Origin of the sequence: Xanthomonas sp. NCPPB 1067, assembly GCF_020783795.1 — a bacterium.
GTDB classification, from domain to species: Bacteria; Pseudomonadota; Gammaproteobacteria; order Xanthomonadales; family Xanthomonadaceae; genus Xanthomonas; species Xanthomonas melonis.
In genome coordinates this window covers 1-57,671 of the sequence record NZ_JAJGQG010000024.1, presented here as the reverse complement: position 1 = coordinate 57,671, position 57,671 = coordinate 1, and the positions used below count along the sequence as shown (strand labels likewise).

At 66.3% G+C, this 57,671-nt stretch carries 43 protein-coding genes, 1 other RNA gene and 1 pseudogene (1 of these 45 running past the window's edge); 20 read left to right on the top strand and 25 right to left on the bottom strand.

Annotated features, from left to right (window positions below; translation table 11 throughout):
• Positions 1-360, top strand: the end of a protein-coding gene (locus LL962_RS16200; protein ID WP_228317634.1) for a Kelch repeat-containing protein. Its footprint begins 687 nt before the window's first position; 360 of the gene's 1,047 nt are visible here — the last part of the coding sequence; the start codon falls outside the window, past its left edge; its stop codon occupies positions 358-360.
• Positions 361-451: 91 nt separating this feature from the next.
• A complete protein-coding gene (locus LL962_RS16195; protein ID WP_228317633.1) occupies positions 452-823 on the top strand; it encodes a hypothetical protein in 372 nt (123 codons plus the stop codon).
• A 104-nt stretch (positions 824-927) separates the two neighbouring features.
• Here the strand turns inward: LL962_RS16195 and LL962_RS16190 are convergent, their stop codons facing one another.
• From LL962_RS16190 to LL962_RS16165, 6 genes are all read right to left on the bottom strand, one after another.
• A complete protein-coding gene (locus tag LL962_RS16190) occupies positions 928-1,965 on the bottom strand; it encodes an SMP-30/gluconolactonase/LRE family protein (RefSeq protein ID WP_228317632.1) in 1,038 nt (345 codons plus the stop codon).
• A 72-nt stretch (positions 1,966-2,037) separates the two neighbouring features.
• Entirely contained in the window at positions 2,038-3,210 is a 1,173-nt protein-coding gene (locus LL962_RS16185) for an endo-1,4-beta-xylanase (protein WP_228317631.1), read from the bottom strand.
• Between the two features lie 284 nt (positions 3,211-3,494).
• Positions 3,495-6,209, bottom strand: a complete 2,715-nt coding sequence (gene galB / locus LL962_RS16180) for a beta-galactosidase GalB (RefSeq protein WP_228317641.1) — start codon at positions 6,207-6,209, stop codon at positions 3,495-3,497.
• 142 nt (positions 6,210-6,351) lie between these two features.
• Positions 6,352-7,773 carry a glucuronate isomerase gene (gene uxaC, locus LL962_RS16175; RefSeq protein ID WP_228317630.1) on the bottom strand — a complete coding sequence of 474 codons (1,422 nt, stop codon included), beginning with the start codon at positions 7,771-7,773 and terminating at the stop codon, positions 6,352-6,354.
• 51 nt (positions 7,774-7,824) lie between these two features.
• Positions 7,825-8,817: an endo-1,4-beta-xylanase gene (locus LL962_RS16170; RefSeq protein ID WP_104588427.1), complete on the bottom strand. Its 993-nt coding sequence runs from the start codon at positions 8,815-8,817 to the stop codon at positions 7,825-7,827.
• A 10-nt stretch (positions 8,818-8,827) separates the two neighbouring features.
• Positions 8,828-10,144: an MFS transporter gene (locus LL962_RS16165; RefSeq protein ID WP_228317629.1), complete on the bottom strand. Its 1,317-nt coding sequence runs from the start codon at positions 10,142-10,144 to the stop codon at positions 8,828-8,830.
• A 459-nt stretch (positions 10,145-10,603) separates the two neighbouring features.
• Here LL962_RS16165 and LL962_RS16160 point away from each other — a divergent pair, with 459 nt between their 5' ends.
• From LL962_RS16160 to LL962_RS16125, 8 genes are all read left to right on the top strand, one after another.
• A complete protein-coding gene (locus LL962_RS16160; RefSeq protein ID WP_228317628.1) occupies positions 10,604-13,531 on the top strand; it encodes a TonB-dependent receptor in 2,928 nt (975 codons plus the stop codon).
• A gap of 62 nt (positions 13,532-13,593) precedes the next feature.
• Positions 13,594-13,670, top strand: a non-coding RNA gene (locus LL962_RS16155) — sX9 sRNA.
• A 102-nt stretch (positions 13,671-13,772) separates the two neighbouring features.
• Positions 13,773-15,263, top strand: coding sequence for an MFS transporter (locus LL962_RS16150; protein WP_228317627.1), 1,491 nt, complete (start codon positions 13,773-13,775; stop codon positions 15,261-15,263).
• Between the two features lie 30 nt (positions 15,264-15,293).
• Complete coding sequence (locus LL962_RS16145; RefSeq protein ID WP_228317626.1) at positions 15,294-16,328, top strand: glycoside hydrolase family 43 protein; 1,035 nt, start codon at positions 15,294-15,296, stop codon at positions 16,326-16,328.
• A 391-nt stretch (positions 16,329-16,719) separates the two neighbouring features.
• Positions 16,720-16,977: an XAC0095 family protein gene (locus LL962_RS16140; protein WP_228317625.1), complete on the top strand. Its 258-nt coding sequence runs from the start codon at positions 16,720-16,722 to the stop codon at positions 16,975-16,977.
• 272 nt (positions 16,978-17,249) lie between these two features.
• On the top strand, positions 17,250-17,768 hold the full coding sequence (locus LL962_RS16135) for a hypothetical protein (protein WP_228317624.1): 519 nt from the start codon (positions 17,250-17,252) through the stop codon (positions 17,766-17,768).
• 5 nt (positions 17,769-17,773) lie between these two features.
• The gene (locus LL962_RS16130) at positions 17,774-19,585 is read left to right on the top strand and encodes an XVIPCD domain-containing protein (protein ID WP_228317623.1); all 1,812 of its coding nucleotides are present in this window, start codon (positions 17,774-17,776) and stop codon (positions 19,583-19,585) included.
• A 269-nt stretch (positions 19,586-19,854) separates the two neighbouring features.
• Complete coding sequence (locus LL962_RS16125; protein ID WP_228317622.1) at positions 19,855-20,559, top strand: hypothetical protein; 705 nt, start codon at positions 19,855-19,857, stop codon at positions 20,557-20,559.
• Between the two features lie 148 nt (positions 20,560-20,707).
• On the opposite strand, the pseudogene LL962_RS16120 reads toward LL962_RS16125, so the two are convergent.
• The 4 genes and pseudogenes from LL962_RS16120 to LL962_RS16105 all read right to left on the bottom strand — a co-directional run bounded on the left by LL962_RS16120 (position 20,708) and on the right by LL962_RS16105 (position 22,933).
• Positions 20,708-21,089, bottom strand: a pseudogene (locus LL962_RS16120) (YbjQ family protein).
• A gap of 305 nt (positions 21,090-21,394) precedes the next feature.
• Positions 21,395-21,733 carry a ribonuclease E inhibitor RraB gene (locus tag LL962_RS16115; protein WP_104588463.1) on the bottom strand — a complete coding sequence of 113 codons (339 nt, stop codon included), beginning with the start codon at positions 21,731-21,733 and terminating at the stop codon, positions 21,395-21,397.
• 210 nt (positions 21,734-21,943) lie between these two features.
• Positions 21,944-22,228, bottom strand: coding sequence for a DUF5076 domain-containing protein (locus tag LL962_RS16110; protein WP_255626370.1), 285 nt, complete (start codon positions 22,226-22,228; stop codon positions 21,944-21,946).
• Between the two features lie 132 nt (positions 22,229-22,360).
• Positions 22,361-22,933, bottom strand: coding sequence for a hypothetical protein (locus LL962_RS16105; RefSeq protein ID WP_228317620.1), 573 nt, complete (start codon positions 22,931-22,933; stop codon positions 22,361-22,363).
• A gap of 156 nt (positions 22,934-23,089) precedes the next feature.
• Here LL962_RS16105 and LL962_RS16100 point away from each other — a divergent pair, with 156 nt between their 5' ends.
• On the top strand, positions 23,090-23,293 hold the full coding sequence (locus LL962_RS16100) for a YdcH family protein (RefSeq protein ID WP_167395412.1): 204 nt from the start codon (positions 23,090-23,092) through the stop codon (positions 23,291-23,293).
• Positions 23,294-23,917: 624 nt separating this feature from the next.
• Here the strand turns inward: LL962_RS16100 and LL962_RS16095 are convergent.
• From LL962_RS16095 to LL962_RS16085, 3 genes are all read right to left on the bottom strand, one after another.
• Positions 23,918-24,898: a zinc-binding dehydrogenase gene (locus LL962_RS16095; RefSeq protein ID WP_104588434.1), complete on the bottom strand. Its 981-nt coding sequence runs from the start codon at positions 24,896-24,898 to the stop codon at positions 23,918-23,920.
• Positions 24,899-25,201: 303 nt separating this feature from the next.
• A complete protein-coding gene (gene plsB / locus LL962_RS16090) occupies positions 25,202-27,880 on the bottom strand; it encodes a glycerol-3-phosphate 1-O-acyltransferase PlsB (RefSeq protein WP_228317619.1) in 2,679 nt (892 codons plus the stop codon).
• A complete protein-coding gene (locus LL962_RS16085) occupies positions 27,880-28,845 on the bottom strand; it encodes a hypothetical protein (protein WP_228317618.1) in 966 nt (321 codons plus the stop codon). Before LL962_RS16085 ends, plsB begins: the two co-directional genes overlap by 1 nt.
• A gap of 404 nt (positions 28,846-29,249) precedes the next feature.
• On the opposite strand from LL962_RS16085, the gene LL962_RS16080 reads away from it, so the two are divergent.
• Positions 29,250-30,302, top strand: coding sequence for a LacI family DNA-binding transcriptional regulator (locus LL962_RS16080; protein ID WP_104588436.1), 1,053 nt, complete (start codon positions 29,250-29,252; stop codon positions 30,300-30,302).
• Between the two features lie 168 nt (positions 30,303-30,470).
• Positions 30,471-33,506, top strand: a complete 3,036-nt coding sequence (locus LL962_RS16075) for a TonB-dependent receptor (RefSeq protein WP_228317617.1) — start codon at positions 30,471-30,473, stop codon at positions 33,504-33,506.
• Between the two features lie 308 nt (positions 33,507-33,814).
• Here LL962_RS16075 and pyrF read toward each other — a convergent pair whose 3' ends face one another.
• Together pyrF and LL962_RS16065 are read right to left on the bottom strand one after the other, a co-directional pair.
• On the bottom strand, positions 33,815-34,546 hold the full coding sequence (gene pyrF / locus LL962_RS16070; protein ID WP_228317616.1) for an orotidine-5'-phosphate decarboxylase: 732 nt from the start codon (positions 34,544-34,546) through the stop codon (positions 33,815-33,817).
• Positions 34,543-35,514, bottom strand: a complete 972-nt coding sequence (locus tag LL962_RS16065; protein WP_228317615.1) for a 5'-nucleotidase, lipoprotein e(P4) family — start codon at positions 35,512-35,514, stop codon at positions 34,543-34,545. Before LL962_RS16065 ends, pyrF begins: the two co-directional genes overlap by 4 nt.
• Before the next feature lie 186 nt (positions 35,515-35,700).
• On the opposite strand from LL962_RS16065, the gene LL962_RS16060 reads away from it, so the two are divergent.
• Positions 35,701-36,360 carry a YceH family protein gene (locus LL962_RS16060; RefSeq protein WP_228317614.1) on the top strand — a complete coding sequence of 220 codons (660 nt, stop codon included), beginning with the start codon at positions 35,701-35,703 and terminating at the stop codon, positions 36,358-36,360.
• 535 nt (positions 36,361-36,895) lie between these two features.
• Here LL962_RS16060 and LL962_RS16055 read toward each other — a convergent pair.
• The 5 genes from LL962_RS16055 to LL962_RS16035 are packed head-to-tail and all read right to left on the bottom strand — an operon-like array spanning position 36,896 to position 41,961.
• Positions 36,896-37,747, bottom strand: coding sequence for an STM4011 family radical SAM protein (locus tag LL962_RS16055; protein ID WP_228317613.1), 852 nt, complete (start codon positions 37,745-37,747; stop codon positions 36,896-36,898).
• 7 nt (positions 37,748-37,754) lie between these two features.
• Positions 37,755-39,116 (bottom strand): STM4012 family radical SAM protein, encoded by a 1,362-nt coding sequence (locus LL962_RS16050; RefSeq protein WP_228317612.1) that lies wholly within the window; start codon positions 39,114-39,116, stop codon positions 37,755-37,757.
• On the bottom strand, positions 39,113-39,931 hold the full coding sequence (locus LL962_RS16045) for an STM4013/SEN3800 family hydrolase (protein WP_208621477.1): 819 nt from the start codon (positions 39,929-39,931) through the stop codon (positions 39,113-39,115). Before LL962_RS16045 ends, LL962_RS16050 begins: the two co-directional genes overlap by 4 nt.
• On the bottom strand, positions 39,924-41,030 hold the full coding sequence (locus LL962_RS16040) for an STM4014 family protein (protein WP_228317640.1): 1,107 nt from the start codon (positions 41,028-41,030) through the stop codon (positions 39,924-39,926). The genes LL962_RS16045 and LL962_RS16040 overlap by 8 nt, the downstream gene beginning before the upstream one ends.
• A gap of 19 nt (positions 41,031-41,049) precedes the next feature.
• Positions 41,050-41,961 carry an STM4015 family protein gene (locus LL962_RS16035; protein ID WP_228317611.1) on the bottom strand — a complete coding sequence of 304 codons (912 nt, stop codon included), beginning with the start codon at positions 41,959-41,961 and terminating at the stop codon, positions 41,050-41,052.
• Between the two features lie 138 nt (positions 41,962-42,099).
• Here LL962_RS16035 and LL962_RS16030 point away from each other — a divergent pair, with 138 nt between their 5' ends.
• From LL962_RS16030 to LL962_RS16015, 4 genes are read left to right on the top strand one after another with little or no spacing between them, the layout of a single operon-like run.
• Positions 42,100-43,221 (top strand): AAA family ATPase, encoded by a 1,122-nt coding sequence (locus tag LL962_RS16030; RefSeq protein WP_228317610.1) that lies wholly within the window; start codon positions 42,100-42,102, stop codon positions 43,219-43,221.
• Positions 43,218-43,631, top strand: a complete 414-nt coding sequence (locus tag LL962_RS16025) for a bpX5 domain-containing protein (protein ID WP_228317609.1) — start codon at positions 43,218-43,220, stop codon at positions 43,629-43,631. The genes LL962_RS16030 and LL962_RS16025 overlap by 4 nt, the downstream gene beginning before the upstream one ends.
• A complete protein-coding gene (locus LL962_RS16020; RefSeq protein WP_228317608.1) occupies positions 43,628-45,469 on the top strand; it encodes a hypothetical protein in 1,842 nt (613 codons plus the stop codon). The genes LL962_RS16025 and LL962_RS16020 overlap by 4 nt, the downstream gene beginning before the upstream one ends.
• On the top strand, positions 45,462-48,173 hold the full coding sequence (locus tag LL962_RS16015) for a bpX6 domain-containing protein (RefSeq protein ID WP_228317607.1): 2,712 nt from the start codon (positions 45,462-45,464) through the stop codon (positions 48,171-48,173). The genes LL962_RS16020 and LL962_RS16015 overlap by 8 nt, the downstream gene beginning before the upstream one ends.
• Positions 48,174-48,221: 48 nt before the next feature.
• Here the strand turns inward: LL962_RS16015 and LL962_RS16010 are convergent, their stop codons facing one another.
• Entirely contained in the window at positions 48,222-48,758 is a 537-nt protein-coding gene (locus LL962_RS16010) for a GNAT family N-acetyltransferase (protein WP_228317606.1), read from the bottom strand.
• 309 nt (positions 48,759-49,067) lie between these two features.
• Positions 49,068-51,044, bottom strand: coding sequence for a UvrD-helicase domain-containing protein (locus LL962_RS16005; RefSeq protein ID WP_228317605.1), 1,977 nt, complete (start codon positions 51,042-51,044; stop codon positions 49,068-49,070).
• A gap of 166 nt (positions 51,045-51,210) precedes the next feature.
• Between LL962_RS16005 and LL962_RS16000 the strand changes: the two genes are divergently transcribed.
• Together LL962_RS16000 and LL962_RS15995 are read left to right on the top strand one after the other, a co-directional pair.
• Positions 51,211-51,846: a thymidine kinase gene (locus LL962_RS16000; protein WP_104588447.1), complete on the top strand. Its 636-nt coding sequence runs from the start codon at positions 51,211-51,213 to the stop codon at positions 51,844-51,846.
• Positions 51,847-52,194: 348 nt separating this feature from the next.
• Positions 52,195-53,439: a GAF domain-containing sensor histidine kinase gene (locus tag LL962_RS15995; RefSeq protein ID WP_228317604.1), complete on the top strand. Its 1,245-nt coding sequence runs from the start codon at positions 52,195-52,197 to the stop codon at positions 53,437-53,439.
• Positions 53,440-53,499: 60 nt separating this feature from the next.
• Here the strand turns inward: LL962_RS15995 and LL962_RS15990 are convergent, their stop codons facing one another.
• From LL962_RS15990 to mutM, 3 genes are all read right to left on the bottom strand, one after another.
• On the bottom strand, positions 53,500-55,101 hold the full coding sequence (locus tag LL962_RS15990) for a glucan biosynthesis protein (RefSeq protein ID WP_104588468.1): 1,602 nt from the start codon (positions 55,099-55,101) through the stop codon (positions 53,500-53,502).
• Positions 55,102-55,170: 69 nt separating this feature from the next.
• Complete coding sequence (locus LL962_RS15985) at positions 55,171-56,274, bottom strand: DUF4380 domain-containing protein (RefSeq protein ID WP_441004880.1); 1,104 nt, start codon at positions 56,272-56,274, stop codon at positions 55,171-55,173.
• Positions 56,275-56,622: 348 nt separating this feature from the next.
• Entirely contained in the window at positions 56,623-57,438 is an 816-nt protein-coding gene (gene mutM / locus LL962_RS15980; RefSeq protein WP_228317603.1) for a bifunctional DNA-formamidopyrimidine glycosylase/DNA-(apurinic or apyrimidinic site) lyase, read from the bottom strand.
• Between the last annotated feature and the right edge of the window lie 233 nt (positions 57,439-57,671).

Genomic DNA, 57,671 nt, shown 5'->3' with positions numbered 1-57,671 from the left:
ACCCTGGCGCAGACCATTGCGGAGGTGGATGTCTACGATATCCAGCGCGGCGCCTGGTCGGTGGCTCCGGCCGCCCTGCCTACCCAGCGCGCCGGCACGGCCGCTGTCGCACGCAATGGGCAGCTGCTGATCATCGGCGGGGAGAGCATGCGGCAGGTCAAGGCACACGACGAAGTGGAAGCCTACGATCCGCATGCCGCCACCTGGAGCACGCTCGCAGCGCTGCCGCAAGGCCGGCATGGCACCCAGGTCGCCACGGTCGACGGAACCCTCTATCTGGCCGCCGGCAGCGCCGATCGCGGCGGTGGCCCGGAGCTGGATGATGTGCTGATGCTGGGCGGCGAACGGGCGATGGACTAGCCATCGTCCGTAGCGATGCTCGCACCGTGTCGGTCTGCGTGGCACCGACATCGCCGGTTACATCATGCGTGAAGCAGGAGGCTTTGTCGCGATGACAGCAGTGCCCATCTCGTCGTTGCTGCTGCTTGGGCTGGCCGCCTTGATCATGCACTGGCTTTGCTGGCGCTACTTCTGGAGGCGCTACGCACGCCCTGCAAGCCGTGCGGACGCCGTGTTGCGCGGCACGATGGCCCTGGTATTCATGAGCGTTCCTGCGCTGTTCCTACGCGAAGCGCTGTCGACCGGCGAAGTCAGATGCCTGGGCCGTCGGTGTGCCGGGGTGAGCTTCGATGTCGCGAGCGACCCGGCGAACTACTGGCTGCGCGTGTTCGTCCTGATGGTGGTCTGCGTGTTCTTCTTCACCGGCTTGCTCGCGGCGACCGCCAAGCCCGAGCGCGTTGCAGGGCCGGATCGCTCGAGCTGACCGCAGCGATCTGCCGGTGACCGGCAGCGCGTGCGAAGCGCGTCGGGGCAGGCCTTCTCGACCTGCCTGCGCCATCGATACTCACGCCAACCGGGCAAGCCGCGTCAGGGCGCGAACTCCAGCCCCAGCGTCTTGACACGCACCCGCGCCAGCATCGCGTGCGAGGTCATGTACAGGGTGCGGCCATCGTTGCCGAACGCACAATTGGAAATGGCCTCGCCGGTGGCGATGCGGCCAAGGCGTTGTCCGGCCGGATCGAACACGATGACGCCGCCGGGGCCGGTGGCGAACACATGGCCATCCGACGAAACCGCCATGCCGTCGGGAAGACCGGGCGCCTGCTTGGCGACCAGATCCGAGGCATCGGCAAAGACGCGCTTGCCGGTCACTGCACCCTGGGCATCGAGCGCGTACGCCATCCAGATCGGCCGCTTCGGATCGGAGTTGGCCACGTACAGCGTGCGCTGATCCGGCGACAAGGCGATGCCGTTCGGGAAGCTCAGGCTATCGTCCAGCAGATGCACGCTGCCGTCGGTATCCAACCGATACACGCCATTGAAGCGCAGTTCCTTGACTGGAGAATCGTTCAGATCCTTCAGTCCATAGGGGGGATCGGTGAAGAACACCACGCCGTCCTTGCGACGGACCACGTCGTTGGGACTGTTGAACCGCTTGCCTTCGAAGCTGGTGGCCAGTGGCGTCTTCTTGCGCGTGGCCGGATCGAGCCGGGCGACGATGCGGGTGCCGGAATCGGCCAGCAACACGGTGCCATCGGGTTCGGCATACAGGCCATTGGCGCCCGCCTCGCGCAACGTGGGCAGTTCCGGACCCGTATAGCCCGACGGCGACAGCAGCACGGAAAGTCCTGCGTCTTCGGACCAGCGATACAGCTTGTTCTCCGGCACGTCGGTAAACAACAGATAGCCGCCGGCACGCACCCAGGTGGGGCCCTCGGACCAGGTAAAGCCTTCGGTGAGCTTTTCGATGCGTGCATCGGCCGCAATCACCTCGCCGAATCCGGGAGCGAACGCTTCCACCTGCCCGACCGCAGAAAACCGCGGCGGCGGCGGATCCTTCTTGGTGCAGGCAGCAACGATGGCCAGCAACGGAACGGCCAACAGCAGGTAGGGCGGCACGCGCATCGGAGAATCCAGGAATCCAGTTGGCCCCATCATGCCATCATGCCGATGCAGGCGCCTTGCACACGTTGCCCACTATCGCCCGGACGCGGGCACTGCCAGTACCGCCTCCAGTGCGGGCTTGGGCCGATGCTCACGGTCGAACAGCAGCGGATGGTTGGTGCGGCCGGGCACCGGGTAATCGTTCTTCCACGACATGCCGTCGCTGACGCCCCAGACACTGACGCGCGCCAGCTTGTCGCGCTTGCGCCAGAACAGCGCGAACAGCTCGGCATAGCGCTCGCGCAACTGCGCCTGTACCTGCGGTGGCAGGCCATCGCGATACGGGTCGAGAAAACGCTTGAATTCCGGCAGTTGGAACTGCTTGTGCGCCAGTCCGGTGCCGATCACCTGCCCTTCCTTGGTGACCGGCAACACGTCCACGTCCAGCTCGGTGATCATCACCTTGATGCCGAGCGCGGCATAGGCATCGATCGCCGCTTCGATGTCCTGCACGCTAGGGTAGTTCAGCCCCCAATGCCCCTGCATGCCCACCCCATCGATACGGATTCCGGCCTGCTGCAGCATCCGGACCATGCGCACGATGCCGTCGCGCTTGGCCGGCCGCCAGGCATTGAAGTCGTTGTAGTAGAGCTCGGCATCTGGTGCGTAGCGCTGGGCGAAGGCGAAGGCATTGCGCACCACGGTGTCACCATCGCCGACGCGTTGTACCCAGTTGGTAGCGCGGTAGCTGCCGTCTTCGTCGACGATCTCGTTGACCACGTCCCAGGCCTGCACCTTGCCGACATAGCGCCCTGCGACCCGTTCGATGTGCGCGCGCATGCGCTCGATCTGCGCGGCCGAGGTATTGGGCGCGCCCTGCGCATCCACGAAGAACCAGTCCGGCGTCTGGTTGTGCCAGACCAGGGTGTGCCCGACCACGAACAGGTGCTGGCGCTGCGCGTAGGCCACGAATGCATCGGCGGCGGCGAAATCGAACACACCCGGCCGTGGGGCGACGATCTCGGCCTTCATCACGTTCTCCGGCGTGACCGCATTGAAATGGCAGGCCACCAGCGCCGCCGAGGCGGCGTCCTTGCCGGAGACGATCTCGGCATTGACTGCCGTCCCCAGCAAAAACCCCTTGGAATAGGCCGACTTGAGCGTCACCGCTCCGGGCGCGCACGCCGGCGCTGCCGTGGCGAATGCCGCGATTGCGCTCAGTCCGAGCAGCAAGCCGCAGCGTAAAAGCCAGGGTCGGTGATGCATGGCGTTCTCACAAGTCAAAGGGGCGTGGTGGAATGCGGCGTGTGCATACCGGTGAGCGCAGGAATGCAATAGCTGTACTTCACGCGATTGCTGGACAGGACCGCCACGATGTCCGGCATGCGCAGCCATGAGCACGTGCTCCGCAGCGCCGGTACACATGCGGCCTTGCATGCGTTCGATGCATCTGCGACATGTGGGCGTGCCTCTTTTTGGGCGACCCCTGGCTGACGAGGGCCGCAACGCACCGTGCAAGCAACCCACAGCGCTGGTGCGCAACAGGCCGCTCATTCGGCCCGCACCTGCACGCTGGTGGGCTGCAGCGTGTCTGATTCCACATGCAGGGTGATCGGACCGCGCGCACCGTTGCGCGCACGCACGATGGCCAGGCACAGGCCATTGAAGGCATTGCGTTGTGTCGAGACGAACGACTCCAGGTTGGTCGGGTCGCCATTGTCGGTGGCCACCAGTTCACCCGGTCCCTCGATGCGGAAGCGCAGGCGGTCGCCCGCAGTCGGTGCAGCGCGTCCCTGGCGATCGAGCAGGCGCACGGTGATGAAGCTCAGATCCTTGCCATCGCCGCGGATGCGGCTGCGGTCGGGTATGGCCTGTATGCGTGCGGCGCGGCCTGCGGTCTGCACGCGGTCGCTCGCCCACGGTTTACCATGACGGTAGGCCTGCACACGCAGCTCGCCGGGCTGGTACACCACCGCATCCCAACGCAGGCGATACTGCAGCGGGCCCTTGCGCTTGCGTCCCTGCGAGATGCCGTTGACGAACAGTTCGGCCTCGTCGCCGGAGGTGAACACGTGCACCGGAGTGACCTGGCCCTCGCGCCCCGGCCAGCTCCAGTGCGGCAGCAGATGCGCCATCGGCAGCTCCGGGCGCCAGCGCGATTGGTACAGCCAATAGCGGTCCTTGGGAAATCCCGCCAGGTCCAGGATGCCCGAGTACGCGCTGCGCGCGCTGTAGTACGGCGTGGGTTCGCCCAGGTAATCGAAACCGGTCCAGACGAATTCGCCGGCCACATACGGGTGCCGGTCCAGCGCGGCGAACACCTTGTCCGCACTGGAACCGAAGTCCACGGCATGCAGTTCGTAGGCACTGACCTGGTGCGCCACCGCATCGCCGCCGCGTCCCTCGCGGACCGGTGCGCTGGTCTGCGGCGTCACCGGGAACAGGTACACGCCGCGGCTGCTCAATGCCGAGGCGGTTTCGCTGCTGAGGATCGCCTTGTGCGGAAACTGCGCATGGAATGCAGGGTATTGCGGTTGCTTGCGGATGCGCTCGGTGCCCGCAAATTCAGGCGCATCGCGAATGCCTTCTCCCTGATAGTTGAGGCTGATGACATCCAGCGCGGCTGGCAGCGGCATGTCCGGCGAAGCGTAGTTCATCGCCACCGTGGCCGGACGGCTGGGATCTTCGTCGTGCACGATGGCATGCAGGGCGCGCGCAATCGCGGCACCCTGCTCGCCGGTGTACTGCTCGCCGACCTCGTTGCCCACGCTCCACAGCATCACCGACGGATGGTTGCGGTCGCGGCGCAGCATCGCGCGCAGGTCCGGCTCATGCCATTGCGGGAACACCAGGTGGAAATCCAGCGGGGTCTTCTTCATCTCCCAACTGTCGAAGATTTCGTCCACCACCAGCAGGCCCATGCGGTCGGTGAGTTCCAGCAGTTCCGGTGCGGGCGGGTTGTGGCTCATGCGGATCGCATTGGCGCCCATCTGCTGCAGTAACTGCAGCTGGCGCTCGGCGGCGCGCGCGTTGAAGGCGGCGCCCAATGCACCGAGGTCGTGGTGGTTGTTCACACCGCGAATGGGCACGCGCTCGCCATTGACCAGCAGGCCCCGGTCGGCAGTGAACACGATGCTGCGGATGCCGAACGGGGTGTGGTAGCGGTCCACCACCCGCCCGTTCTGGCGGACCTCGGTCACTGCCACATAGCGGTGCGGACGCTGGGTCGGTGGCGGACCCCACAACTGGGGATGATCGATGCGCACCGCGCCCTGCACGCGGGCGCTGCCACCGGCCGGTACCGAAACCTGCAGCGGTGCGATCTGCGCCACCGCCGCACCACGGGGCGCGCCGCTGTCGGCATCGAGCGGGTAGATCGCGGTGTCGACCTGCGCCTGCGCAGCCGTGTGCGCGGCGTTGTCCAGGGTGACGGACAGCTCCACCCGCGCCGACGCCGTCGAGACCTGCGGCGTGGTGAGCTGCGTACCCCAGTGCGCGACATGCAGCGGCGCGGTCTTGGTCAACCACACGTGGCGATACAACCCGCCACCGGGATACCAGCGCGCCGAGTCGGGCGGATTGTCCAGGCGGATCGCCAGCTGATTGCGTCCGCCGACGATCGCGTACGGGGTCAGGTCCAGCCTCCAGGAGCTGTAACCGTAGGGCCAGCCGCCGACCAGCTTGCCGTTGAGCCAGACCGTGGCATACGCCATCGCACCATCGAGATCGAGAAACAGCGAGCGGCCGCGGTCGCTGGCGGGGATATCCAACGTCCTGCGATACCAACCCACACCCCAGCTCGGCAGACGGCCCATGCCGCCATAAGGCCCATCGGCCAGGAACGGCCCGGCGATGGCCCAGTCGTGCGGCAGCTCCACCTGTTGCCAGCGGCTGTCGTCGAAGTCCGCCTGCACATAGGCCACATCGCTGCCGGGATGGCCGGGTGGGCGCCGATGACGCTGGGCGGGATTGGCGATCAAGGCATTGCCGGTCGGCAGGATCCATGGCTTGAGGACGTTCGTCGCCGACGCACGCAGTCGCTGCGCCTGCTCCGGACGTGCATCGGCCGCCTTGCCATCCTCGCTGCCGCTCACCTGCGGGCGCACGTCGTAATCGAGCACCACGGTGTTGCCCGGCGGATCGCCGCGCTGGAAGCGCCATTGCGCGTCGAGCACTACACGCTCGCGCGGCGCATCACCCGCCTGCTCCGCCGTGACGCCCAGTGCAGGCAGGGCCGCGTAGATCACGAGCAGGATCAAGGGCATCCAGCGCGCGCAGCGATGGCGCAGGCCTCCCGCCGCAGCCGATGCCCACGACCCCGGGGTCATGGCACCGGATCCTGCATATGCGGGCAGCGTATCGCGTACGGCAAAACGGCAGCCGGCACGGGTCCGTCGCCCCATCGCCTCACAGCTTGTAGGCCTGCTTGGGCAGCCGGTAGGCCAGGTCCACCGCGATCTGCGCAGCTTCGTCTTCGTCGAGCCGATGCTCGGCCACCAGCGTGGCCAGGAACGCGCTGTCCACGCGCCGTGCCACATCGTGCCGCGCGGGAATCGACAGGAATGCGCGGGTGTCGTCGTTGAAGCCCACCGTATTGTAGAAGCCGGCACTGGCCAGGGTCTGCTCGCGGAAGCGCCACATGCCTTCGGGCGCGTCGTGGAACCACCATGCCGGGCCCAGCAGCAGCGCCGGGTAATGCCCGGCCAATGGCGCCAGTTCGCGGCTATAGCTGGTCTCGTCCAGGGTGAACACGATCAGGCGCAGCCGCGGGTCGTTGCCATGGCGATCCAGCAAGGGCCTGAGCGCGTGCACGTAGTCGGTGCGCATCGGAATGTCGGCACCCTTGTCGCGTCCATAGCGTTGGAACAGTGGCCGGTTGTGATTGCGGAAGCAGCCCGGATGCAGCTGCATCACCAGGCCGTCGTCCAGGCTCATGCCCGCCATTTCGGTCAGCACCTGCGCGCGGAACAATTCGGCCTGCGCCGGGGTCGCCGCGCCGCGTACCACGGTCTCAAACAGGCGTTGCGCCTCGGCCGGCGACAGGTCCGCGGTAGCGGCGCTGGGGTGGCCGTGATCGGTGGAGGTGGCACCGTGTGCCGCGAAGAAGGCGCGGCGCTGGCGGTGCGCACGCAGATAGCCTGGCCAGGTGTAGACGTCTTCGCCGGTGAGTTCGCCGAAGCGCTGCAGTGCAGCGGCGAACTGTTCGTGCTCCGGATCCACCACCGGGTCCGGGCGATAGGCGGTCAGCACGCGACCCTTCCATCCGCTGCCGGCGATGGCCGCGTGGTGCTGCAGCGTGTCCAGCGGCGATTCGGTGGTGGCCATCACCTCAATGTTGAAGCGCTCGAACAGCGCACGTGGCGCGAATGCCGGCGTCTGCAGCGCGGCGGTGATGTGCTCGTAGTAGTGATCGGCGGTGCCGGCATCCAGCCGGAGACGCAGATCGAACACGTCATGGAAGACATGGTTGAGCCACAACGCCGACGGCGTGCCGCGCAGCAGCGCGAAGTGGGCGGCAAATACGCGCCACGCCGCACGCGGGTCGACCGCCGCGCGCGTGCCATCGGCGCGCGGAATGCCCAGCGCATCCAGGTCGACGCCCTGGCTGTAGAGCATGCGGAACACATAATGGTCGGGTACCAGCAGCAGTTCGGTGGCGTTGGCGAAGGCGGCATCGGTCGCAAACCAGGCCGGGTCGGTGTGGCCGTGCGGGCTGATGATCGGCAGCTGCGCAATCTGCGCATACAGCCGGCGCGCGATGGCGCGGGTGCCGGGATCTGCCGGCAGCAGGCGGTCGTCGTGCAGGGTCAATGGCAAGGACGTGGGCATGGAATCAGAACGCCGAAGAATGCGGGAAGCGGATGCCGTTGGCCGCCCGCGTCATGGCGCGGGCGTTCCGGGATGGGTCGCCACGTAATCGCGCAACCAGGTCAGGGCGGGGCGCTCGCTGCCATCGCTGCGCACCAGATACGCCGCCTGCTTGTCGCGCCACAGTCCGGGGCGGAATCCCCACAGGGTGATGCCGCGCACCGCCGGATGCTCCCAGAAGGTCGGGAACACCCGTTGATAATCGGCCAGTTGCTGCGCATCGCTGGGGCCATCCAGATCGAACTCGGTGATGTAGATCGGAAGGCCGGTGGCCGCCAGTGCGTCCAGATTGGCGCGGTGCACCGACATCGCCACATTCGGCGTGGTCTCGAAGGCATGCTCCTGGATGCCGATCGCATCCAGCAGACGCTCGCGTTGCAATAGCTGCACGATCTGCAGATAGCGCTGCGTGGCATTGGCAGTGTTGGTGATGCTGTAGTCGTTGATCATCAGCCGGGCGCGCGGGAAGTGCTGGCGAGCCAGCCGGAACGACTGCAGCACCCATTCCCAGCCGCTGGCGCCGCTGCCGCCGAGTGCCTGCAGATAGTTGCCGCCGCCGGCATCGTCCTTGCTGGGCGGGTCGTTGAGCGGCTCGTTGACCACTTCCAGCAGGTCGATGTCCGGATAGCGCTGCGCGACGGCAGCGAACCATTGTTCGATCTCGCGGCGTTGTTCGGCCGGCGGCAGCGATTTGATCCATTCCGGCTGCTGGTTACCCCAGACCATCACATGCATCTGGAACGGCATGCCGTTCGCCTTGGCGAACCGGTAGGCCGTGTCCAGCCCACTCCAGTCCATCCGGTCGCGTACCGCTTCCACCGTGCCCCACTTACCGGCATTCTCCGGCGTGAGCTTGTTCCAGTACTGCGCGAACTCCGGTGCCTGTTGCGGGCTGTAGGCACTGCCAAGAAACTTGGACGCGCCCGCTGCCAATGGCGTGCCCTGTGCGGCCGAAACGATGCTTGCGGCGAGCAACACGCCCAATCCCACTCTGTGCAGATGCATGATGCGTCCCTCAGGAAGATGGCGGCGCCGGATCGGCCGCAGGCAGGTGCGCCGGTTCCAGCCGCGGCACTAAATGATGCACGACGGCCAACGCCAGCAGATATGCAGAACCGGCCATCAGGAACACCGGCACATAACTTCCGGTCGCCTGTAGCAAAAATCCGATGAAGGTGGCGATCAACATACCGCCCACCGCGCCGGCGAATCCGCCGATGCCCACCACCGTGGCCACTGCATGGCGTGGAAACATGTCCGAGGGCAGCGTGAACAGATTGGCCGACCAGCCCTGATGCGCCGCGGTCGCCAACCCGATCAGCGCCACTGCCAGCCACAGATGGTCCGCCCGCGCGGCGAACACGATCGGCACCACGCAGACGGCGCAGATCAGCATGGCGGTCTTGCGCGCGCGGTTGACGCTCCAGCCGCGCGCGATGAAGCGCCCGGCGATCCAGCCCCCGGCAATACTGCCGACATCGGCCAGCACGAAGATCACGATCAACGGCGCACCAAGCTGCAGCAGGCTCAAACCATATTGGGCATGCAGGAACTTCGGCAGCCAGAACAAAAAGAACCACCAGATCGGATCGGTGATGAACTTGCCCAGCACGAACGCCCAGGCCTGCCGGTGCCGCAACACCTGCGCCCACGACAGCCGGCGCTGTACCGGTTCGTGCGCATCGCTGCGGATATGCGCCAGTTCCGCCGCCGATAAGCCGGGCTGTTGCTCGGGCGGGTGGTAACTGACCCACCACACCACCAGCCAGGTGGCGCTGAGCACGCCGGTGAACAGGAACGCCGCCTGCCAGCCCCAGGCGGTGGCGATCACCGGCACCAGCAACGGCGCGACGATGGCACCGATGTTGGATCCGGAATTGAAGATGCCGGTGGCCAGCGCGCGCTCGCGGCGCGGAAACCATTCGGCCACCGTCTTGAGCGCAGCAGGAAAATTGCCCGATTCGCCCAATCCCAGGAAAAAGCGCGCAATCGCAAAACCGACCACGCTGCTCGCCAGTGCATGCCCCATCGCCGCCAGGCTCCAGACGCCGATCGCCAGCGCATAGCCGATGCGCGTGCCGAAGCGGTCGATCACCGCACCGCTGCACAACAGCCCCACCGCGTACGCCGCCTGGAAGGCGGTGACGATATAGCCGTACTGGATCTCGTTCCAGCCGATCCGGGTCTGCAGGAACGGTGCCAGCACGCCCAGCACTTGGCGGTCGACGTAGTTGATGGTGGTGGCCGCCAGCAGCAGCGCGCAGACGCGCCAGCGCACGCGGCCCAGCCCCGCCGACGCAGCGACGGGTACGCCTGCGGGCGTGTCACTCATGCGCATGGCCTGTGTGGAGCAGCGCATCGCGCAGGTCCCGAACCGACCTGGCGGCATGGCCGCAGCGCGTACGGCTCCGGTGCCGGTCACGCGTGTCGCTGCCGCGTTCTTCGCTGGAGTTCATCGACCGCCGCACCTGCAGGAGGTGGCCTTGCGCCACGGGTGATAGCGCTACCATTACCACGCCGTGGCGATGAATCCATCGCGCACTGCAGCACGAGAACGCCACGCGGGACGCTGCGTCCATGCTGAGATCCGCTCGCATGCTGCGGTCCTGCCGGTCCCGCAGGCCTATGCTGCCCTGCAGCGTGATGTTGCGAATTTGGTAGCGCTAACATCCAGCGGCACTGATCGCCCGTCTTCCCCACCGCACCATCGCCGCGCCGATTCCGGCGGCGGCATTCCCTGCGCCGGGGCGATGCGTGGGATACCCGCTCACCTGTTAGGGAAGGGATTACGGTGAAGAACAGCTACGCACGAACCGCGTTGTCCTGCGCGTTGGGCTCGGTCCTGCTGGGCATGGCCAGCACGGTCGCCTGGGCCCAGTCCGACACCACTACGTCGCAATCCCCGCCGGATCCGGCGGGCGGCAACGATGCAGTGACCCAGCTCGATACCGTCACCGTCTCCGGCTACCGCCGCAGCATCCAGTTTTCCACCGATGCCAAGCGCGATGCGGTCGGCTTCGCCGACACCGTGTTTGCCGAAGACATCGGCAAGTTTCCGGACATGAATATCGCCGAGTCGCTCAACCGCATCCCCGGCGTGCAGCTGGCGCGCGACGTCAACGGCGAGGGCCTGAATATCGCCATCCGCGGCCTGGGCACCAGCTTCACCAAGACCACGCTCAACGGCTCCAGCATCGCCACCGCCTCGATCGGCCTGAATGCGCAGAACCAGAACCGCGAAGTCGATCTGAACCTGTTCCCCACCGAGTTCTTCACCCAGCTCACCGTCAGCAAGACTCCCACCGCGAGCATGCTCGAGGGCGGCGTCTCCGGCGTGGTGGACATGCGCAGCGCGCGCCCGTTCGACCGCCCCGGCGTGCATTTCACCTATCAGGCCCAGGCCGACTGGAACAGCACCAGCGAGAAGACCACCCCACGCGGCGCCTTCATGGGCAGCTGGACCAATGAGGAAGGCACCTTCGGCGCATTGTTCGGGCTGGCCTCGGTGCGCAGCAAGCTGGGCGTGCGCGGCTTCGAGAGCGTGGGCTGGACCAATCCCGGCCTGACCTACACCCAATGCGGCCTCGCCCCGCCCGCAGGCACGCCGGCGACCAATCAGCCGGCCGCCTGCAACGTCAACGGCGGCGGCAACTGGCGCATTCCCGATCGGGTGCCGGCCACTGCCGGCAGCGGCCTGACCACCGGCGAAACCATCGATGCGGCCTGGCTGCTGGCGCGCAATCCGGGCCTGAGCATCGCCCAGATCAGCGATGCGCTGATCCCGCGGCTGGGCCGCAGCGTGCACATGAGCGGCGATCGCGACCGCGACGCGGCGGTGATGGCGCTGGAATGGCGGCCTTCCGACAGCCTGCATTTCTACCTGGACACGCTGTACTCCGAAGCCGAGCGCACCACCGAACGCATCAGCATGAATCTGATCGGCCGCAACGGCAACATGATCCCGCTGGGCATGCAGCTGGATCAGAACAACGTGGTCACCAGCGCCACCTTCGCCAATGCGCAGTACTTTCTGGAAGCGCGCCCGTACCGGGAGAACGTCAAGTTCTGGAGCGTCAATCCCGGTGCCGAGCTGCTGTTCGGCGCCGAGCAGGACATCAAGCTCAACGTGCAGGCCAACGCCACGCGCAGCTGGCTGGCGCGCGAATCGCCCAGCATCCTGGTGACCTCGCCGTTCACCACCGTGGACTACCGCAACACCGGCGGTGATCGTCCCAGCATCAGCAGCCCGCTGGATCTGAACGATCCCAACCTGGGCTGGGGCTGGAGCGGTGGCCGGGTCAACGTCCAGAACGAAAAGCGCGTGACGCAAACCCGTGGCGCGCGCGCCGACCTGCAGTTCGGCGAAGACAAACGCAACATCAAGATCGGTGCGGCCTACGACCAGGCCGAGCGCACCATCCGCGGCTTCGACAACAGCGTGGCGTGGGAACAGGTGGTCTGCCGCGGCGGCGGCGGCAACGTCTGCAACGGTGGGCCCGGCTCAGCCGTGCCGAGCGCGGTGCTGGCGACATATCTGCGGCCCGGCCCGGACGGCTTCATCACCGCCGATTTCGATCGCTTCCTGCGCGACACCAACTATTACCCACTGCGCGATGCAGCGCCGGAATCCAACTCGGCCAACACCGGCGCCTCGACCGGCGGCATCCGCGAGAAGAACCTCGGCTTCTACATCGAAACCAACGCGGAAACCGAGGTGTGGAACCGCACGCTGCGGCTCAACGCCGGCGTACGTTACGTCACCACCGACCAGACCATCACCGGGCCGGTCACCATCAACGGCATCCGCCGCGTGCAGGTGCTCGATTCCGACTACAAGGAAGCCCTGCCCTCGTTCAATGCGGCCTGGGACGTGGCCGACAATGTGGTACTGCGGCTGTCCAGCTCGCGCACGCTCACCCGCCCGGACCCGAGCGCGATGTTGCCCAACACCAACTTCAGCGATCCCTCCGCGCAGACCGCAACGCAAGGCAATCCCAACCTGGCGCCATACCTGTCCACCAATGTCGATTTCGGCGGCGAGTGGTATACCGGCGGCGAAGGTTATGTGGGCCTGACCCTGTTCAACAAGCGCATCAGCGGCTTCACCGTCAATGGCGTGCGGCGCATTCCCTTCAATCAGCTGGGCGTGCCGTACGACAGCCTGCTGCCGATCCAGCAGGCTGGCCTGCAGCAGCGCGGTGGGCCGGATGCGGCCACGGTCGACGTGCAGACCCAGGTCAACGCCGATGGCGTGCTCGACATCCGCGGGACCGAAGCCATCTGGGTGCAGCCGCTGGACAGGCTGGTCGATGGCCTGGGCTTCAGCCTCAACTACACCCACGTCACCCAGTCTTCCGAAGGCGAGGGCGTACCGGCGGTGGCGGTGGGCGTGGCGCCGAACCTGTGGAACGGGACGGTGTACTGGGAGAAAAACGCCGCCTCGGTGCGCGTGTCCTACACCTGGAACGACGACATGGTGATCTCCGGCGCCAACCAGAACGGCATTCCGTACGCACGCCTGAATGCCGATGCGCGCGGCCAGCTGGATCTGTCGGCCAGCTATGCGCTGGACTGGCTGCCGTCCAAGCCGCAGCTCACCCTCAACGTCACCAACATCACCGACGAGCCCTTGCGCACGACCTACGCCTGGCCCAACGCCACCTACGATCTGTATCAACCCGGGCGCACCGTCATGCTCGGCATCCGCGGTACCTTCTAGGAGTGGCTATCGAAACAACTGCGCTTACCGCCAGGCGGGCGCGGCCGCTACTCGGGAGCGGCATGTACTCCTCGTACACGCCGGTCCAGAGTGCGCCGTCCGTGCCCGCCTGGCGATTGCTCGCGACGTCTTGCAAGCCACTCCAGGTGCTGTCCTTGCCCGCTGCGATCACCCGTCACGGCGCGCGAAGCAGCGCGCGCCGCGGCGTTTTCCGCAGCACTCATCGAGCCCGCCCGACCTCATGAACGATGCGTCCCATCCGCTGTCCCTGCGCGAGAAGATCGGCTACAGCCTGGGCGACCTGGCCGCCAACCTGATCTTCCAGACGCTGGTGACGTTTCTGGCGTTCTTCTATACCGATGTGTTCCGCATTCCCGCCAGCGCGGCGGCCACACTGATCTTCGTGGTCGGCCTGCTGGGTGCCTTCGTGTTCACTCCCATCATCGGCATCCTGGCCGACCGCACCCGCACGCGCTGGGGCAAGTTCCGCCCTTGGATCCTGTGGACGGCGCTGCCGTTCGGTGCGTTGTCGCTGGCTGCCTTCAATACGCCAGCGCTCGGCGAGCAGGGCAAGATCGCCTATGCGTTCGCCACCTATACCTTGCTGATGCTGGTGTACGTGGCCAACAACCTGCCGTACTCGGCTCTGAGCGGGGTGCTCACCGGCAGCATGGAGCAGCGCAACAGCCTGTCGGCGTATCGCTTCCTGGCCGTGACGCTGGCGCAGTTCGTGATCCAGGTGCTGTTGCTGCCGCTGGTGCTGATCCTGGGCAACGGCGACAAAGCGCAGGGCTTTCGCAACACCATGGCGCTGTTCGCGGCAGTCGGCACGCTGTGCTTCCTGATCACCTTTCTCACCACCCGCGAGCGCGTACTGCCGATCAGCGAACAACGCAGCAGCGTACGCCAGGACCTGGCCGACCTGGTCCGCAACAAGCCCTGGCTGGTGATGCTGGCGTTGACCATCCTGGTCTTCATCAATCTCGCCATGAAGGGCGGGATGTACATCTACTACTTCAAGTACTACCTGGACGCCGGCGCGCTGGCGCAGTTTCTCGACAGCGCAGGTTTCAACCGCTTCATCGGCGGCATCAACGCCATGCTCACCGGGGCCGGCATGACGGCGCTGCAGTGGCCGCAGGATGCGCCGACCTCGGCCTTCAGCGTGTTCAGTGCCGGCGGCATTCTGGCGATGATCGTGGGTATCGGCTTTTCCAAGCGTCTGGCCGACCGTTATGGCAAGCGCAATGTCTTCGGCGGCGCGCTGCTGGTCTCCACGTTGTTCCTGCTCGCCTTCTACGTGTATCCGCCCAACGCCATCGCGTGGGTGTTCGCCTCCTATGTGCTGCACGGCTTTTTCTACGGCATCACCATCCCATTGCTGTGGGCGATGATCGCCGACGTGGCCGACTACTCGGAGTGGAAGAACCACCGCCGCGCCACCGCGATCATCTTCTCTGCGATGTTGTGCGGGCTGAAGATCGGCCTGAGCATCGGCGGCGCGCTGGTCGCGGGCATCCTGGCGTTCTATGGCTACGACGCCGCACTGGCGCAGCAAAGCACCGCAGTGAGCGACGGCATCCGCCTGGCCATCAGCGTCTACGCCTCGCTCCCGTTCCTGCTCGGCACCGCGCTGCTGGCCTTGTACGAGATCGACAAGGCGCTGGAATCGCGCATCGAACGCGAGCTTGGCGCACGTCGCCAGGCGGCACTCGCGGTTGCGGGCCAATGACCTCCCTCCCCCTCATGCACAGGTACGCGCATGTCCGATGAACTGCAAGCCGCCACACTGCAGGCGCTGGCGCGCACCGCCATTTCCGCACCGCTGGTAACCCACCTCTACACCGCCGACCCTTCCGCACACGTGTTCGACGGCGCGCTCTACATCTATCCCTCGCACGACATCGATGCCGGCGTGGCGTTCAGCGACGACGGCTCGCACTTCTGCATGGAGGACTACCACGTCTTTCGCATGGCGCACCCGGATGCGCCAGCCGAAGACCTGGGCGAAGTGCTGCACGTGCGCGATGTGCCCTGGGCGCAACGGCAGATGTGGGCACCGGATGCCGCGCAACGCAACGGCAAGACCTATCTGTATTTTCCAGCCAAGCGCGCCGACGGCATCTTCCAGATCGGGGTCGCGGTCAGCGAAGGCCCGCAAGGCCCGTTCACCGCAGAACCGCAGCCGATCGCCGGCAGCTACTCCATCGACCCTGCGGTGTTCGCCGATACCGACGGCGAGCACTACCTGTTCTTCGGCGGCATCTGGGGCGGCCAGCTGCAGCACTATCGCGACAACGTCTATGCGCACACCCACCAGGAACCCGAAGGCGCGGCACCGGCGCTCGGCCCGCGGGTCGGGCGCCTGCACGCAGACATGCTGCATCTGGCCGAACCCACCCGCGAAGTGGTGATCCTCGACGAACACGGCGCCCCGCTACGCGCCGACGACCACACCCGCCGCTTCTTCGAAGGCCCCTGGGTCCATCAACACGCCGGGCGCTATTACCTGTCCTATTCCACCGGCGACACCCACCTGATCTGCTACGCCACCAGCGACTCGCCCTACGGCCCGTACACCTATCAAGGCGTACTTCTGGCACCGGTGATCGGCTGGACCACCCACCACTCCATCTGTGCAGTCGATGGCAAGTGGTATCTGTTCTACCACGACGCCAGCCTGTCCCAGGGCCAGACGCATCTGCGCAGCATCAAGATGACACCGCTGCAGCACGACGCCGATGGCAGGATCGCGACGATTTATCCGTACGGGGAAAATGCGGTATCACCTTGGTGATGAACCAAAGCGCGGAACACACGCACCGCGCCACACGCGCATCCTGCATTCGACAAGCATGTCGCCTGAGCCACGCACTTGCTGTACATCGGCGCATACGAAGCGGTACCTACCGTGCAAGCGCTTGGACAACAATCGCATCGCCTTGACTCTGCTGCGCCTGCGCAGCACACTCGGCGCCGGAGCGTAGCAACTCCGTAGACAGCGGTGCCACCCCCGTCAAGCGGTGGTTTTTTGTGCCCGATTTTTGGGCACACGCTCGGCGTCTCCGCGCCGGGAGGGCGGCGAATACAACACCCGCAAGGGAAATAAGCCCGCCGTCTGTCTGCGGTTGCTAACCTCCCGGCATCCCGCCGCATCGTGCGGCGGGAGCCTGTCCGGAGAGTTGAGCATGGACCAGTCTCTGTTCGGGTATTACCTGCTGCCGGAGAACGCGCAGCTTCGGTTGCTGCAGACGCGCGATCACCTACGCTTTCTGGCAGCGCTGGCACGCCCCCGCTGCGTGTCCAATACCCCAGGCAGCAATGAGCCTCCCATACCACTTGATGCATTGGCGTTTTGCTTCGATATGCTGGCTGAGCAATTGAACGATGTAGTGCTGCAGGCCTCGGTGCCTGGCGACATGACAGACCGACGTCCATCGTCATAGCATCGGTATGCCGCGGCAACAGCGGTAAACGCTGCCGCCCTTGTCTCGATTTACTTTTTTGCTGCTTTTACAAGCTATAAGCACTGTGACAGAGAAAGGCAAGAAGTCACCGGTATCGTCAGGCACCAGAATTCTCGCGATGCACTTGGCAAACGAAGGGAGCATGCGCAGTGAGATCCAAAGCAAGTCTAGCGGTCATCGTCGCGCTCATCTGTTTGGCAACGTCGTGTGCAACTGCCAAACCGACGGCTGAAGAACCTCGAGGAAAGAACATGACAACACACACAGAGCCGACTCCCCAAGTCCTGTTGGATCGCTTCTTTTCCTTGATAAGAGACGTCAAGAATTTCGACGAGCTGTCGCCGTTGGTTCTTGAAAGATATCTAGAGGTTCCCTTCACCAAGGGTACAGGTGAAAACTCTGGCTTCTATACGCTCGGTCAACCCTCTCCTTATTCGGGATATGGCGTCACCTATAACTTCGACGAAAAATTTCCACGTTACTCCAATGTCACCTTGGAACTCACCCCGCCGAGTAGCATCCCCGCTTCAACCATTCCTCCTTGCGAGCTCGTCTTTGAGAAGTACGATCAAGCCTTGAAGGACGCTGGATTCAAAACTGAAGCAGGATACTGGTCTTACAATGAGTTTGGATGGGTCATTTCCTTTCAGTACCTCCGCGGAAATATTCGCGCACAAATCAACCCATGGCATCCCGTCTCTGTAGACCCACAAGGAAAATCAAGAGAGAACTGCGTCAGATCGATACGTTTGCACAAGTTTGAGGATTAACGACAATGGCAAACGCCAACACTCAATTGCAGTCCATCTTGGTGCAATTCGCGGGTCGGTCAGATGTCAGTCCCGACCAAGAAGCGCAGCTACGCGCGACTATTGCGTCTGATCCGGACCTTACACAAAGACTCAATCGACAAGCAGCCACCGGGTATCTGAAAGCATTCGTGCCAGGCGTCGGCGGCCCCGAACCGTTGACAGGCTCCTACGACAAGGCATCCGGAATCGTCATCCTCCCGGCATTTGAGCCAGGATCTGCGCCGACAACGCACTTGCGTGGTTCGCTCCGGCTGCAAGAGATGGGTATGCGTTTCGCAAATAGTTCATACATGGATGCGAACCAGCAAAGCCGGCCCGTAACGCAGGATATGGTTACCAATCTGCAGGCGACGATCAATAGTTCACCGACGTTGGCCAACGAGATGAAGCGCGCCGTCACGACCGCAGTGGACGGCAAGGATCCGAAAAGCCCGATGCTGCTTGAGAATTTTTCACCTCTCAGTGGGACAGTGGCAGGGGGCACTTTCAACCCAGCTACGAAGACCATGAGCATTCCACCAATCACGGTTGGAAAATCCAAAAGCCAGTTTGATCAGCTAAATGCGAATGACCTAATATTTGTTCTAGGCCATGAGACACAACATGCTTTCAATCAAGTGAGCATGGCCTCATCGTACAGGCAGTTCGATGCTGCGGTGGCGACGATTGCGAAGGATAACAATCCAGTTAATGATTATACCCTTCCAGTTGAAAACCTGATCAACAGCGCCAGGGAAGATGAGGCTAAAGCTCAGATTGCAGGCTGGAATGCCTTGATTGATCGGGAACGGCAAAACAATCCGGCCGTCGATCTGAACACAATGAGAAGCCTCGGAAACGCTCGCCTGGACGACTTTATCCAGGCTAGTCCAACCAACGGAAAGCAGAGCCAAGCACGGCCGGGAATCACGTTCAACCCGGACGGTTCGCTGCCCATGACACCTCAGAATACTTCTGCACAGGCAGCTTACTACTTCGACAAACCGCCACACGGCGCACCAGGACTATCAAGGACTCAGACGACGGGTATCGGCTTCCACGGCGATTCGGACTACCCCAACTATTATGGAGCCGGTGCTGTCAGCCGTGCGATTGCGTTCGACAGAGCCTATGCGCATCCGGTTGGCGGAATTTTCCCGCAGATGCAGCTTGATATGCAGCGCCTACGCTTCAGAGAGGATCTATTGGAACACAACGGCATCACCCTCCCCCCAGGCACCACCGCCACGCCACAGGTATATTGGGACACCAGCACCAATCCACCAACCCGTGGGCTGTTGCAGCATACGCAGGGCACTCACCAGCACATCAGCCCGATTCCCGACATCGATCCTCCGCCACCGGGACTCAGCCCGCCCGGCAAGACAGCGCAACCAGACGATGCACTGTTGGAGAAGATCCGCAGCGGCGTTCGCGGCCTTGATCAACAGGCCGGGAAATCGTGGGACGAGAGCAGCGACCGGCTGAGCGCAAGTTTATTGCTCATGGCCACAGAGAAGGGCTTTACAGCGAGAGACGATCTGAAGTTTGCTTTCAGTACGCCAACCGAAAAGCTGGCTGGTGGCGAGGTCCTGCATGTGTGGCGGGAAGGTCACGCTTCACCTGATCCGGCTGCGCATCGGGCGCATATGCCGACGCAAGAAGCACTTTCTGTTTCTGCGGATCAGCGCATGAAGCAAGTAGAGCTAGCTCAGCAGGCAAAAGCGGAAGAAGTCGCACATAGTCAACAGCAGGAAATGACGCAAACGCAGTCCGGACAAACACGCTCGATGTGAACGCATGATTGAAGCGCGCACTGCCAGACCGGGCAGACAGAAAACCCCTTTTTATTCGTGTTGACCGGTGGCATTCTATATGGATTCTCGGTGTCGTGATGCCGTCGGCTCCCTCATGTCGCCAGTTTATTTTTTGGGACTGATGAAGTACGAAACGTGTACCACCACTCGCCTCTGCCAAGACTGTGGCAGTGAGTACAACTCTTTTTGCGGCCCGTGTTCAGCCAGTTCTTCGCAATGGGATGTCGATTTAGGATGAGAATACCGAAATGGAATTAGAATTTAGCAATTCGCGAAGCGACAATAAAATCTCCTTCCATCCTTTGAAGGATAACGTTTTTGCTATCTTCCTCGTTATCCTGATCCATGCGGTCATTTCCATTGTACTGATTCGTGAAAGTGCATCCCACACAACCAGATCAGCTGAGGATTCAGCACTTACGCTTGTGTTTTTACCTCGCATCAGACCCGATCTTTCTCAGCAACATTTGCGATCGAGACTCGACTCGCAAGGCGTTAGCGAACGCAGAAACCCGATTCGTCCATCTACGGCCTCCGCCGAGAAGCCATCGGCCAGGAAGCCAGAAGAATCAAGTGACTCGCCACGCATTGCAGGAGAAAAAAGTACTATAGATAGCCCCCATATTGATGTTGGGTCGAGTTTAGTTCTGACTTTGCCTGATGATTTTAAAAATCCGCCACAGGCACGGTCTAACGGATTATCAGTGCCACCTAGTATGGATTCACCAGCGAAAAGTCGCTTTGATAATAGTTGGGCGCCAGATGGCCAAGAGATCCAACAATCATGGGCCTTTCGTTCAAAGGCTGCGGCACTGCTGCTATCTGCCACTGGGGCGCTGCGCCGCCCATGTACTGAGCTCGAGAGAAAACGCATGGACAAAAAGTGCTTTGGATCGCAGTACGAAGGGGACGATCTGGTGCGTGACTCAAAAAATGGCTTAGGTGACCATTGATTCAACGGCCTGTATCGTCCCTTCTCCCTGCTTGAACTTGTATCGTTAGCCGTCCCTGCAAATCCCGTTCAAGTCTTATCGTTCGCGGGAACCGGGGCGAAGCGCCCCAGCGCCACGCATGCAAGAGGGAAACATCCGCTTCTATTGCTTATAAGTCGTGCGACTCCACCACCACCGCAGTGCCATAGCACAGCACTTCGGTGAGGCCGGCCATCAATTCGGTGGCGTCGTAGCGCACCGCGATGATCCCGTTCGCGCCCAGCTGCCGGGCATGCTGCACCATGTCGCGATAGGTTTCAGAGCGCGCCTGCTCGCAGAGCTGTGTGTAAATGGTGATGTTGCCGCCCAGCAGTGTCTGTAGTCCGCCGAAGAAGTTGCCCACGATCGAACGCGATCTCACCGTGATGCCGCGCACCAGGCCCAGGCTGGACGATGCGGTAGCCCGGCAGTTCCAGGGCCGTGGTCACCATGGTGTCATTGAGATGCTGCATGACCGCAGGGACCGGCGAGGAGTTGTAGGGGTTGTTCATTGATCGCTTGCTCCGGATAAGGCAACGACAGGACGACCGTGTTGCCTGGAGACCGCACCTTGCAGAGCGGTCTCCGATAGGAATTGTGTGCCTGCTGCACGGTCAGCGCGTGGTTCCGAATGCATGCCGGATGCCGATCGCCGCGCAGAGGCCGTAAGCGACGAACAGGCCACCCCGCAAGACGCCGAACCCCAGATTGAATCTCTCCGCGCCGCAACGCAACGGCAGGCCAGGATGCCGTACAGGCCATGTCGTATTCCGAACAGCATCGCCCACTGCACGCAAAGGCCGCGCGTTCCTTCGCGCTAGTCGGAGAACTCCCAGCCATCGTTATGTCCAGCCAACGGCGTGGCATGCAGCGCCAGCTCCTGTTCGAAGGCCACGATCGCGCGGTAGCTGGGCACCATCGTCGGGTACACCGTCACGTCCATCGGAAAGGCGGTGTTCTGTTCGTAGTAGCGGCAACGCACCTTCTGCTCGCAGCGCAGCATGGCCACGCAGAATTCCAGTGCCGATTCCTTGGTGGGAAACACCACCGAGAAATCGATCTCGCGGGGCTTGGTCAGATCCACCCCTTGCCGGGCGATGTGCCACAGCGTGTCGCCATTGTCGTCGTTCGGATATAGCACTGGGTCGCGTTGCATGGCGCTCTCTTCAAGGTAGTGGCCGGCACGGTCGGTAGTGCCCGGATCCACGCTGCCGGGGCGGCAAGCCGGTGCCGGCAGTTACTCCATTGCATCACAGTGAGGCCTTCGGATCCGGTCTGCAGCCGACCGCGGCACGGGCGTGGGAATCTGCCGGAGACGGCGAGCCCGACGCTATCGGTTGCCAGGGATGGACGCGCGGCGGTATCGCTAATGCTCCACCGGCAGCCCGCCCTCCCGATTGCCGCTCGGGTCGGCCACGCGCCGCATGAAGTCGTCCAGCATCAAGGTGCGGCATTGGGCCAGTGGCATGCGATCGCGCTGGGCGAACATCCGCGAGGCATGCTCGAACAGATCGGCGAGCAGCTCGCCGAAGTCCTCTGCTCCGCCGCCCAGATCGCTGTTGATGCTCACGTGCAGCTGCTCGTGCGCGGCCCACAGGCGCAACAACTCGAACGCGTCCGGATCGGCCAAAGCATCGGGCGGAACAATCAATTCTCCATCGTGCATCGCCTACCTCGTCATGTGGTGGATGGGAAGCGCTGCAGACGCTGCCCACCATGGCCTTGCCCCTGCGGTGTCGCGGATGGACGCCAGCTAGGCTGGGCTAAGTGTCCGCTTCGTATCTCAGGGTGCCCAGACCAGATTCATCAGCTGCGGATCCGCAGTGACCTTGACCAGCTTGCCGCTGGGACCGAACTGCACTTGGTATTCGGAGAAGCTGTCGCGCCAGTAGCGCCACAGGGATGCTTCCAGGTTCGGATTTTCGCTGCTGATCGGGTAGCCGACCGCCATGAGGACCTGTTCGCGCGTCATGCCGCCGGTGAGCTTGCCGTCGGCGATGGCCTGGCGGATCTTGGGCGGAAAGGTCGCCAGCTTGAGCTTGGGGTCGGCAGTCACGACATAGCGCGCAGCGAACGCGGTGTTGTCCAGGTCGCGGCTGTAGTCGTTGCCGATGGACTGCTTTTCGCCGGCGATCTTCAGGTTGACGCGGTTGCGGCCGAAACCGGTGACGCTGACCGGGGTGCCTACGGGAAGCATGCGCTTGCCGTCTTCGGCGTAGTTGCTGTCGCTGATCCAGCTGCCGTCGGTGCGCAGGTTGCAGCACAGAAAGCCATCGTATTTGGTGACATCGGCCGCGGCGGCCAGTCCGGGGGCCGCCAGCAGGCTCACAACGAGCAGGGAAGAACGCAAACGCATCGGGAAGACTCCTTTCTCGACGGCCGAAGGCCGCGCGGCAATGATGGGATAGCGCACGCGGCCGGTTGCGGCGGCGGCGCGCGCCATTGTGGCAGCCCGGGCCGGCTTGGCAAGCGCGGGTGACGCGTGTCGCCCGGGGTTGTGTATGCTCGGGGCGTGGATACCCTCTCACCCGCCGAGATCGCCCTGCAGATCGCCGCGTTGCGACGCGCGCACCGCGCGTTGGACGAAGAGATCCAGCGCATGCCAGCCAATCCGGAAGACGAGCTGCAGATGAAGCGCCTGAAGAAGCGCAAGTTGCAGATCAAGGACAACATCATCCGGCTGGAGATGGAGCTGGTGCCCGACGAGCCGGCGTAGCGCGCGCCTGCGGTTGGGTTTGCTTTTTTGTGGTGCGCGGGCACTCGTTGCGGCGGCGCGGTCCACGCATAGCCGGCGCGGCGCGCCCCCCATCCGCCCTTCGGGCACCTTCCCCCGCATGCGGGGGAAGGAAGTGGGTTGGCGGCATTCGAGCAGCTGGCGTCCTGGCTTCCGTAGGAGCGCGCCCTAGCGTGACGGGCCGTCTCGTAAGCCACGCATAGCCGGCGCGGCGCTCCCCCCCTTCCGCCCTTCGGGCACCTTCCCCGCATGCGGGGGAAGGAAGTGGGTTGGCGGCATTCGAGCAGTTGGCGTCCTGGCTCCCGTAGGAGCACGCCCGAGCGCGACGGGCCGTCTCGGAAAAGCCACGCATAGCCGGCGCGGCGCTCCTCCCCCATCCGCCCTTCGGGCACCTTCCCCCGCACGCGGGGGAAGGGAGTGGGTTGGCGGCGTTTGAGTAGCTGGCGTCCTGGCTTCCGTAGGAGCGCGCCCTAGCGCGACGGGCCGTCTCGGGAAAGCTTCGTCGCGCTCGGGCGCGCTCCTACATCGGGTTGACTGCCGGGCTTTCGACGATGCTGCCTGCCTGATACCGCGTGTGATTGTGGCCGTCAGCCCGGCGGCGGCGGCTCAGCCTGCGCGCAACAGGATCTTGCCGCGACGTCCCGGTTCGGCGCTGGCGGCGGCTGCCTTGGCGGCGTCCTGAAGGTCGTAGACCGCTTCCACCGGCAGGGCCAGGCTGCCATCCAGGGCCGCCTTGAGCAGTTCGCCGATCATGCGGCGCTTGTCCTCGGGCGGGGTGGCCTGCATCACCTTGCTGCCCCAGAAGCCGCGCACCGTGGCCTGCTTGAAGATGACATCGCCGCTGGAAATCTGCAGCGGCTCGCCAGTCATCGAGCCGAACGACACCAACTCGCCGCCTTCGGCCAGCAAACCGAGCAGGTCGCCGGCGGCGGTACCGGCCACCGAGTCGATGCCGCGGACGATCGGCGCAGTGCCGGCCAGCGCGCGCGCCTGCTCCTGCCAGCCCTCCTTCGCGGTGGACACGGCATTGCCGATGCCCAATGCCTTCAGTTCTTCGACGCCGGCGTCGCGGCGCACCAGATTGATCACGTTGATACCGCGTGTGGCGGCCAGCATGGCGACGGTCTTGCCGACGGCGCCATTGGCGGTGTTCTGCACGATCCAGTCGCCCTTACCCACGCGCAGGAATTCGATCAGCATCAGCGCGCTCAACGGCATGGCGATCAGCTGGCAGCCGCGGTCGTCGTCCAGCGCATCGGGAAGCGGCACCACGCCGGAGGCGGAAGCGAGGAAGTACTCGGCCCAGCTCTCGTGCACGCCGGCGGCGACCACGCGCTGCCCCACCTGCAGGCCTTCCACGCCCTCGCCCAGTGCGTCGATCACGCCGGAGCCTTCGCTACCGCCGATCGCCGGCAGCTCCGGCTTGTAGCCGTAGTTGCCGCGCACGGTCCACAGGTCGTGGTTGTGGATCGGTGAACGCCGCATGGCGATGCGGACCTGGCCCTTGCCAGGCTGCGGTGTGGGGCGTTCTGCGAGTTCGAGCACCTTGGCCGGGTCGCCGAACTGGGTGTGGATGGCTGCGCGCATGAAGGTCTCCTGCCGGGCACGCCCATCAGTGCGACGCGCCCGATCACTATGAAAGGTAGCGCGATGCTAGCGGCAGGGCTGCAAGAGAGGGATGAAGCGGGCAGAACTATTGTGTGAAGTTCGTGAGACTTGCGCAGCGCTCCGGCGGTGGATCTGGTTGAGCGCAATGCTGGGTCATGCATGCTGACCGACCCTCATCCACCCTTCGGGCACCTTCTTCCGAAGGGAGAAGGGAGCGTCGTCGGCATCGGGAAGCGCCGCTTTGCTGCGCCGCTGCCCTGCTGCCGCCCCGCTGCAACCGCGTTACTCGGCCGGCGGCAGCACCACAGCCGGCTTGACCGCTTCGGGGCTCACCCGTTCGATGGTGTGGCGCAGCTCGCGGCCGAGAATGAACTTGGCATCCTTGGCCCACGCATCCAGGCGTTCGTCGAATACCAGTTTGCTGTTCTCGTCCGGCCACACCAGGCGCAGCTCGCGCAGCTTCTGGATGAAGCCACGGAACAGGGTCTTGTCGAAGAACTCCGGCGCCGCCGGGGCGTACAGCAGGCTCAGACGCTGCGCGGCCTGCTGGCACAGGCTTTCCAGTTCGCCAGCGCCGAGTACGCCGGGACCATTCTTCACCAGCACCGAAATGGCGATGTAGTAGCGCTCGAACGCCTGCTGCAACGAATGGCCGATGGCGCGCAGGCGGAATACCTCATCGGTCTGCCCGGTATTGCGCGCCAGGATGCCACCATCGTCGTCGGTGACGTTGAGCAGCAGGCCCTCGCGCACGAACATCTCGATGGTCTGTTCGATGCGTTCGGCAAAGCGGTCTTCGCTCCATGGCAGGAACAGCTCGGCCTGCAGGAACGGGTACACCGTGCGGCCCAGGCGGATCAGTCCGGCGCGGCTCATGCGGCGGTTGTTCTGGAAGCAGCACGCCACCCACGAGGAAGCGGTGAACAGATGCAGCACGTTGTTGCGGAAGTAGCTCAGCAACACCGCGGTATCGCCGCTGACGCTGAGCACGTCGCCCAGCGGATGCGATACGCGCGTGAGCACGTTGATCTCTTCGGCATGGGTGATGATGCGCGCCGGGGTGTGCGGGGTGACGGTGACACGGTCCGAATACGGCATTTCCGCCAGCAGTTTCTTGCACAGCTCGATCTGCGCGATCAGATCGGCCTCGCCCATGGCGTGCTTGGGCGTGGATAGCAGCGCCAGCGCCAGCAGATTGATCGGATTGACGTCGGCGGCGCAGTTGATGCGGGTCTGGATCTGGATGGACAAGGTGTCCACGGCCGGCGCCAGCCAGGTGGGCTTTTCGTCCTCGGGCACCGGTTGGCCGTCCCAATCGGGCGCGTGCTTGGCCAGCACATCGTTGAGCGCGATCGGCTCGCCGAAGTTCACCACCACCTGGCCGTAGTTCTGCTTGAGCACCTTGGGAATGGACCACAGCAGGCCCCAGATGGATTCCTTTTCCTTGGGCCGGCCGGTGAGTTCGTCGAGGTAGCTGTTGCCTTCCATCAGCTTCTCGTAACCGATGTACACCGGCTGGAACAGCACCGGCTTGCGCGGCTGACGCAGGTAGGCGCGCAGCGTCATCGCGATCATGCCGCCCTTGGGCTGCAGCAGGCGCCCGGTACGCGAGCGCCCGCCTTCGACGAAGTACTCGATGGAATACCCACCGGCCACCAGCTGTGCGACGTATTCGCTCAGCACCGCCGAATACAGCGCGTTGCCCTTGATCGAGCGGCGGATGAAGAACGCGCCGCCCTTGCGCAGCAGCGTGCCGACCACCGGCAGATTGAGGTTGATGCCGGCCACGATGTGCGGCGGCACGATGCCGCGCTCGTACAGCAGGTAGCTCAGCAGCAGGTAGTCCATGTGGCTGCGGTGGCTTGGCACGTAGACCACTTCATGCCCGGGCGCCGCCTGCTTGAGCTTGTCCAGATGGTGCACCAGCACGCCGGCGTAGATGCGGTTCCATACGTGGGTGAGCAGGAAGCTGGCCGAACGCACCACCGGGCTGGAATAGTCGGCGGCGATTTCCCAGGCATAGGCATGCGCCTTGCGCCAGGCATCGACCGGCTTGGAATTGTCGCGCTTGGCCTGGGTGGCAATGGCCTCGCGCACCGGGTCGGCCGCCAGCACCTGATCCACCAGCAGGCGGCGGGTGGACAGGTCAGGCCCGATCACCGCTTCGCGGATGCGCCGGAAGTGCGTGCGCAGCACGCGTTGCAGCTTGCGCAGGGTGCGCTCGGGCGGCAGCCCTTCGGCCATGGTCTGGCGCAGCGAGATCGGCGGGGCGAAACGCACGATGGTGGTACGGCCGTTGAGCAGCACCGACAGCAGGCGGCGGAAGCGGCCCACCAGCGCCCAGTTCTCCGAGAACAGCACCGCGAACCAGCCGCTCTGCTTGTCCGGCGCACGGCCCACGAAGATCGACACTGGCACCAGGTGCACGTCCAGATCCGCCCGCACGCGATGCGCCTGCAGCAGCTTGGCCAGCGAATCGGAATGGGTCTTGCCGCCGCGTTGCTCGGGGATCAGGGAATTGCTGCTGCTACGCCGCGACAGCGCCAGATAGGCGCGCTTGCGCTCCAGCGGATCGCCCGGCAGCGGTACCAGCGGCGATGGCAGCCCGGCCTCGCGGCAGGCCTTGTCCAGGATCAGGGCACTCGACAGCCCGTAGTCTTCCAGCACGTACACCACCGGCCGGCCATCGTCGTAGCGGCCGGGCTGGTCCGGTTCGATGGTCAGGCTCAACCAGGGGTCGGCCAGGCGCCCGAGCAGGCGCGCCCACAACGGGCGCTTGCTCGGCCGCGGGCTGGCCGGCGGCAACGGCGGCGTGGCCGCAGGTGCCTCCGGCGGGACGGGGCTGGCGGTCGGCAACGGCGAGGCGGCGGTCGGCGCGCCGGGCGTGGCGGCGTCGGCAGCGGTCGGGGCGGGCTGGCCGTTGGGGAACGGCAGGGGGTTCTGTTCTGGCATCGCCGTCATTATCGCCCAGCCGGGCGCTGCCCGGCGTCTGCCGGCGGCGCCGGTGTGGCGTCGGGGCTTGCCGCCGCCGCGGGTAGGTCAGGCAGCGGCTGCGCGCGCAGCAGTGCCGTCACTTCCTCCTGGGTCTGCTGCTGGTACCAGTGACCGTCGCGCTTGATCAGCGCCACGGTCAGATCGATGTCGCGCGCAGCGAGCGGATAGCGCAGCCGCACCTGGGCACGGTCGCCGTCCTGCGAGATCAATCCGGTGCGCAGCGCATCCAGGCTGCCATCGATCGACAGCGCGTAGCGTTCCAGCACCTTCTTGCACGCCGCCCAGAATGGTCCGAGCCGGCGCAGGCTCTCTTCCATGCCCAGGCGCTGCAGGTCCGCGTCGGAGGTGATGCCGGTGGCGCGGGCGGCCGCCACCAGGTCGGCGATGCTGGCCCTGGCGCGCGGGCGATCGGCCAGCGGCGCGCGGGCGGCCCAGGCGCTCAGGGCATCGACCAGCTGCATGTAGTGGGCGCGCTGCTCGGGCTGATAGTCGTTGCGACTGCGCAGGTACTGCACGCCGAAGCGACCCAGCGACTGGGCGGCCTGCGCGATGCCCTGCGCCTGCCCGGCCAGTTGCGCGTCGAAGGCCTGCTGCAGGCGGCGTTCGGCATCCGGCGCCGACAACGACCCCAGCAGGGCGCCCGTCTCGTTGGGCAATGGCAACTCGGTCAGCGGCCAACGGCTGGCACCGCTGCGCCAGGCCGCTTCCAGCTGGGTGTACTGCGCAGGCGTGACCCGGATCCGGGCATAGGCCACCAGATCGTTGCGCCGCAACGGGACGGTCATCGACTGCATCGCCGCAGCCGGTTCGGCCTTGGCGCCAGGCAGCGCCATGGCCGTTTCCTGGCGCTGGCAGCCACCCAGGCACAGGGCCAGGAGCGACGCCCAGGCGATGGACTGGAACCGGCCTGCGCGGACGGTGAATGGCGGCATGCGCACGATGTTCCCCTGAGCGATCGGGGCATCTTGCTGGCTGGCGCCACCGGCGGCAAGGCGCGCGGCCGGTGAGAACGGGCTCGGTTCGGCAATGGCGACATGCACAGGCCATCGTGGCGACGCATCCATGTCCACCCCTGTCTGTTGCTGTCCAGCTCGGACAAAATTGTCCGGCCGCGACCGGCGCAGGCCTTGCGCGGCGTGGTTCCGCCGTTTGTGCAACGCATCATGTAAGCGCTTGCAGTTCCTGCTAGCGTGCGCGCCATCTCGCTTCGAGGTCGCCATTGGACGGGGCCGATGTCATTGATGCGCATGTCCGCTACGAACGTCCCGCGACTGCGCCGCGTGCGCCCTGCCCCGGCACCCGGCAGGATGCGCGTTGTCTTGCACAAGGTCATGCCATGAGCCGACCACGTTCGGAGAGCACCAGCGTCACCATCAAGGACGTCGCACGCCAGGCGCAGGTGTCGGTCGCCACGGTGTCGCGCACCATGAACGGCCACCAGCACGTGGCCGAGTCGGTGCGCGAGCGCGTGCTGCAGGTGGCGCGCAGCCTGAACTACATCCCGCACCATGCCGCGCGCAGTCTGAGCAGCCGGCGTACCCACACCATCGGGGTGGTACTGCCGGATCTGCATGGCGAGTTCTTTTCCGAATTGATTCGCGGCATCGATCAGGTGGCGCGCGAGCAGGGCTACCACCTGCTGGTTTCCAGCTCGCACGGCGACCCGCAGGCGCAGCGCCGGGCGCTGGAACGCCTGCCAGGGCGCGTGGATGGCGTGGTGGTGATGTCGCCGTCGCTGGGCGAGTCGGACGTGCACGACGAGGCCCTGCCCGGCGGGCTGCCGGCGGTGCTGCTCAACTGCGCCGGCAGCGGCAGCCAGCGGCCGGTGCTCAATGTGGACAATTACGGCGGCGCGCGGGTGATGACCCGCCACCTGCGCGACAGCGGCCACCGCCGCATCGCCTTTATCGCCGGCCCGGACGACAACTTCGATGCGCACGAGCGCCTGCGCGGCTATCGCGACGAACTGGCGCTGGATGCGCACGCCCAGCCATGGGTGCTGCCAGGCAACTTCGACGAGGAATCCGGCTACCGCGCCGGCCAGGCGCTGGCGCAGCACGACCGCCCGGATGCGGTGTTCGCCGCCAACGACATGATGGCGCTGGGCTGTCTGTTCGCACTTGGCCACGCCGGGCTGCAGGTGCCGCAGGACATCGCGCTGGCCGGTTTCGACGATGTGCCAATGGCGCGCTACGTGCTGCCGGCGTTGACCACCATGCGGGTGGACATCGCCGGGCTGGGGGCGCGAGCGATGCGGCTGTTGCTGGGCCAGCAACTGATCGATGCGCCGCCACCGCCGGCCGCTGCTGCGCCGCCGGCGTTGTCGGAGATGGTTCCGGAGCTGATCGTGCGCGCATCCAGTGGGCCGCGCGCGGCGCCCAGCGGTTGAAGACCATGCGCGGCGTCGCATCTTCACGGATTCTTTGCGGTTTCTTGTGTTTTTTATAACTCCTATTTGCCTGCCTGCCGTCGTTGTATCGCCTTTGAAGCAACGCACCACCTGCGCCATGCCGACCCCTTCGCCGGTACGCGCCTTACCCCTGGGAGGGGGACTGTCATGAAGACCTATCGCACCGTGTCCACCCTGCCGGCGCGCAGCCTGCTGTGCTGCGCCCTGGCCGCCTCGCTACTGGCATCGGCTCCGGCCATGGCCCAGTCCAGCAACGCCACCCTGCGCGGCCAGGTCGCCGCCGCACAGGCCGGTACCACCGTGACCGCCACCAATGTCGCCAGCGGCGCGGTGCGGCGCGTCGCTACCGGCGCGGATGGCACCTATGCGCTGGTCGGCCTGCCGCCGGGCACTTACAAGGTCGATGCCGGCCCGGGCACCGAGAAGACCGTGACCCTGTCGGTGGCCTCGTCGGTCAGCCTGGACCTGGGCGGCGGCGCAGCGCCGGCCACCGCGCCCGCGGGCGATGCCACCACCCTGGACGCGGTGCGGGTCACCGCCACCGCCCTGCAGGAGGTCAAGACCTCCGAGGTGGGCACCAACATCTCGCTCAAGCAGATCAGCACCGTGCCGCAGCTGACGCGCAACTTCCTGGAGTTCGCCGACACCGTGCCGGGCATGCAGTTCGAGACCGACGCCAACGGCAATAGCCGGATCCGCGGCGGCGCGCAGGCCAGCTCGGCGGTCAATGTGTACATCGACGGCGTGGGCCAGAAGAGCTATCTGTTCGGCGGCGTTTCCGGCCAGCAGCAGAGCGCGGGCAACCCGTTCCCGCAGCTGGCGATCGGCGAATACAAGGTCATCACCTCCAACTACAAGGCCGAGTTCGATCAGGTCGGTTCGGCGGCGATCGTGGCCTCCACCAAGTCCGGCGGCAACGAGTTCCACGGCGAGATCTTCGGGCGCACCACCAATACCGATTTTCGCGCACGCCAGGCCGACGAGCGCGCCGGCGCGCCCAATGCCGACGGCAGCAAGCGCAAGACCCACCAGGACGAATACGGCTTCGCGCTCAGCGGCCCGATCGTCAAGGACAAGGCGCACTTCTTCTTCAGCTACGAAGGCAAGGGCTTCGAGGTGTCAGCCAACCCGGTCTCGGTGCCGGACAACTTCAGCGTGCTGAGCGACGACCTGCCGGCCGGCGTGCAGAGCCGCCTGGGCTCGGTGACGCGCCCGTTCAACGAAGACCTGTATTTCGGCAAGATCGATTGGGATATCGGCGAGAACGATCGCCTCGAGCTGACCGCCAAGGTCCGCGACGAGGAAAGCCGCGACAGCGTGGGCGACCGCAACACCGCCATCGCCGCCAAGATCAATCTCAATTCCGAAGAGCGCTACGACCTGCGCTGGCAACATTTCGGCGAAACCTACGTCAACGAGGCGCGCATCTCCTACGAGGACGTGCTGTTCAATCCCAGCGCCTACACCATCGGCAGCCAGAGCGTGTACACGCGCGGCATCGCCGAGAACGACGTGCTGATCAACGACGGCGCCACCAGCGGCCTGGCGATCCAGCGCAAGGGCCAGAAAGGTCCCAGTTTCCAGAACGATCTGACCTTCAACAGCATCGACTGGCACGGCAGCCACGTGATCAAGATGGGCGTGAAGTACAAGGAGGTGGAGCTGACGCAGAGCGAGAATTCCACCGTCAATCCGTCGTTCTTCTACGCGGTCAACGATGGCCAGGGCACGGGCGCGATTCCGTATCAGGTGCGCTTCAACCTGCCGTTCGCCGGCGCCGCCCCGTCGGTGACCACCACCAGCAAGCAACTGGGCCTGTACATCCAGGACGATTGGGACGTCAACGACAAGCTGCAGTTGAACCTGGGCGTGCGCTGGGACGGGGAGAAGATTCCGTCCTACCTGGACAACGTGACGCCGCCGGAAGTGGTGGCGGCGTTGAACGGCCCCGGCACCAATCCGGCGGTCAGCGCCACCTATGCCGAGCAGCTGGCCAAGGGCGGCGTGGACATCAACGACTACATCAGCAACGGGCGCAATCGCAAGCAGGACAACAACAACTTCGCCCCGCGCCTGGGCTTCTCCTACGACTTCCGCGGCGACGAATCGCTGGTGCTGTTCGGCGGCGCCGGGCGCAGCTTCGACCGCAACCTGTTCGATGTGATGGGCCTTGAGCAGGTCAAGTCGGCGCTGGCGCAGTACACCATCCGCTTCGCCGAATCCTCAGGCTGCACGCCGGCACCGGGCACCTGCACCAGCTTCAATCCAGCCTATCTCAGCAACCCGGACAGCCTGTCCGGGCTGGTCGATGCGCGCGTGCGCAACGGCGAGGTCGACCTGCTCAACAACGACCTGAAGACGCCCTACTCGGACCAGTATTCGCTGGGCCTGCGTACCCGCGTGGGCGAGTGGAGCAATTCTGCCACGGTGTCCTACATCCACAGCAAGGACGGCCTGATCCTGACCCTGGGCAACCGCTACCCGAATGGCGACTTCTTCCAGAACGGCGGCCAGCCGTGGGGCCAGACCCCGCCCGGCTTCGGTGCGCTGATCATCGGCAACAACGGGGTGGAGACCAAGACCACGCAGCTGCTGCTGTCCACCGACAAGGCCTACACCAAGGAAAGCGGCTGGGGCCTGACGGCGGCCTACACGTTCTCGCGCGCACGCGGCAACCGCGGCAACGACGAGCAGTACGGCTTCGACGCGGCCACCATCGCCGACTACCCGTTCCTGGATCTGAACTCGGTCCCTCGCCACCGCCTGGTGGTCACCGGCATCTACGATCTGTTCTGGGGCATCAGCGCCTCGGCCAAGCTGACCCTGGCCACGGTGCCGCCGCGCAACGAAGCGGTGTCCTACGATCTATATGGCGGCCCGACGTCGAACAACATCCGTGTGGTGTCGGTGGATGCCCCCGGCGGCAAGTTCCTGGCCGGCGGCGACATCTTCGGCACCCGCCAGCTGGATCTGTCGCTGTCCAAGGACATGCAGGTCACCGATGCGGTGACCGTGCAGGTGCGTGGCGACCTGATCAATGCGCTGAACTTCCGCAACTACGACCAGTACGCGATCGACTGGGGCCAGGGCGGCGTCTACAACCCGCGCGTGAGCATCAACCAGTACGGGGCCATGTCCACCCCGCCGCGCAGCCTGTTCCTGAGCGCGCGCATCATCTGGTAACCGGCGCCGGGCCCTCCGACGGTCCGCCATCCCGGGTACGCCCGGGATGACCGGCCGGTGGGGCCGGCAAGCCAAGCGACGGCAGGCACCGCCCAGGCTTCGAGCGGCGGCATATGGGCGTGAATAAAAAAAGGATCGGCCACCAGGACCGATCCCAACAAAAACCGGGACAACCCGGTAGACACTGTGTGGCACAGCGTCCGACTGACATCGGACGCGGCATCCTAACCAGACTTTAACTTTAAGGCAATACTTTAATTATTCCGATTTAACTGTTTGATTTTATTGAAGCGCGAAGCGCTGTCGCGTCAATCGCGGTGCTGCACGAGCGCAGCGCGGATCTCGGCCTGGATGGCGGCGGCGGCGGCGGCGGGATCGCTGGCCAGACGGATCGGGCGACCGACCACGATCGCATCGGCGCCGTCGGCAAAGGCCTCGGCCACGCCCACGGTGCGTTGCTGGTCGTCACCGACCGGGCCCCCGGGGCGGATACCGGGGCAGACGATCGAAAACGCCGGGCCGGTGGCGCGACGGATCGGGCCGGCTTCCTGGCCGGAGGCGATCACCCCATCGATGCCGGCGGCCTGTGCGGCCAGCGCGCGCTCCACCACCACCTCGACCGGTTCGCGGTCGATGCCCATCGCGGCCAGGTCTGGCCGTCCCATCGAGGTCAGCACGGTCACTGCAAGCAGGCGCATATCGCCATGGTTGGCCTCGGCGGCGGCCTGCAGCATGCCGGCGTGCCAGCCGTGCACGGTGCAATAACTCACCGGCCACTGCGCCAGGCGGCGGATGGTGCCGGCCACGGTGGCGGGAATGTCGAAGAACTTCAGGTCCACGAACACGCGCTTGTCGCGCTTGGCCAGCGCATCGAGGACATGGAAGTACTCGCCGGAGGCCAGCAGTTCCATGCCGATCTTGTAGAAGGACACCGACTCGCCCAGGCGGTCCACCCAGGCGATCGCCTCGTCGTGGCCTGGCACATCCAGCGCGAAGATCAGCCGCTCGTGCGCGGCCAGCGGCAACGGCGGGCGGCTCATCGTGCCAGTTCCAGTGCGGCGCGCTTGGCGTCGTGGCGGGCCTGCCAGGGTTGCGCATAATCGTTGTTGAACTGCGCCGGCTCCCAACCGCCGTAGCTGGGGTTGGGCAGCATCCACCAGCGCTCGCCGAACCAGTCGTGGTACTGCTGCAACAACGCATCGCGGGCCTGACCGGTGTTGGCGCTGACCTGCACGAAGTCGCCCAGCTGGTCGCCGAACTGCATCAGCACGCGGTACTTCTGCCCCGCCAGCTGGCGGCGGCAGTTCTTTTCGCTGCCGTGCTGCTCGCAGCCGGGCACCACCGTGCCCAGGCCCAGGAACACGCTGTCGTCGGCGACCGGCAGCCCTGCGCTGCGCAGATTGGCCAGGGTGGCGTCCTTCAGGTGCACGGCGCGGTTGGAGATGTAGATCAGGGTGACGCCGCGGGCGGTGGCCGCCTTGGCGAAGTCCACCACGCCAGGAATCGGCCTGGCCTTCTTTTCGGCCACCCATTGGTCCCAACTCCGCTCGTCGTACTCCTTACCGTCGCGCAGCAGGCGCGCCTGGTACGGCGAGTTGTCCAGCACGGTCTCGTCCACATCCAGCACCACGGCCGGCTTCAGGCCGGTGGCGGCGTTGCCGCGTTCTTCCGGCACCAAGGCGTCCCAGTTGGCTTGCTTGAGCGCGCCATCGAGCGTGGCGGCCGCGGCGCGGTAGGTCTGTTCGGCCACGGCGCGGTATTCCTGCGAACGCTGCATCCACAGCACCGCATTGAGGTTGTCGTCGCCGGCCGGTGCAGCGGCCGTGTTAGTGGACGTCGCCGCCTTGGTGACCGCGGCGCTGGCATCGGCAGCGGCCTTCATGGCGGCATCCTGCGCCTGCGCCTGCGCGGCTGGCGGCGGGTCGCCGGGTTTGCAGCCGCTCAGGGCCAGCGCAGTGCAGACGAACAAGGACAAGGGTGCGTGAAGCGAGGGGCGCATGGCATCCACCAGAGCAGGAGCGGCAATGAAGACCGCGATTTTAGCGGGTTCGCGCCGCGCCGCCCGCGCGGCTGGTGGCAGCACTGCCGGATGTGGCGAGCGCGTACCGCCAGCCCCTCTGCGTGATCGCCGCAACGGCACAACCCGGGCGGCGGATCGGCATATCCTTGTGCGCCGATTGCCCCGGAGCCATCCATGACAGAGACCTCGCCCCCGCCCGTCCTCGACGCCGCCCAGGCCCGCGTGCTCGGCTGCCTGATCGAGAAGGAGGCCACCACCCCGGATGCCTACCCGCTCACCGTCAACGCAGCGCAGGTGGCCGCCAACCAGAAGACCGCGCGCGAGCCGGTGCTGACCCTGCAGACCGGCGTGGTGCATCACGCGCTGCGCCAGCTGGAAACCCTGGGCCTGGTGCGCCAGCAGTTCTCTTCGCGCGCCGAGCGTTACGAACACAAGCTGGGCAGCGCCCTGGACCTGACCCGTCAGCAGGTGGCGTTGCTCGGCCTGCTGCTGTTGCGCGGCCCGCAGACGCTGGGCGAGCTGTACGCGCGCAGCGAGCGGCTGGCGCGCTTCAACGACGCCGACGATGTGCGCCATCATCTGGAACGGCTGATCCAGCGCGGCCTAGCCGCGCAGCTGCCGCGCGCCAGCGGCCAGCGCGAGGATCGCTATGCGCACCTGCTCAGCGGCGCGCTCGATGTGGAAGCCTTGCAGGCCGCTGCAGCGCGCGCCGCGCCGAGCGCGCGCACGGGCAGCGACACCAGCGAACTGGAAGCGCGGGTGCAGAGCCTGGAAGAGCAGTTGCAGGAACTGCGCGCACAGGTGGCCGAGTTGCATACCCGCCTGGGTGAATGATCGAGCTGGCTGAGAGCAGCCAACAAATCGCAACGAGCGTCCGGCTTGGAAAGCCCAGTGGTTCTTTATTCGTCGCATTCTCTTGGACGCGAACTGAAGCCTATCTGGTCGAGGGCGCGGTGCCCCCGCTGCTCGCCGGACACGGCGTGAACCCGTCCATGGGGCTCGTTAGCGGCATCCACGCCGCAAGCGGCAAAGACACCGCACCAGATCTTTGGTCGGTGGCCTTTGTAAAAGCGGCTCATGGTGGGAAGACAGCGTGGCCTCGCGCTTGGACGCTGCAGGTTGCCAGCGCTTGTTTATTTACATAGCCAGCGAACGTCGCCTGTCGCCTGTGCTGACACACCGACCATCTCAACTGGTCCTTGCCCGCCCACCGTCGCGGGACCCTTGGCGGCATGGATGCCGCCACGGAGCTTACAGGGACGTACTTGCAGCGTGTCCCGCGATGGTGGGCGGGCAAGGGCCTTGCAACCAAGCCTCAGATCAGCCGCTCTGCAACAGACAAGCATTGAAGACGTCTTGGTAGCCGCTCTCAGTAGAGCGCCGGAACCCGCTCCAGCACGCCGCCGGCAAAGTCGGCCTGGATCGGCAGGTCCGGGCGATGCGCGTAGCCGATGTAACAGTCGCAGCGGGCGTTCGGGCAACTGCGTGGGCGCAACTGCGCGGCGAAGCTGCCGTCATAGAGATTGCCCAGCGGCGTGGCGACGAAATGGCAGCGCCGCACGTTGCCGTCGCCATCCACCGACACCACCGATTCGCCGGTCAGGCAGGGCTGGCCGAAACTGGGCGGCGGGTCGAGGTTGTAGACGAAGTGCGGATCGATCCGGGTCAGGCGGCGCACCTGCTCGGGCGTGTAGTAGTCCGCCGGGCGCGGATCGAAGGCGTTGAGCCACATCGGCGTCGTTTTCGGCAACGCGGCGCGCAGCGCGTCGATCTCGTCCAGATGCGCATGCGCGGCCACCATGCCCACGCTGTGGCGCACGCCGCGCTGGTGCAGTGCCTGGCACCGCTGCAGGAAGGCCGCGCGCGTGACCTGGCCGGGATGGTAGGTGCACCACAGCGCCAGGCGATCGAGATTGGCGTGCTCCAGCCAGCGCAGGCCCACGCACAGGTTGGTCTGGATCGCCACGCGGCGCAGCTGCGGCAGCTGGCTCAGCTGCACCATCGCCTCGCGGTAATGCCGCCGCACCAGGCCTTCGCCCCAGGGCGTGAACAGGATCGACAACGGCCGCGTCTGTACCCGCGCCCAGGCGACGAAACGCGCCAGATCCTGCGCGTCACGGCGCAATGCGGCGGCACTGTCGTAGGTCTTGGCGAACGGGCAGTAATCGCAGCTGTAGTTGCAGCTGCTGAGCCGGCCGCGATAGAGCAAGGACAGATGCATCGGCGGCTTACCCGACCTGGTACTGCTGCATGCGTTCGGCGATCGGCGCCGAGGTCAGCCATGGGCCGATGGTGTCGGCGCGCTCCATGCCCGCGGCGGTGAGCGACAGCAGGCTGCCCTGGTGCTGCGCCAGTCCCAGCGCCAGCAATTCGTGCAACTGCGGCAAGGCCTGCAGGCAGTCCATGCCGAACCGCTGCCGGAAGTCCTCGCCATCCAGCCCCGGCACCACCAGCAGCGACTGGATCGCATGCCGCCTGCGCGCATCGTCGGCGTCCAGCGCGATGCCGTAATCAGCGAACGCGAAACTGGCCGGATCGCGCTGCAGATAGTGCTCGAGTATCTCCGCCACCGAACGCCGGCTCACCCCGTATTCGCTGGAATAATGCAGGCCGCGGGTATACGAACGCGCACCGCACCCGATGCCGACCATGCCGTCGCTCTGGCAGCAGTACACCGGTGCCTCGGCATCGACTGCGTGCGGGGCGCGGAACATGCGCATCGAGACCTGGGTGTAGCCGGCCGCCAGCAGCCGGTCGCGGCCGGCCCGGTACAACGCCAGGCGTTCGTCCAGTGGTTCGGGCTGCAGCACGAAGCTGCGGCGTCCATTCGGCTTGGCCTGGATCCGGCCCAACCCGGTCATCGGCCGCACGTACAGCGGGTACAGATACAGCTCCTCCGGCGCGAAGGCCAGCGCGCTGTCGATCGATGCCAGGAAGCTGTCCACGCTCTGCCCGGCGATGCCGTAGATCAGGTCCAGATTCAGCGTGGCGATGCCCTGCTCGCGAATGATGGCGATAGCCCGCTCCACCGTCTCGCGCTGCTGCGGCCGCACCAGCGCGCTCACCTCGGCGGCGCTGAAACTCTGGATGCCCATGCTGACGCGGTCGATGCCGGCCTTCCGGCAGACGCGCAGCCGCTCGGCATCCACGGTTTCCGGCGAGACCTCGATGCCGGCCGGGATCGCATCCAGCGCAATGTTCGCGTGGCGCGCCAGCATGTCGAACACGCGCTGCAACTGCGCCGCATCCAGATAGCTCGGCGTCCCGCCGCCCATGGCAAAGCGCACGAAACGGTGCTCGCCCAGCGCCTGCACGGTGGCCTGCAGTTGCCGTTCCATCTGCGCCAGGTACGCCTCCACTTGCGCCGGCGCCGGGCGTGCCAGCGCGAACAGATTGCAGAACCCGCAACGGTACGAGCAGAACGGGATATGCAGGTACAGGAACAATGCCTGCCGCGGTTCCTCGGCCCACACCTGCTGCAGCGGCACGGCCGGCTGCAGCGGCCGGTAGCTGGTCTTGTGCGGATACGAGTACGAATAGGCCTGATATGGCGGCAGGGCCAGCAGGTCGGCCAGCGCGGGCAGGCTCATGGGGTCACCAGAAAGTGGGCGTAAGGCACGGTCATCACCACCTCGTGGGCCAGGCGATGGCCATGGTAGCCATCCTCGCCGTAGGCGGTGCCGTGATCGGAACAGACGATGGCGAACGCACCACCGCGCGCGCGTAGCGCGGCCAACAGCGGCGCCAGCGCCGCATCGACATAGCGCAACGCGGCGCAGTGGCTGTCGAAATCGTCGCCGGTGGCACCCGGCACATAGTGGCGATTGGGCTGGTGCAGCGCCGAGACGTTGATGAACAAGAAGCAGCGCGTGTCGCGTAGCGCAGGGTCGCCCAGGCGCGCGCAGGCCAGCGCAACCTGCTGCTCGGTGGAGTCGGGCGCAGTGACCCCGAACGCCGGCGTCCAGTGGCTTTCGCGGAACAGCCCGGGCAACTGCGCGCCGAGCGCATTGCGCTTGTTGAAGAAGCCGGTGCCGCCGATGCACAGCGTGTGGTAACCGCAGCGCGCCAGCCCGTCGACGATGTCGCCGCTGTCGGCAAAGACCCGGGTCTGCGCCACGATGGTCTCGCTGCCATCGAAGGCCAGCGCGAACAGGCGCGGATGCGGGCCCTGCCGCGCCGGCGTCGGCAGGAAACCGGCAAAGAACGCCATATGCGCCGCATAGGTGAAGCTGCCCGGCGTGTGTCGCCGTTCCCAGCCGCCGGCCGGCAGATACGGCGCCAGCACCGGCAATTCGCCGCGCGCGAAACAGCGTTGCGCAGCGTCGTAGCGCAAGGTGTCCAGGGTGATCAGCACGATGTCGCGGGTACCGACGATGGTGTGCATGTCCGGCAATTGCTCAGCCATGCCGGCGTCCCTCGTCGATGTGGGCAACACCGTCCAGCGCCGCCTGATCTTCATACGTCGTGCGCCCCTGCCAGCGCAGCTCCGGCAGCAGGTCGCCGAAGCCGTTGGCTTCGAGCACGTGGCAACGCCCGTCCCGCTGGATCAGATCGAAACCGATCATGCGGCAGTCGGCGAACACGCGCGCGGCCTGCGCCACCGTGCCGGACACCAGCGCGTCCACCGCCGCGCTCTGCCACGCCTGCGCCGGCAGGCGCCGATTGCCCAGATGCAGATTGGTTAGCGCACCGCGGCTGGCGCGTGCCACGCGTTGCCGCGCCACGCCATCCAGCGCGACCACGCGCAGGTCGTAGTGATGGCCGGGCAGCCCGGGGGCGCGCGGCTTGGGAATCCAACGCTCCAGATACGCGCCCTGCGCGGCGATCGCATCCACCAGCGGCGCGATCTCGTCGCGGCGGGTGTAGCGGCGCTGGCGCAGCGCATTGAACACGCGTGTGCCGCCTGCGTGCAGCACCAGCTCGGCCGAGCCGCTGGCGACTTCGCGCCCGTCGCGGTGCCAGCGATACGCCAGCACGCCGGCACCGGAGGACCCGTAGCGCGGCTTGAGGAACGCCTGGGTGCAACCCGAGGCCTGCAGGCAGGCGCGCAGCTCGGCGTAACTGCCCACGCTGCCCAGCATTAGCGGCACCGCCACGCCCGCGGCGGCCAGGCGCTGCTGGCAGACGAGCTTGTCGGTCATCGCCAGCAAGCCGGCGGGGGAGTTCAGATACTGCGCCGCCGGCAGGCCTGCGAGCAGCTCCGCAAACCCGGCGAACCACAGCTGTTGATGCGCCAGTTCGCCGTGTGCCAGCGGCGCCGGCACCGGGCCGCGCGCCCCCAGCGTGCGCCAGCCGCGCAGGATGAGCGCCCGGTGCAGCTCGGGCGCCTCGCCAGGCGATTCGAGCTTGACCCGCGCAGCCGGGTGGCGGGCCAGCCAGTCCTGCAGCGGGGCCTGGGTTTCCAATACCTGCAGGTAATCGAACACCGTCGCCGCAGGCTGCCCCTGCGCCTGCAGCGCCTGCTGCAGGGCAGCGATCCTGCGGCTGTCCCGCGGCCCCACCAGCACCCAAGACACGCTCACGTCATTCGGACACGGCGACGTAGCGTTCGCCTTCGTCTTCCTCTTCGGGATCGTCCAGCACCACCGTCGCCGACAGGGTCGCCAGGCGGGCCTGCCAATCGGCAGAGATGTAGTGATGGCTGAGATCGATCCGCTGCAGCTGGCCCAGCTGGGTGCTTTCGACCAGCGCGCGCGCACCGGCATCGCCGATGGTGCCCAGCGACAGGTCCAGCGTGTCCAGGCTACCCAGCCACGGCTGGGTGGCCAGCCAGCTGGCCAGTTCATCGGTGTTGGCCGCGTTACGCAGGCCCAGGTACCGCAGCCGCTCCGGGCCGATCGCCGCCAGCAGGTGCTGGTAGGTGCCCAGATCGCCGTCGTAGCCGTAATCCTCGACGCCCAGCCACAGTTCCAGATGCTGCAGGGCCGGCAGCGTGGAGGCGGCGATGGCCTGCACGAGCGCCGACGGCAGGCCGCCGCATTCGATCGCCAGTTCCTGCAGCCGCGCATGCGTGAACGGAGTGAGCACCAGGTTCGAGGAACCGCGGATGCGCAGCGATTCCAGCGCCGGGAACGCTGCCAGCAGTGGGGTGTAGTCGGTCTGGATGATCCAGGAGATCTCGCAGTCTTCGTAGGTCATGTCGCCGACGAACAGCGCGCGCAGCGCCGACAGTTCGTCGCGGCGTTCGATCAACCGCTGCAGATAACCGCTGGGGCCGTCCTCGTGCGATTCGCGCCACGGGCCGATGATCAGCGCCTGGATACTGGCCGGATCCACCTGCGCCAGCAGGCTGTCGAGCAGCGCCGCCTGGGTGTCCTCGCCTTCGTACTCCTGGCGCAGCCGGTACACCACATCGCCGCCGCTGGCCGGCTGGTCGACGCTGAAGTCCACCACCCGCTTGCCACGATAGAATTCCGAATACTGACTGATCGTCATTGCATTGCCTCCCTGGCCCTGTGAGCGGGCAGGATACCCGCAAGTCCATGGCAGCCTCGTTAATCGCGGCTGCCGTTCCATTGCCACCGATCGACCGCACCCACCGGCAAGTCGCGCGTTTTTCGAAGGATCGACCACATGCAAGCTCCGCACGACGCCGCTGCGCGTCTTCGTGCCACCGTCCACTCCGCCACCAGCGGGCTGATCGAACGCGATCAGCTGGCCGAACTGATCCTGCTGGCCGCGGTGGCCCAGGAGCATCTGCTGATCATCGGCCCGCCCGGCACCGCCAAGAGCGCGGTGGTGCGCCGCGTGGCCGCCGCACTGGGTGGCCGCTACTTCGAATACCTGCTCGGCCGGTTTACCGAACCCACCGAATTGTTCGGCCCGGTGGACCTGCGCAAGCTGCGCGAAGGCAGCGTGCAGGTCGATGTGACCGGCATGCTGCCGGAGGCGGAGATCGCCTTCCTGGACGAGGTGTTTCTGGGCTCCACCGCGATCCTCAACACCTTGCTGGGCCTGCTCAACGAGCGCCGCTTCCGGCGTGGCCAGACCGACCTGCACTGCCCGTTGCGGCTCTGCGTGGGCGCGGCCAACGCATTGCCGGAAGACGATGCGCTGGCGGCCTTCAGCGATCGCTTCCTGCTGCACCTGTTCGTCGATCCGGTCGCCGACCACCAACTGGAGGCCTTGCTCGCCGGCGGCTGGCAGGCAGAACACGCACCGCTGCAACACACCGCCGGGCTGGCCGAACTGGACCTGTTGTGCGCGCAGGCACGCACGGTGGACATGCAGGCGGTGCGCGGCACGCTGGCGGCGGCGATCCGCAAGCTGCGCGCCGCCGGCCTGCAGCTGTCGGACCGTCGCCTGGTCAAGACCCAGCGGCTGATCGCCGCCGCCACGGTGCTGGCCGGGCGCCACCAGGCCACCGACGCCGACCTGTGGCCGCTGTTCTACGTGCTACCGACCCGGCAACAGCAGGCCAGCGCGCAGGACATCCTGCGCGATTCGCTGTCCGCCGCCGCCAACCCGACCTTGCGTGCGGCGGTCGAACATGCGGTATTGCAGCCGGTCTCGCGGGCCGCACGCCTGGGCGAAGCCGCCCAATGCTGCCTGCAGGACACCGACAACCCGGCCCTGCGCACCATGGCCGAAGCACTGCTGCGCGAGATCGATGCCAACTTCACCGCCGCATCGCTGCCACCGGAGCTGGCGCAGCAGCGCGCGCGCCTGATCGAGCAGCTCGGCAGCCGCGCATGAGCTGGTCGTGGCAGCCCGAACCGGCGCCACCGCCACCAGGCGGCGTCATCGGCGTGGGCGCCACGGCGCGCGCCTTGCTGGACGCGTGGGCGCTGCTGGCCGCCGGCGAGCAGCTGATGGTCACCGCCAGCGCGCAGGCGCTGCTGCTGACCGGCCCCGCGGCGCTGCTGCCCTGGGCCGACGGCGTGCAGTACGTGGCTCCACGGCCGGAGGCCGGCGGGCTGTGGCTGCCCACCGCCGAGCGCCCCGACCTGCCGCTGGATCTGCTGGAACGCGCGTTGCGCCGCGAGCATGGTCAGCAGCCGCTGCTGATGCTGCGTCGGCCGGCGCTGTTGCTGCCGTTGCAAGGTCTGCTACCGGCACGCGCCGAGGTCATCGCGCAGATTCACCAGCACTGGGAGACGGCATGAGCGCCGTGCCGACCCTGCCACCACCGCTGCAGACATGGCAGCTATGGCTGGAGTGGTTCGACCCGGAGATCGCCGCCCAACTCGGCGCCTGGCTGCTGCGCCTGGACCCGCTGCTGGGCCACGCTGAGCTGCGCCGCATCGAGGCGGACGCCGAGCCGGACGGCGTCGACGACCTGCGCCGGCGCGGCAGCTACACGCACCTGCTGCTGAGCGAGTGGGCACTGGCCGACGCCGCGCCGGACGAGTTCCTGCGCCGTGCCGCGCACGACGAGCACCTGTTCCTGGTCCCCAGGCTGCAGACCCGCAGCGGCGATGCGCGCCTGGTGGCGATCTTCGACGCCGGCCCGGCGCAATGGGGCGCGCCGCGCCTGGCCCATGTGGCGCTCTGGATCCTGCTGGCACGCCGTGCGCAAGGGGCGAACGCGCGCCTGGCGTGGGGGCTGGCGCATGTTCCCGGCACGCTGCACGACGCCGACGACGTTGCGCAGCTGCAACGGCTGCTGCAAGGGCGCACCTTCGAGGCGACCTGCGCCACGCACGCGCAGGCGTGGGCCACGCAACTGGCGGCGGAAACGCCCATCGCCAGCGAGTGCTGGTGGATCGGCGCGCAGCCGGTGCAGGCAGCGCCGTTCCGGCATCAGGCCTGCATCGTGCAGGCGGCCGATGGTCAATTGCAGATCGCGCTGCAGACGCGGCGGGCCACGCGCGCGGTGCAGCTGCCGGTCCCTGCGAGTGCGGCGGCGGCGCGGTTGCTGCGTGGACACTTCACCCAGGCGCACCGCCCCACCGATCTGGCCCATCAGCTGGTCAGGGGGAAATTCTCGCTGCGCCATCCGCCGCTGTTCAGCCCGGACGGCAGCCACGTCGCGGTGCTGCTGGCGGACGGCTGCCGCAGTGCGATGGTGAAGGTGCAGTCCGGCGACGCCACCAACCAGGCGCCGCCGCGCTACCACGACTGGGCGCAGGGCAGTCAGCTGTTGTGCCTGGCGGCGCACAACAAGCGCGTGGGCGGCATTGTCGCGCAGCAGGGCCAGGCCCTGTTCTGGAACCTCAAGGGCATGACCGGTCGGGCCGCATCCGGCGAGCTGGACATCTGTCCCGCCCCCGGCCAGACGCGGCTGTGGCCCTGCGTCTGGCTCAAGGACGGCGGCCAGCCACATCGTTTCCTGCTGTGCGACCGCCATGGACGACTGCTGTCCTGGAACAGCGGCGCCGGCCGGCGGCACGACACCGGGCCAGGCAGCGAGATCGCCCGGCAGGTGCTGGCGCTGGCGCACTGCGATGCCCGACACGCGCTGTATGCCACCCACGCAGACGGCCTGCTGCAGGTCATACGTCTGGATCGCGATGGCCGGCAGGAAACGATCCTGCAAACGCCGTCGCCGTCGCGTCCGCCCGGCCTGCTGTTCCGCAGCCTGCTGCAGGATGGCCAGTGGCACGGCGCGATCGCATTCGAACGGGTGCAGCACCGGGCCGGCGGGGATCGCTCGCTGGTGTACCGGCTGCATGTCGGCGGGCCTGCCGACGGCTTCCGCGAATCCGAAGTGATCCTGGCGTCGGGCGAGCGCCCGGTCGGCTTGGTCGCCGACCCGCAGGACCCGCGCGGCAGTCTGTTGCTGCTGCTGAGTGCCGACCGACGTGCACTGGTGACGATCGGCGAGCGCGGCCGGCAAACGCTGCACCGCGCTTCCAGCGATATCAGCGCCGCAGCCATCTCCATCGATGGCGAGCGCATCGCACTGATCAACCTGCAGGGCCAGCTGCGGGTACTGGCCGATGGCGGGCAGACGCCGGTGATGATGGTCCAGGGCCAGACCGAGCACCTTCGCGATGGCTGACCTCGCGTCCCTTGCCAGCGATGCCACCGTTCGCCACCCGTTGTGGCGCGGCAGCCAGCTGGCTGCCGCGCTATGGTTTTCGGCGGACTGGCTGAGCCCCGCACAACGCCTGGACAAGCTGGTGGCGGCCTGGCAACCCGGCAGCCGGGCATTTCGCTTCGCCGAAGGCGATGTGCTGTGCTTCGACCAGCCGGTGCCGCTGCTCTGCGAACAGGCCCCGGGCCTGGTGCTCTGCCAGCGCCACGGCCGCCTGTGCTCGGGCGCACTGACCGCCAGCGAGGCCGCCGCCCTGCCCGCCGCAGATCTCCATCTGGTGCAGGGCGCCCGGGTCATCGCATTGCAGTGGCAGCAGGCGCAGGCACTGGATCCGGCCGCAGCGATCGACCTCGCTGGCTATCGGCTGCAGACCACCTACGACCTCTGCGTGCGCGACGTGCCGCTGGACCTGCAGCGGCTGCGCGGCACACCGCTGCGCGAGCTGCTGGGCGAGGCCGTTCCGCCGGCCAATGCCGAGCGCGATGCCGTCCTGCGGACGTTGCGGACCCAGCGCCCGGACGCTGGCGAGCACAACCTCTGGCAACGCACGCTGGCGCGCCTTGCCGCGGCGCTGCGCGCGGAGCGCACGCCGGCGATGCGTGGGTCGGAGTCCGGGTCTGCGGACGCTGCTGCCGGACCGCAGACCCTGCCGCCACGCCAGCCCCCGGTCACCGTTTCTGCCTGGCGCAGCCGCCTGGCACGCGCGCTGATGGCCACACGCATGGCGGGCCTGGTCGGACAACGCCAGGCCGCCTATCTGCGCCGGATGATGCGTCAGTTCGAGCGTGGCGATCTGGAGGAGGCACTGCGCTCCGCGCTACCGGTGGATGGCGAAGACGGCTCGCTGGGGCAGGCCTTCGGCGTGCCTGGGCGGCGCGACGCGCTGCGCCTGTCGCAGCAGCGCGGTGCCGGTGCCAGCATCGGCCTGGGCGAGGAACTGCAGGCGCATCTGCGCGCGACCTATCGCAACGCCTTCGCGCGGCTGGACCGCGAGGGCCAGATCGATCGCGCGGTATTCGTGCTGGCCGAACTGCTCAATGCACGCCAGGAGGCACTCGACTATCTGGTCAAGCACGCACGCTGCCACCAGGCCGCCGAGCTGGCGCTGGGCTGGGACATGCCGCCGGCGATGATCATCCGGCTGCTGATGCTGGCCGGCGATCACGCCCGCGCGGTCCAGGTGGCCCGTCGCGATGACGCCTTCGCCGCCGCGATCCAGCTGCTGCGCGAGCGCGAGCCTGCGCTGGCCGCTGCGCTGCGGCTGGAATGGGGCCAGGCGTTGGTGCAGGCCGGCGACTGGCTCGCGGCAGTGGATGTGGTGTGGCCCTTGCGCGAGGCTCGCGCCCAGGCCACCCGCTGGCTGCTGGCCGCCGAACAGGCCGGCAGCACGCTCGGCGCACGCGCCCTGGTCAAACGCGCGCTGCTGTTGCCGGACACGCTGGAGCAATACGCCGAGCGCCTGGCCACCCTTGCGGACCCCACTTCCGATCCCGCCCCGCGCAGCGAGATGGCGTTGGCGATGCTGGCGGCCGCGCCACGCAGCGCCGGCATGCGCCAGCTGGCCCGCCACCTGTTGCCGGCGATCGCGGCCGATCAGGCCCATGCACGAAACAGCTTGTCCGCCGGCGATCTGACCAAGCTGCTGAAACTGGCCAACGATCCCCTGCTCGATGCCGATGTCCCCGCCTGGGCAGGCCAGGTACCGGAGCGTCGGACAGCGCTATGGGAAGCTGTCACCGTCCTGCGGCTGCAGGCGCCGGAAGCTGGCCTTGCGCCCATCCACGATGCGGTCGCGCTGCCGGACCGTCGTTACCTGCTGGCCTTGGGCGAGGTCGGCGCGGCCGTAGTGGATGCGCGCGGACGCCTGCTGCGGCGCTATCCGGTCCCCGCATTCCGGCTGGTGCTCGGCGACAGCGGGCAGGTCGCGCTCGCGGTCGCACCGCGCGAGCGCACCTCCAGCGTCCATCGCCTGGACCTGGTCGGCCACAGCGTGCACGACCTGGGCCGGATCGCGCTGCAATACGCCGCACCGGGCTACAACGGCATCGGCTGGAGCATCGTGGTCGACGATCGCTTGCTGGTGGTCGACACCCACAGCGATCTGCATAGCGTGCTGTGGCATGTCGGCGACCTGCCAGGGCCCGTGGTCGCAGCAGGCTTCTTCAGCGATTTCGAGGTCTATCTGGTGCAGGCCGGCGAGCAGTTGCAGGACTGGACGTACGCCCTGCCCGCGCGGCGCCTCAGGGCACGTGCTTCGCTGACGCTGGATCCGGACAGGCCGGTGTTCGCCCATCGCATCGGCAGCGTGCAGCAACCGCAGGTGCGTACCGATCCCGATGGCGATATCTGCCTGCATTACGGGGACGCGCACAGCCCCAGGCGCTGCCGTCTGCATCGACACGCTACCGGTGCGGATGAGCTGGCGGGCTCCAGCATCATGGCGCTGGAATGGGGATTCCTGGTCGGCCTGCACTGGCCGCACGGCTCGCGGTACTGGGTGGTGCGGCACCGCGACGGCAGCGTCGTCGCCGCGCTGGACTGGCCCGCTGGGGCCGAGGTCAAGCTGCGCGAACAGGCCGGGCATCTGCTGTTGCATGACGACCAGGGCCGCTTGCTGGATCTGCAGACCGACCGTTCGCTGGCGCATGCCATTTCGTTCCTGGGCTGACGCACGTCGAAGCGGCATGACCGCCTGCGCAGGACCGCAGGGCTGCGCTCAGCGGTCCACGCCGCCAGGGCCGAGGTCGATCGTGTAGTACGCCACGGCCTCGGTGCCGGGACTCAGCACCCGCAGGCCCTCATAGCGCAGCCCCAGCGCTTCCAGCGCGCGGATCGACTCCGCATTGCCTGGCGAAACGATCGCGCACACCTGCGTCAACCCCAGTACCTGGCGTGCATGCTCCAGCACCGCACGCCCGGCTTCGGTCACATAGCCCTTGCCGCGATACGCGGGCAACAGCGCAAAGCCGATATGCGGCACCGGCAAGGTCTCGCGGCACAACAGGCCCAAGGTGCCCATGAAGCTGCTCCCGTCGCGCGTTTCCAGCGCCCAGTGCGCGAAACCGTGTTGTTGCTGATGCGCCTGCGCCCATTCGCGCACATGCTCGCGTGCCTGCTCGCGGGTGCGGATACCGCGGTCGTTGATACCGGCGATGAACGCAGGATCGTTGACCAGCGCCAGCATCGCCTCGGCATCGCGCTCGGGATCGAGCAGACGCAAGCGCACGCGTGCGGTTTCGAGGATGACGGTCACGGCGCACTCCGTTGGCGGGAACCTCAGACTGCCGTGCGGCAGTGGCACTGACAAGCCTGACGACAGCAGGCATGGCCACGCTGCATGACGCGCACGGTTGGCGATGTCACTTCGGTTGGGATAGTGCAACTGGCGCGCACCACCGGTGCGTCTTTCCGGCCATCGGCGTGTCGCCGGCTGGCTTGGCTGGCCAGCGGCGCTCCGGACTTGGGCCGTGCCAACGACGGCGCAAGCGATGATACCGGGCCTGCAGGCCAAGCTCGCCTCTTGATGCACGTGGCACACGCTGCCCGCGCGGCTCAGGGGAACTCAGTCGAACAAGGCCTGGATCGCCGCCAACCCCGCGCTTGCACGTTCCTTCTTGCGCTCGGCATCGGCCACCGGGTCGGCGCCATCGCGCTGCAGTTCCGCCGCCGGGATCTCGTCGAAGAACCGGCTGGGCTTGAGCCGCACGTGCTCGCCGAACTTGCGCGTCAGCTTGCTGTAGCTCATCCACAGCTGCTGCTTGGCGCGGGTGATGCCGACATACAGCAGGCGGCGTTCTTCCTGCAGATTGCCCTCTTCCAGGCTCACTTCGTGCGGCAGCACGCCATCCTCGCAGCCGACGATGAACACGTAGCGGAATTCCAGCCCCTTGGAGGCGTGCATGGTCATCATGCGCACCTGGTTGCCACCATCGTCCTTGTCGTTGCGCGACAGCAGCGCCAGCTGCGCGGCCAGATCGCTGGCGCTGGCGCCGCGCGGGCCGCCTTCGAACCATTCGGCCAGCTCGTCCAGGTTGCGCTTGCGCCGCTGAAAGCCGGCTTCGTCCTTGGACTGGTTGCGCAGATCGTCGAGCATGCCGGACTTGTCGGCCAGCATGCGCACCAGCTCGCCCGCCGGCATGCTCATCGCGTGCTGACGCATTTCGCGCAGGATGTCGGTGAACGCGCTCAGTCCATTGGCTGCACGCGGCGGTAGCTGCTGCAATGCACCCATCGACTCGGCCGCACGCGACATCGGCACCGACTTGCCGCTGGCCAGTTCGGCCAGCCGCGCCAGCGAGGTCGCGCCCACTTCGCGCTTGGGCGACTGCACCGCACGCAGAAATGCCGCATCGTCGTCCGGGTTGACGATCAGCCGCAGCCACGACAACACATCCTTGACCTCCTGCCGCTCCAGAAACGCGGTACCGCCGGTCAGGTGGTATGGCACGCGCAGCAGTTGCAGCGCCTTTTCCAGCGGCCGCGATTGGAAATTGCCGCGGAACAGGATGCAGAAATCGCTCCACGGCACCTGCTTGGCGGTACCCAGAAACGAGATCTCGGCGGCCACTTTCTCCGCTTCGTGTTCGCTATCGCGGCATTCCCACACACGAATCCGCTCGCCGTCGGCCTGGTCGCTCCACAAGGTCTTCAGGTGTTCGTGCGGGTTGTGCGCGATCAACGCATTGGCCGCACGCAGCACTCGGTTGGAACAGCGGTAGTTCTGCTCCAGCTTGATGATTTCCAGCGCCGGGTAGTCGCGCCCCATCTGCTGCAGGTTTTCCGGGTTGGCACCGCGCCAGGCGTAGATGCTCTGGTCGTCGTCGCCCACGCAGGTGAAGTTGCCGCGCGGCCCGGCCAGCATCTTCAGCAGCCGGTACTGCGCATCGTTGGTGTCCTGGCACTCGTCCACCAGCAAATAGCCGATGCGCTCGCGCCAGCCCAGCACGATCTCTTCGTTGGCTTCCAGGATCTGCACCGGCAGGCGGATCAGGTCATCGAAGTCCACCGCGTTGAAGGTGGTCAGCCGCGCCTGATAGCGCTCGTACAGGCTGGCGGCCTCTTTCTCGCGATTGCTGCGTGCTGCGGCCATGGCCTGCTCCGGCGACAGCCCGGCATTCTTGGCGCGCGAGATCAGGTTCTTGGCGTCCTCGATCGCATCGGGCTTGGCGCCATGCATCAGGTCCTTGATCTGCGCGGCGGCATCGTCGGAATCGAAGATCGAAAATCCGCGCTTCAGGCCGGCCGCGGCATGCTCGATCTGCAGGAACTTCAATCCCAGCGCATGGAAGGTGCAGATGGTCAGGCCGTCGGCGCCATCGCCACGGATGCGTTTGGCCACACGCTCGCGCATTTCCTTGGCCGACTTGTTGGTGAAGGTGATCGCGGCGATGCGCTTGGCCGGGTAGCGCCCGGTGGCGATCAGATGCGCGATCTTCTCCACGATCACGCGCGTCTTGCCGCTGCCGGCGCCGGCCAGCACCAACAAGGGACCTTCGCAGTGCAGCACTGCCGCGCTTTGCGGGGGATTGAGACCGTGCATAGAGGCTTCCGACAGAGCGCGCCATTGTACCGGGGCGGCCGGCCGCTGGCCGGCGCAGCAGGTTCATGTGGCACAGCGCCCGCACCTGCATCCGCCGCGCCGCTTTGTCGGCCGGCCCAGCCGCGCGTACGCCGCATCCCGCCGCCCGGCCCGGTAAAATCGGGCCATGGCCAAGCTCTATTTCTATTATTCGGCGATGAATGCCGGCAAGACCACCACCTTGCTGCAGTCGGCGCACAACTACCGCGAGCGCGGCATGCGCACGCTGATCCTGACCCCCAAGCTCGACCATCGCGCCGGCAGCGGCGTGGTCGCCTCGCGGATCGGCCTGCGGGCAGACGGGTGCACCTTCGATCGCAGCACCGAACTGCAGCAGCTGGTCGAACGCGACATCGCCACCAACGGGCCGCTGCATTGCGTGCTGGTCGATGAGGCGCAGTTTCTCGGTCGCGCGCAGGTCTGGCAGTTGAGCGAGGTGGTCGACCGGTTGCGTATCCCGGTGCTGTGCTATGGCCTGCGCACCGATTTTCGCGGCGAACTGTTCGAGGGCAGCCAGTTCCTGCTGGCCTGGGCCGACGAACTGGAAGAGATCAAGACCATCTGCCACAGCGGCAGCAAGGCCACCATGACCGTGCGCGTGGATGCGCACGGCCACGCGGTGCAGGACGGCCCGCAGGTGGAGATCGGCGGCAACGAGCGCTACGTGTCGGTCAGCCGCGCCGAGTTCAAGAAGATCATGCGTGGCGAGGGTCGGATCGACCCGCTGCAGATTGCCTTGCCGTTGCCATCGGCGCAGAGCTGAGGCGGCCATCGCGGTCGCCGCAAGCATCGCCATCGCGCCGCGGCAGGCAGGCGAGCTGTGAGATGGCTGTGCGAATGCGCGGTTGTAACGCAACTGCAATCCACCGCGCGCGCGTCTGCCTGACGGTACGCCGGCAGCGGTGCTGTGTGTACGGGTCGACCCGGTAAGTTCGGGTTTCGCCTCAGCTTCATCGATCTCGGGCATCCAGCTCCCCGATGGTCACCTATGCCTGATGCAGACGCTGCCATGCCTGCGGCGGCGCGCAAGCGCGGGTGCACCTGCAAGGCCTGCAACCAGACCCGACCATGCTCCTGTAAACTGGCGATCATCCAATGGACGGGGCAACTCATGGGTCCGCTGCCTGTTGAACTCCGCGCCGACGTGGCGCGGGTTGGCCGACTCTCGTCGGTTCCCGATGTACTGCGCATCCTGACCCGTCTGACCGGCATGGGCTTTGCCGCCGTCGCGCGCGTGACCGATAGCCGCTGGGTCACCTGCCAGGTCCGCGACGACCTGTCCTTCGGCCTGCAACCCGGCGACGAGCTGCCGCTGGCCACCACTTTTTGCGACAGCGTCCGGCTTCGCGGCACTGCGGTGTGGTTCGGCCACGCTTCGGAAGACCCGGTCTACCGCGACCATCCCGTGCCGCAGCTGTATGGCTTCGAGAGCTATGTCTCGGTGCCGATCCGCTTCGAGGACGGCAGCGTGTTCGGCACCCTGTGCGCGCTGGATCCGCTGCCGCGGGTGATGGACCACCAATTGGTGGAGAAGGTGGAATTGCTCGCCCAGTTGCTGGCTGCACAGATCCAGGCCGAACAGCGCGCCGAAGAAAGCGCGCAGGAGTCGCGCCGTGCACGCAGCGAACTCGGGCGGGCGGGCGCATCGGCGCGCTTGCGCGAGGAATTCATCGGCATTCTCGGCCACGATCTGCGCAACCCGCTGCAGTCCATGCATGCGGTGGTGGACATGCTGTCCATCGACCAGCTCAGCCAACGCCATGGCGGGGCCATCCGCTCCTTGCAGCGCAGCCTGCAGCGCATGGAAGAACTGATCGATTTCGCCTGCGATTTCGCCCGCGGTATCGAACGCGACTGGCTGCAGCTGGACTACGGCAACGGCAGCGATCTATCCGATGCGCTTTCCCAGGTCGTCGACGAGACGCGCGCCGCCTATCCGAACCAGGTGCTGTCTACCCACGTGGACATCGACGAGCCGGTGCATGGCGATGCGGTACGGCTGGCGCAGATGTTCGGCAGCATGCTGATCAACGCGGTGGTGCAGGGCCAGCAGAGTTCGCTGATCAAGGCGGTCGCCGTCACCGAACAAGGCCGCCTGCGGCTGGAAGTCTGCAACCTGGATGGCATCGATCCGCGTCGGCTGGACGTGCTGCAGGCCTCCACCCACGTCCACACGCCCGGGCAGGCCCTGCCGGAAGTCGACCTCGGGCTGCACATGGCCGCGCAGATCGCGCACGCCCATCAGGGCGAGCTGCGCATCACCAGCGGCACCAGCGGTACCTGCTTTCGCGTCGAGCTGGCCTGCCAGCGTCCGCGCGCGCGGATGCAGCTGGTCAAGGAAGCCGCCTCGCACTGACGCCGGCCGTTACGCGGGTGTGGTGCTGGCCGGCCGTAGCGGCCGCCAGCACGACCGGCCTCAATACAGCTTGCGTTCGCTGCCCGGCGGCGGCGTCCACTGATACAGCCAGGTCTCGGTCAGTGGCTTGCCGTTGGCGCGCAGATACAGGCGAATGTCGATCTGTTGGGTGCCCTCGTCCGGCGGCACCAGGTCGAACATCGCCCGGTAGCCCTGGAGTTCGTGCAAGGGCCGCGCCGACACGATCTCGGTGGTGCCGCGCGAGACCTGCAGCACCGCTTCCACCTTCGTCTTGGGGTCCTTGCTCAATGCCGCCAGCGGCCCCCCGGCGAAATCCACTGCGAAACGCCACGAGAAATGCTTGCGCTTCTGCCCCACGATACCGCCCAACCCGGTACGGGTCGCCACGCAGTGCGCCAGCGGCGAACTTGCCGGCGGGCGCGCGCCCCAGTACAGGCGATATCCCATCAGCAGCTCCTGGCCCGGCTGCGGCTTGGCCTGCGGATTCCAGAACGCCACGATGTTGTCGAAGGTTTCGTCGACGGTCGGAATCTCGACCAGCTGCACCGAGCCTTTGCCCCAACTGCCTTTCGGTTCCACCCACAGGCAGGGCCGCTTCTCGTAGAACACGCCGTCGTCCTGGTAATGGTCGAAGTTGCGATCCCGCTGCAGCAGTCCGAACCCGCGTGGGTTCTCGTCCACGAACATGTTGAAGCGCAGTTGCGGCGGGTTGCACAACGGCCGCCAGATCCATTCGCCGCCGCCGGTCCACATCGCCAGGCCGTCGGTGTCGTGGATTTCCGGTCGCCAGTCCCAGTCCATGCGGCGGTCGTTTTCGCCGACCTGGTACATGCTGGTGCACGGGCCGATCCCCAGCCGTTCGATCGTCTTGCGCGGATACAGCGCACTGTCGATCTCCATCACCAGCACCTCGCCATTGGTGATGGCGAAGCGATAGGCGCCGGCGACGCTGGGTGAATCCAGCAGGCCATAGACCACCACCGTGTCCGAATCGTCAGCCGGCTGTTCCAGGTAGTAGGCAATGAAATCCGGAAACTCTTCCGGCCCACCGGTACCGGTATCGATGGCCAGGCCGCGCGCAGACTGCCCGTACTGGCCTTCCTTGCCCACCGCGCGAAAGTAGCTCGCTCCCAGGAACGCCGAGAAATCGCGCTCGGTGTCCTTGCGCGTATTGAGCCGGAAGCCCGCAAACCCCAGGTCCTTGGGCAGCTGCTTGCCGCCCAGTCCGCTGCTGCCGTAGTCGAACGCGGCCGGGTCGTAGGCCAGCTGCTGCGCCTTGCCGTCGACGATGTCGTAGATGTGTACCGGCGTATGGAAATACAGCCCCAGATGGAAGAACTTGGCCTGGAACTTGCCGTTACCATCGGCCCACAGCGCGTGGTCCTGGCGATAGCGGATCGACTGGTACTGATCCCAGTTCAACGATTCCAGCGGGCCCGGCAGCGTCTGCTTGTGGCTCTTGTACGGCGCAGCCGCCAACGCCCGTGCCTGGCCTTTGAGCCATCCGTAGTCGAAGGGCTGCGGCTGACCGAGCCGCCGCAGCCCCACCGCCTTGGCTGCCAATGCCCATTGCGGCAGCGCCGGCAGACCGATCGCGGCCAGGGCGGCGGCGGCATTCTTCAGGAAGTGGCGTCGTTGCATGCGCATCGATCTGATTGGTGGAGTGGGCGACATCATAGCCACACCCCGGTATGCGCGTGAATGCGGAACTCAGCGCGACGCGGGCGAAGCCATGCAGGCGTGTTCCAACTCCAGCTCGCTCGCCTTGCTGCACAGAAAGTCCCGTTGCGCCTGGAGCGTATCCGCACCGTCGTAGCGCAACAAGGTCCACCGCTCCTGCGCCTGCATCTGCGCACCGGGCGCAAGCGTTCGATAGGGCGCATGGACTTCCATCTCCAGCAAGCCACGCTCCGGAGAGGGGAAGGGAGCATCCAGATACAATTCCACCTGCCCTTGCTCGGGATGGATGCGCGCCTGTGGCTGATGCTCGAAGCGGATCACCAGCACCTGCGCCCCTGCAAAACCCGCCATCCAGCCGGCCGACGGCTGCAACAGCAGCTTGCCGCGCTGAGTCGCGCCGTCGGCGCGCGGCTCGGCGCGCAAGGCGAACAGGCCATCGTGCAGCAGATAGCGCGGCGCTTCGGTGCCAGCGTCGCTGGGCGGCTGCACGCGAATATCCGTTGCCTGCGCCACCGGCACGAAGACGCGCGTATCCGCCGCGACCCGCGTGTTGAACCACAGGTCCCAGGCCACCGGTCGATCACGGATATTGCGCGCACTGGCGTGCACATCGACGCTATCCGCTCGCACGGAGGACAGCGCGATGCGCTTGCGGAGTTGCACGCCGCTCACCGGGCTGGGCACGCCATCCAGGCTCAACTCCCGTGCAGTGCGCGCTTCGATACGCGTGGCTGCCAGCGACAGATAGGGATCGGGCGGCCACACTGCGCCATCCGCCTTGCGTTGCGGATTGACGGTCTGATGCAGCCACCACTGGCTTTGTGGTCCAACCCACACATCGTGACCGAGATAAGGGATATCGCCGGCACTGGCCGATACCTGCGGATCCGGTTGCCGATCGACCGCTGTGCCAACCTTGAGCACGCTGGGCTGACCCGCCAGCTGGAACGCCAGGATCCGACCGCCAAACGCGGGCGTGGCGGTCAACGCGATCACGTCGTTGGAAAGCCTGACCCGCTCGACGGCGTCGGGCACGGGGCGGGGTGCCGTCTGCGTTTGTGCGCACATTGCCGGCATCGGCAGGCCCAGCACGCCGATCATGGCCATAGGCAGCAACCAACGTGAAACATCCATCATGCACGGCTCCGCTCTACGGGGTCGGGCGATTGTGGCTCGCCAGCACGCAAGTCACCAGGTATAGCGCAGAAGACACCACCGCCGTCCTCTGCGCAGGCAGGCCCGGACGCAGCGCCAACCGTATGGCGAATCGGGCGCGACCGGAATGCAGATTCCATGCACGCGCGGCGCCCTGGCTTGGCGAGAACGCTCGTGGATGCCTGACGCCATCCGCAGGGCCGCTATTGGCGGCAGCGAACGTCATCCAACCCAGGCGCCGGTACGGGCTCTGTCGTTGCCCTGTCGCATGTCGTACCGCCCTGCCCATGACCCACGCGACACTGCGCGCGCATCCGACAGCATCGATCAACGCTGACAGGCGGCACACCAGACGGTGGCACGCTGGCCGATCGTGGCGTGTTTGAGCACGCGTCCGCACTGCTTGCACGCCTCGCCTTCGCGGCCGTACACCATCAGCTCCTGCTCGAAATAACCGGGTGCGCCGTCCGGGCTGATGAAGTCGCGCAATGTGGTGCCGCCACGCTGTATCGCATAGCCGAGTATCTCCTTCACCGCCTCGGCCAGCCGCCGATACCGGTCCAGCGAAACCTTGCCGGCTTCGCGCAACGGGCTGAGTCCCGCACGATGCAGACTCTCGGCCGCGTAGATGTTGCCGACACCAACAACCACTGCCTGATCCATCAAGAACGTCTTGACCGCTGCGCGGCGACCACGCGACAGCGCATGCAGATAGTTGCCGGTAAATGCATCCGACAGGGGTTCCGGGCCGAGCGCTGCAAGTAATTCGTGCATCTGCGTATCCGATTGCCACAGCAGGCACCCGAACCGACGCGGATCGTTGAAACGCAGAACGCGGCCATTCTGCAGGCTGATGTCCACATGGTCGTGTGCACGTGGCGGTGTGTCGCCGGGCAACACGCGCAGGCTGCCGGACATTCCAAGGTGGAGCAGGGCGCTGCCACCGACGTCGGTGTCGATCAGCAGATACTTGGCACGGCGGCGCACCTGCGTGATGGTCGCCCCGGGCAACAGGCCTTCGATCTGCTCGGCAATGGGCCAACGCAGATCGGGACGGCGCAGGATCACGCCATGGATACGCTGTCCGATCAGATGCGGGGCCAGGCCACGCAGGGTGGTTTCGACTTCAGGCAACTCCGGCACTGGGGGTATCCAATAGCGCCGGTCGTGCACCGGCAAACCATCAAGATGGAGACCTGACGGACAAAAGCAATCCGCACGGTGTTACCGCACTGTCGCAGGCTCAGGTCGTCCGGCGGCATGCCATGCGGACACTCCTGCCGTGACGAGAGCTCGGCCGCGCGGCTGTGTGTGGGTGGCGCGCGTCGAGGTGTGAGTGCGGCGGTGAGCCGACTTGTGGTCGCTGCGTGCCGTTA

Bases quoted from the DNA above. Each gene is read 5' to 3' on its own strand.
- LL962_RS16195 (WP_228317633.1), top strand. From the start codon at position 452: ATGACAGCAGTGCCCATCTCGTCGTTGCTGCTGCTTGGGCTGGCCGCC.
- LL962_RS16190 (WP_228317632.1), bottom strand. From the start codon at position 1,965: ATGCGCGTGCCGCCCTACCTGCTGTTGGCCGTTCCGTTGCTGGCCATC.
- LL962_RS16185 (WP_228317631.1), bottom strand. From the start codon at position 3,210: ATGCATCACCGACCCTGGCTTTTACGCTGCGGCTTGCTGCTCGGACTG.
- galB (WP_228317641.1), bottom strand. From the start codon at position 6,209: ATGCCCTTGATCCTGCTCGTGATCTACGCGGCCCTGCCTGCACTGGGC.
- uxaC (WP_228317630.1), bottom strand. From the start codon at position 7,773: ATGCCCACGTCCTTGCCATTGACCCTGCACGACGACCGCCTGCTGCCG.
- LL962_RS16170 (WP_104588427.1), bottom strand. From the start codon at position 8,817: ATGCATCTGCACAGAGTGGGATTGGGCGTGTTGCTCGCCGCAAGCATC.
- LL962_RS16165 (WP_228317629.1), bottom strand. From the start codon at position 10,144: ATGAGTGACACGCCCGCAGGCGTACCCGTCGCTGCGTCGGCGGGGCTG.
- LL962_RS16150 (WP_228317627.1), top strand. From the start codon at position 13,773: ATGAACGATGCGTCCCATCCGCTGTCCCTGCGCGAGAAGATCGGCTAC.
- LL962_RS16145 (WP_228317626.1), top strand. From the start codon at position 15,294: ATGTCCGATGAACTGCAAGCCGCCACACTGCAGGCGCTGGCGCGCACC.
- LL962_RS16140 (WP_228317625.1), top strand. From the start codon at position 16,720: ATGGACCAGTCTCTGTTCGGGTATTACCTGCTGCCGGAGAACGCGCAG.
- LL962_RS16135 (WP_228317624.1), top strand. From the start codon at position 17,250: ATGACAACACACACAGAGCCGACTCCCCAAGTCCTGTTGGATCGCTTC.
- LL962_RS16130 (WP_228317623.1), top strand. From the start codon at position 17,774: ATGGCAAACGCCAACACTCAATTGCAGTCCATCTTGGTGCAATTCGCG.
- LL962_RS16125 (WP_228317622.1), top strand. From the start codon at position 19,855: ATGGAATTAGAATTTAGCAATTCGCGAAGCGACAATAAAATCTCCTTC.
- LL962_RS16115 (WP_104588463.1), bottom strand. From the start codon at position 21,733: ATGCAACGCGACCCAGTGCTATATCCGAACGACGACAATGGCGACACG.
- LL962_RS16105 (WP_228317620.1), bottom strand. From the start codon at position 22,933: ATGCGTTTGCGTTCTTCCCTGCTCGTTGTGAGCCTGCTGGCGGCCCCC.
- LL962_RS16095 (WP_104588434.1), bottom strand. From the start codon at position 24,898: ATGCGCGCAGCCATCCACACCCAGTTCGGCGACCCGGCCAAGGTGCTC.
- plsB (WP_228317619.1), bottom strand. From the start codon at position 27,880: ATGACGGCGATGCCAGAACAGAACCCCCTGCCGTTCCCCAACGGCCAG.
- LL962_RS16085 (WP_228317618.1), bottom strand. From the start codon at position 28,845: ATGCCGCCATTCACCGTCCGCGCAGGCCGGTTCCAGTCCATCGCCTGG.
- LL962_RS16080 (WP_104588436.1), top strand. From the start codon at position 29,250: ATGAGCCGACCACGTTCGGAGAGCACCAGCGTCACCATCAAGGACGTC.
- LL962_RS16075 (WP_228317617.1), top strand. From the start codon at position 30,471: ATGAAGACCTATCGCACCGTGTCCACCCTGCCGGCGCGCAGCCTGCTG.
- pyrF (WP_228317616.1), bottom strand. From the start codon at position 34,546: ATGAGCCGCCCGCCGTTGCCGCTGGCCGCGCACGAGCGGCTGATCTTC.
- LL962_RS16060 (WP_228317614.1), top strand. From the start codon at position 35,701: ATGACAGAGACCTCGCCCCCGCCCGTCCTCGACGCCGCCCAGGCCCGC.
- LL962_RS16055 (WP_228317613.1), bottom strand. From the start codon at position 37,747: ATGCATCTGTCCTTGCTCTATCGCGGCCGGCTCAGCAGCTGCAACTAC.
- LL962_RS16050 (WP_228317612.1), bottom strand. From the start codon at position 39,116: ATGAGCCTGCCCGCGCTGGCCGACCTGCTGGCCCTGCCGCCATATCAG.
- LL962_RS16045 (WP_208621477.1), bottom strand. From the start codon at position 39,931: ATGGCTGAGCAATTGCCGGACATGCACACCATCGTCGGTACCCGCGAC.
- LL962_RS16035 (WP_228317611.1), bottom strand. From the start codon at position 41,961: ATGACGATCAGTCAGTATTCGGAATTCTATCGTGGCAAGCGGGTGGTG.
- LL962_RS16030 (WP_228317610.1), top strand. From the start codon at position 42,100: ATGCAAGCTCCGCACGACGCCGCTGCGCGTCTTCGTGCCACCGTCCAC.
- LL962_RS16025 (WP_228317609.1), top strand. From the start codon at position 43,218: ATGAGCTGGTCGTGGCAGCCCGAACCGGCGCCACCGCCACCAGGCGGC.
- LL962_RS16020 (WP_228317608.1), top strand. From the start codon at position 43,628: ATGAGCGCCGTGCCGACCCTGCCACCACCGCTGCAGACATGGCAGCTA.
- LL962_RS16015 (WP_228317607.1), top strand. From the start codon at position 45,462: ATGGCTGACCTCGCGTCCCTTGCCAGCGATGCCACCGTTCGCCACCCG.
- LL962_RS16005 (WP_228317605.1), bottom strand. From the start codon at position 51,044: ATGCACGGTCTCAATCCCCCGCAAAGCGCGGCAGTGCTGCACTGCGAA.
- LL962_RS16000 (WP_104588447.1), top strand. From the start codon at position 51,211: ATGGCCAAGCTCTATTTCTATTATTCGGCGATGAATGCCGGCAAGACC.
- LL962_RS15995 (WP_228317604.1), top strand. From the start codon at position 52,195: ATGGGTCCGCTGCCTGTTGAACTCCGCGCCGACGTGGCGCGGGTTGGC.
- LL962_RS15990 (WP_104588468.1), bottom strand. From the start codon at position 55,101: ATGCAACGACGCCACTTCCTGAAGAATGCCGCCGCCGCCCTGGCCGCG.
- LL962_RS15985 (WP_441004880.1), bottom strand. From the start codon at position 56,274: ATGGATGTTTCACGTTGGTTGCTGCCTATGGCCATGATCGGCGTGCTG.